Source organism: Pseudomonas sp. DR 5-09, assembly GCF_001655595.1.
Classification (GTDB): domain Bacteria; phylum Pseudomonadota; class Gammaproteobacteria; order Pseudomonadales; family Pseudomonadaceae; genus Aquipseudomonas; species Aquipseudomonas pharyngis.
On record NZ_CP011566.1, the window covers coordinates 1656697 to 1714367 of the forward strand.

The window sequence follows — 57671 nt, forward strand, 5'->3', positions numbered from 1 at the left end:
AGGTCCAGCTCGCATGGCAGCTCGAACTCTTCGTCCGACGCCAGTTGGCGGGCGATGTGGGCCTTGAGGCCGATCAGCGTGGCTTCGATCTCTTCACGCTGCGCTTCGCTGCTGTAATGCGGCTCTTCGGCGAACAGGGCGTCGATCCATTCACGCTCCGGCACCACGTCGGCGCAGATCGACAGCGCAGTCAGGTAACCGTGAGCGGCCACGTAGTCCAGCGCCTCTTCATGCAGCTCGTCGGCGTCAAGGAAGACTTGCAGGCGGGTTAGTTGCTCGGCGAAGGACATTAAAGGGCTACCTTGGGGGAATAAACAATGCGGGAATTCTAGGCCTTCTTGAGCCCTCAAGCCAGCCGCACGGCAGATTTGCCCGCACAAGCTTCTTATCGGCGGTGCCCTCTGCCGGGGAGGGCTCGGGTATACTGCCGCGCTTTGCGATCCCTGCCGGTGTCGCGGCTGATTGTGTACGGCGCGATGCAATGCGCGCTTACGTTTTGTTTAAAGCAGCCTCGGCTGTCTTGAACCAGCCTGTGCAGGGATGTTTCGGTGGATTTTTGGAGTTTTTATGCTCGAACAGGCTCAACGCGTCCTCAAGGACATCTTCGGCTACGACAGTTTCCGTGGCCGTCAGGGTGCAATCATTGAGCGCGTGGCCAGTGGCGGTGATGCCCTTGTCCTGATGCCGACCGGCGGCGGTAAATCCCTGTGCTTCCAGGTGCCGGCGCTGTTGCGCGACGGTCTGGCGGTGGTGGTCTCGCCGCTGATCGCGTTGATGGACGATCAGGTCGCCACCCTCGAAGAGCTGGGCGTGGCCGCCGCCGCGTTGAACTCCACGCTGAGCGCCGAGCAACAGCGCGACCTCGCCAACCGGATCAAGCGCGGCGAAGTGAAGATGCTCTATCTGGCGCCGGAGCGGCTGGTGCAGCCGCGCATGCTGTCGTTCCTGCAAGGCTTGAACATCGCCCTGTTCGCCATCGACGAAGCGCACTGCGTATCGCAATGGGGCCATGACTTCCGCCCGGAATACCTGCAACTGGGGCAGTTGGCGGAAATGTTCCCCGACGTGCCGCGCATTGCCCTGACCGCCACCGCCGACAAGCGTACCCGCGAAGAAATCGTCACCCGCCTGCACCTGCAGAATGCCGAGCGTTTCCTCTCGAGTTTCGACCGGCCGAACATCTTCTACCGCATCGTGCCCAAGGAGCAGCCGCGCAAGCAGTTGCTGGCGTTCCTTGCCGAGCGGCGCAGTGACGCCGGCATCGTCTACTGCCTGTCGCGCAAGAAAGTGGAGGAGGTGGCCGCGTTTCTCACCGAGCAGGGCTTCCCGGCACTGCCGTATCACGCCGGTCTGCCCAACGATCTGCGCGCCTATCACCAGAAGCGCTTTCTCAACGAGGAAGGCCTGATCATGGTCGCCACCGTGGCGTTCGGCATGGGTATCGATAAACCCAACGTGCGCTTCGTTGCTCACCTCGACCTGCCGAAATCCCTTGAAGCCTATTACCAGGAAACCGGACGTGGCGGCCGTGACGGTCTGCCGGCGGACGCGTGGATGGCCTACGGCCTGCAAGACGTGGTGATGCTCAAGCAGATGCTGCAGAACTCCGAGGGCGACGAGCGCCACAAGCGTCTGGAGCAGCACAAGCTCGACGCCATGCTCTCGCTCTGCGAAGAAACCCGCTGCCGCCGTCAGGCGCTGCTGGCGTATTTCGATGAAGACATGCCGGAGCCGTGCGGTCACTGCGACAACTGCACCGACGGCGTGCAGACCTGGGACGCCACCGAGCCTGCGCGTCAGGCGCTGTCGGCGATCTACCGCACCGGCCAGCGTTATGGCGTCGGCCATCTGGTGGACGTGCTGCTGGGCAAGGACAACGAAAAGGTCCGCAGCTTCGGCCATCAGCATCTGTCGGTGTACGGTGTCGGCAAGGCGCTGAGCGAGAGCGAATGGCGCTCGCTGTTCCGTCAACTGGTTGCTCGCGGCCTGGCGGATGTCGATCACGAAGGTTACGGCGGGCTGCGTCTGAGCGACACATGCCGGCCGCTGCTCAAGGGTGAAGTGAGCCTGGAGCTGCGCCGCGACCTCAAGCCGCAAGTCTCCGCCAAGAGCGGCAGCAAGAGCCCGGCCAGCCAACTGGTGCGCGGCGAAGAACGGGAACAGTGGGAAGCGTTGCGCGCCCTGCGGCGCAAGCTGGCGGAAGAACACGGCGTGCCGCCGTACGTCATCTTCCCCGACTCGACCCTGCTGGAAATGCTCCGCAGCCAGCCGACCTCGCTGGCCGACATGGCCCGGGTCAGCGGCGTCGGCGCGCGCAAGCTGGAGCGCTACGGCGAGGCCTTCCTCGAAGTGCTCGGCGGCGAGGCCGAGGCGCCGAAAGTCGTGGCCGACGTGCGCCACGAACTGATCACCCTGGCCCGCGCCGGCATGACGCCGTTGCAGATCTCCGGTCAATTGCAGTGCTCGGAAAAGAACGTTTACGCCATGCTCGCAGAAGCCATCGGCAAGCAGCAGCTGTCGCTGGAACAGGCGCTGGATTTGCCGGAAGACCTGATGGGCGAAGTCCAGGATGCGTTCCTTGACGGCGAAGGCGAGTTGCCGTCGGTCGCCGAAGTGGCCGAGCTGTTTGCCGGTCGCGTGCCTGAAGGTGTGCTGTATTGCGTACGGGCTGCGCTGCAATCCGAGTTTGAAATGTGAGAGGGCGTTTGTGCCAACCGCTATACCGATGTAACGATTCAGTACAGGACGCCTCTTGCCTATAGGCAAATGTCATGCTTAGCTGACTAATAATTAGTTTTTCTCTATTTCTTCAGTCTGATCATGAGTGTTTTATGCCGTTAACCGATCAACACCGATTTGGCATGCAATTGGCCCAGATGTCCCGTGGCTGGCGTGCCGAACTCGATCGCCGGCTGGCCGGCCTGGGCTTGTCCCAGGCGCGCTGGCTGGTGCTGCTGCATCTGGCGCGCTTCGAAGAGGCGCCGACCCAGCGGGAGCTGGCGCAAAGCGTCGGCGTCGAAGGGCCGACCCTGGCCCGTCTGCTCGACAGCCTGGAAAGCCAGGGCCTGGTGCAACGCCAGTCCGTGATGGAAGACCGCCGGGCGAAAAAAATCGTGCTGTGCTCACCGGCCTTGCCGCTGATCGAACAGATCGAAACCATCGCCACGCAACTGCGCAAGGAATTGTTCGAAGGCGTCGACGAAGCGGATTTGAAGGTGTGCATGCGGGTTCACGGGCACATTCTTGCCAATCTGGAAAAGTCTTGAGGCACAACCGCGTGCCGTTTTTTTGAGAGAACGCGCTGGGCAGACTATAAGAACTACTGGGCAATATCGTGTTCGTACCGGATGTGCGAACGCATAGAAGTCGGTTTTGCTTATTCAAGGGATGCTCATGCTCGGAAGTCGGCACGTGGTAAAGCGTTGCGCCAACTCGCTGCTGGTGGCCGGTGTTCTCACCTGGTCCACCGCCTCATTGGCGCTGGGGCTCGGTGACATCACCGTGCATTCAGCCCTCAATCAGCCGCTCAAGGCTGACATCGCGCTGGTGGATGTCGGGGCCGTCAGCGAAAGCGAACTGGCGGTCCGTCTGGCCTCGGCGGACGAGTTTGGCCGCGCCGGCATCGAGCGCGTGTTTTTTCTCAATGACCTCAAGTTCACCCCGATCCTGCGCGGCAATCGCAACATGATCCGGGTGACGTCCAGCAAACCGGTCAACGAACCCTTTCTGAATTTCCTCGTGCAGCTCGATCAGCCCAACGGCCACCTGCTGCGCGAATACACCGTGCTGATCGACCCGCCGGGCTCACCGGGAATTGTTCCGGCCACCGACGAGCCAACGGCGCGCGCGCAATCCTCGGAATTCCCGACCCCCGAGGCTCCCACCGCAACTACGCCGGCCAAACCTGCTGCGCCGGTGCAGCCACCGGCTCCGGTCGCCGCCGCGCAGGCCGAACAACTGGCGGCGAGTCTTGTGCAGAACCAGCAACTGCAAAAAACCATCGATGCATTGAACGTGAAGCTTCAGGCGCAGGAAGTGCTGATCGCTGACGGCAAGAAACAGCTCGGTGATTTGCAGGCCCGTCTGATTGAAGTGCAACAGGCACCCCCAGTGACCTCAGCGCCCGTGGCACCTGTGCCGGCGCCGGTCATTGCCCCGGTCGAGGCTCAAGAGGATTCACTAAACTGGCCGCTGCTCGGCGGATTGTTGCTGGTACTGGGGTTGCTGGTGGCGGGGTTGTATGTGCGCCGGCAACGCCAGCAGGCGCAAGGGACTGCTGCGCCGTTGCCGTTCCTGCCGGTACGAAACGAACCCCCGGTCGACGACGCCGAACCGATGCAGCCGAGTGCCATTCACAGTGCTGTCGAGCATCGCGAGGAACACGCCAACGGCGATGTGCTGGAAGCGGTCGGCATTTATCTGGCTTACGGACGCTTGGGCGAGGCCGCCGGCCTGTTGCGCGATGCGTTGCAGCGGGAGCCGGAGCGCATCGACCTTGGCGTGCAGTTGCTTGAAGTGCTGGGGCGGCAGGGCGACACGCCGATCTATGACGAGCAGGAAAACCGCCTGCGCCAGCTCGGGGTCGAGGATCAGCGCTTGCAGGAGATTCGCGCCCGCTACCCGAAACTGGCCAGCGCCGCACCTCTGGCGGCAGCGGCTCCGGTGATTGCTGCGCTGCCGACCGAACCCCCTGTGGAGCCGGAACCCGAAGACAATTTCGAACTGAACCTGGATCAGCTCTCGATGGCGTCGAGTTGGGATCTTGAGGAGACTCGCTCCACCACCGACGCACCTGAACAGGCGCCATCAACGCTCGGCTCCGATCTGCAGGTACTGCCACAGGATTTCGAATTGCCGGAAACCCTGCCCGACGATACCGAAACCGCCGAACTGGAATGGATCGTCGAACCGGAAACGCAGCCGCTGGATGAGGACTTTCTCAACGAGTTTGGCGATCCCGGTTCGTCGCTCTCGTTGGAACCACTGGAGCTACATGCTCCTGAACTGGAGCCCGAACCCTCAGACGCTGCCAACGCCGGCAAACTCGAACAGGCCCAGACCTGCATCGACGACGGCGATATCGATAGCGCCATTGCCTTGCTCAACGAACTGCTCAAAGAGGCTGACGAACCCCTCAAGCAAACGGCGCGCACGCTGTTGGCGGGGATTCGCTGACCGCTGTCAGAAGGTCTGCCCGAGGTTCAGGTACACCGCCTGCTCATCCGCATCGTTCAGTCCATAGCTGAAGTTCAGCGGCCCCAGCGGCGTATCGAAGCCGATGAACACGCTGGCGGCGTTGATGTAGCCGCTGTCGAACTCGTTGTCGTTGTTCCACGCCCGGCCGCGTTCCAGCGAGGCGCCGGCGTACAGCGGGAAGTCCAGCGGCAGGTACGAGCGGGGGGTGAGGCGGCGGTAATACACCGCACGCATCAGACTGACGTTCTGCCCGGAGATGGCGTCCTCGCGGAAACCGGACAGTTGCCGGGCACCGCCGAGCAGGAAACTGGAGGTCACCACATTGGCATCGTCCAGCGTACGGCCGTAACGACCGCCCAGGATCAGCGTGTCCGGGCCGCTGCTCATGGCCTTGTCCAGTTTGAATTCCCACTGCCGGTAGCGCGTGTCGGAACCCAGGCTCGGCTCGAACTGCACCAGCGTCAGGCCGATGTCCTCGCCTTCGTGGGGGTAGTAGACGTTGTCCAGCGAGTCGAAGGAGTACTTCAACGCATAGAACCCTTCGTTGAAGTTCTCGCTCGGCAGATCCTGATCGCCGATCCGCACATCCGCCTTGCCCCAGGCCTCGCCAACCCCGAAGCGCACTTCGCCGCTGTTGCCGATCTGCCGGCCGACATTCAGGCCGAAGCCGTAGCGCTCGACGCGATACTGGGCGATCGGATCGTTGTCCAGCACCGAGTCGACGTTTTGTGCGGCGAACGACGCATAAGGCGCCACGAAGTAGCGAGAGCCCACGTCCAGCGGCTGGTAGAACTCGCTGTACAACTCTTGTTTATCGCCGATCTGCGCCCGCGTCAGCCATTCCGCGCCGAGTCGGTTGATGCCGTTCATGCGGTAACTGGCGCCGAGGTTGAAGGCGCTGTCGCCGCGCATGTCGTCCGACAGGCTGAGGCCGACCCGCAGGTAATCGGTGCCGGTGCGTTTGCCGCGCGCGCTGATCACCAGCGTGTGATCCGTGCCCTTGTGCACCACGCGGTATTGCACCTGCTCGAAATAATCGAGGCCGTACAGAGTGCCCATGTCGGTTTGCAGGCGGCCCAGGTCCAGCGGTTCGCCGATGTGCTGGCGGATGTAATAGCGGATCACGTCATCGCCGACTTTCGAGTCGTTCTCGACCTTGATCGCAGTGATGATCGGCGTGCGCTGGCCCGGCGCGCGGGCGGCGTTGAGTTCGGCGTCCTGCGACTGCACGGGTTTGAGGCGGGCGAGGCGCACGTTCAGGGCCTGGGTCGCTCGGTAGCCGGCGTCGATCATCTCCTGGCCTCGGCCGAAATCGGTGGAACCGAAACTCGCCAGCGGCGGCTGGATCAGCACGTCGTCGGGATGCAGGGTCGCCAGTTGCTCTTCGGAGTTGCGTCGGGTCATCAGGGTGATCGACTGGTTCAGCACATCGACCACGGTCACCAGTTGCTTGCGGTTGCGCAGTGGGGTGCCGATGTCGACCACGATGGCCACGTCGACGCCCATTTCCCGCGCCACATCGAGGGGAATGTTGTCGGTCATGCCACCATCCACCAGCAATCTGCCGTCGAGTTCGACCGGGGCGAACACTGCCGGGATCGACATGCTGGCGCGGATCACCTGGGGCAGATGGCCCTTGCGGAACACCACTTTTTCGCCGTTGGCGATGTCGGTGGTCACGGCGCGGAACGGTATTGGCAGCTTGTCGAAATCCCGGGTGTCGCTGGTATGGGCCAACAGGCTTTCGAGCAGCAGCGCGAGGTTCTGGCCTTGAATCACGCCCAAGGGCAGGCCGAGGCTGCCGTCGTCGCGAAAGCTCAGCTTCTGTTTCACCAGAAAATCGCGGTCGTCCTGCTTGCGCCGGAACGGTATGTCTTTGCGGGGCGGGGCGTCGGACAATGCCTGCTGCCAGTCGATGGTCAGGGCGAGTTGTTCCAGCTCGTCAATCTTGTAACCCGAGGCGTACAGCCCGCCGACCACCGCGCCCATGCTGGTGCCGGCAATCGCATCGATCTTGATACCTTGCTCTTCCAGCGCCTTGAGCACACCGATGTGCGCCAGGCCACGGGCCGCGCCGCCGGACAGCACCAGTCCGACTTTCGGGCGTGTGGTCTCACTGGCATGGACGCTGACACCAGCGAACAGGGGGAGGAAACCAAGCAGCAGGCAGATCAGAAGACGACGCATCGTGATTCTCGGGGCGAGCGATAAAGCCGGCTATTATAGCGGCGCCCTCTGGCTCAGGAGTTTCAGCAATCATGACCGTCACAAAACCGGAAATCGTCATCACCTATTGCACGCAATGCCAGTGGCTGTTGCGTGCCGCGTGGCTGGCACAAGAGCTGCTCAGCACCTTCGGCGATGACCTCGGCAAAGTGTCACTGGTGCCGGGCACCGGCGGGATATTTCACATTACCTGCAACGACGTACAGATCTGGGAACGCAAGGCCGACGGCGGCTTCCCCGAGGCCAAGGTGCTCAAGCAGCGGGTGCGCGACCGGATCGACCCTGACCGCGACCTCGGCCACAACGACCGTACTCAGTGAGAGGCGGCTTCGGCCGCGACGGTTTTCTTGTCGCTGCTGCCTGACATCCGGCTCGACACCACGATGGCAACGATGATCAGCGCGCCGCCGATCAGCATGCGCAGGGTCGGATCTTCATCGAACAGCAGCCAGGCCACGGTAATTCCGTACACCGGCTCCATGGCGAACACCACTGCTGCGGTGCGTGCCTTGATCACCGCCAGACTGGCAACGAACAAACTGTGGGCGACGCCAGTGCAGAACACCCCGAGCAAACCGATCCACAACCAGTCGATGGCCCGTACTTCGCTCAGTTGCGGCGCCGCCACCGGCAGCAGACACAACGCCACCACCACGTTCTGACACAACGCTGCCTGCACCGCCGGGATGCGCCCGGAGCTGGCGCGGTTGGTCAGGGACAGCAGGGAAAACAGCAGGCCGGACAGGATCGCCCAGAGCAGGCCCGTGGTCGCGCCGCTGGCCAGATCGAACGCCGGGGTCACCAGCACCAGCCCGACACTCACCAGCACCACCAGCACGATTTCATTGATGCGGATGCGTTCGCGGAAAATCAGCCCTTCGAGGATCACCGTGAAGGCCGGGAAACTGGCGAAACCCAGGGTCGCAATGGCGACGCCCGCGACCTTGACCGCAATGAAGAAACTCACCCAATGCCCGGCCAGCAGCACACCGCTCAGGGCCAGTCGTCGCCAGTCGACGGCCTGCAGTTTCTGCCAGCCGCCCTGCTGGGCAAAACGGGCGAAGAACGCCAGGGCCAGTACGGCAAACGCGGCGCGCCCGAACACGATGACGGCGGGCGTTGCGGCGGCGAGTTTGCCGAAGACGCCGGTCAGGCCGAACATCAGTGCGCCGATATGCAGGGCGCCGAGGGCGGTACGGGGAGTCATTGCAGTCCTTTTTCCAAACACCATTACAGGCACACATTGAAGCGTGTAACGGCCGAAAAGTCTGTCGGCAGGCTATCGACTTTTGTCGTCAGCCTCGCGTCGCAATTGTGTAGGAGACGTACCGAATTCACGCAGGACGGCGGCCGAGAACGCACTCTGCGAGCTGTAGCCGACGCGGCTGGCCACTTCACCGACGGGCAGTGTGGTGTTGCGCAGCAGCGCCACGGCTTTGTGCAGCCGGCGACTGCGAATGTAGTCCATCGGTGTCTGCCCGCATTCGGCGACGAACCGCGCATGCAGCCGGGCGCTGGACAATCCGGCGATGCGCGCCAGATCCGCCACTTGCAGCGGATAGGCCGCGTACTGCTCGATGTGCGCATCGAGTGCCGCGTAGGGCAGGCGGCGCGCGACGATCTCGGCGGGTGGCACGTGGTTCAGGCTCGCCAGCAGCAACACCGCGCCTTGTTGCGCAATCAGCGGATCGTTCACCGGACTGTTCGCCAGCCAGTTGACCAATTGACCTTGCCCGGCATCCAGCGACAACCGCGCGGCGTTGTCCAGCAGGCGACGGCTGGCATCGGCGTGATCGCCCAGCGAGCGCGCCAGCCATTGTTCGTCCGGCACATCCAGCACCAGACAACGGCTGCCCTTGGGACTGCCGCACGCGTGATGCGCGCCGGCGGGGATCACCACGAAGCTCTGCTGCAATACCTGGCTGCCACGCCCTTCGACTTCGAAATCCAGCGCGCCTGACAGGCCGAACACCAGTTGCGCGTGGTCGTGGCTGTGGGCGATCAGGTCGTGGCTGTAATGGCGCAGGGTCAGGATCGGTTGCATGGCGGTCTCCGGGCGAGCCGCCAGTCTACACCGGCACAGGGGCGACGCGTTTGTCACACGACTGACGCACACCTGTCATGGTCGATTAACCGGGCGCGCGCAGAGTGGCGAAAACATCGCAGAGGGTTGCCCATGACCAGCGCCGAGCTCGCCAGACCCAGCCGTAAACAACGGGTTCGCACCCTGTGGATCTCCGACGTGCACCTGGGCACGCGGGATTGCCAGGCCGAGCATCTGTCGCAATTTCTCAAGGGCTATCACGCCGACAAGATCTACCTGGTCGGTGACATCATCGACGGCTGGAAACTGCGCGGCGGCATGTATTGGCCCCAGGCGCACACCAACGTGATTCGCCGCTTGCTGACCATGAGCAAGCGTGGCACCGAGGTGATCTACGTCACCGGCAACCACGACGAATTCCTGCGCCGCTATTCGAAACTGATTCTGGGCAACATCCAGTTGGTCGACGAAGCGGTGCACGTCACCGCCGATGGCCGGCATCTGCTGGTGATTCACGGTGACCAGTTCGACGTGATCACCCGTTACCACCGCTGGCTCGCGTTCCTCGGCGATTCGGCCTACGAGTTCACCCTGACCCTCAACCGCTGGCTCAATCACTGGCGGGCGAAATACGGTTACGGCTACTGGTCGCTGTCGGCCTATCTCAAGCACAAGGTGAAGACCGCGGTCAGCTTCATCAGCGACTTCGAAGAAGCCATCGCCCACGAATGCGTGAAACGCGAGCTGCACGGGGTGGTTTGCGGGCACATCCACCACGCCGAGATCCGCAAGGTCGGCGAGGTGGATTACCTCAATTGTGGCGATTGGGTGGAGTCGTGTACGGCGCTGATCGAGCATTGGGACGGCACGATCGAGCTGTATCGCCTGGCCGATGCGCAGGCGCGAGAGGCCGAGTTGAAAGCGGCGAAGGTTGCCGAGCTGGCTTAGAAAAGATGTGTGTCGGTTTTGCTGGCCTCATCGTCGGATCGCCGCCCGGAGCAAGTCCGCTCCCACAGTGGTCGAAGGTGTACGTAGCCTTTGTGTACACCCCAAAAACCTGTGGGAGCTGGCTTGCCAGCGATGAGGCCGGTGCAGACAACATCAGGCCTAGGCGTGCTCTTCCATCGCCGCTTTGTAGATCGAGTTTTTCGGCTGGGCGAACAGCCTTTCCATCATCGGCTCGAAGAAGCTCAGCGGCAGGGTGTCGTATTCGGGGTCGAACGCCGCTGCGTCGTATTTGGCGCAGAACTCTGCGGTCGCCAGAAACTGCGGGTGGTCGCTGAACTGCTCGCGCAGGTGCCGATCCATGCCCAGGTGATGGAAGAAGTAGTAGCCCTGGAAGATCCCGTGCTTTTCCACCATCCACAGGTTTTCGGCACTGACGAACGGCTTGAGAATGGCCGCGGCAATGTCCGGGTGATTGTAGGAACCGAGGGTGTCGCCGATGTCGTGGAGCAGGGCGCAGACCACGTATTCCTCGTCGCGCCCGTCGCGAAAGGCGCGGGTCGCGGTTTGCAGCGAGTGGGTCAGGCGATCCACCGGGAAACCGCCGAAATCGCCTTCGAGCAGTTTCAGGTGCGCCATGATCCGGCCCGGCAACTGACGGGCATAGGCGCTGAAATCCGCCGCAATGATCGCCCAGTCGTCCGGTGTGCCGTCCTTCATGTGGGTGAAACGGGCATTGGCATTCATCGGCAATCCTCTTGGTCGGAATTTCTAGAACGGCACGCGGCCCAGGATCATGTCGCGGTACATGACAAAGTCGCCGAGCAGGCTGTAGAACGGGTGCTGGAAGGTGGCCGGGCGGTTTTTCTCGAAAAAGAAATGGCCGACCCAGGCAAAGCTGTAGCCCGCCAGCGGCAACGCAAGTAAAAGCAGCCAGGCGCCCTTGGCGATGGTCAGGGCGAGAATGAAGATCACCAGCGTCGTGCCGATGAAATGCAGGCGACGGCAGGTGCTGTTGCTGTGCTCGCTGAGGTAATACGGATAGAACTCGGCGAAGCTGTTGAAAGGCTTGAGGGTTTCCACGACTGCGATCTCTGTGGCTATTGTTCTGATTGCAAGTTGTTCGGCGGGTAGCTTATTTGAGTCTAGAGTGATCATTGGCGTCGGCCAGTGACAATCGGCGCCACTTTACTATCCTTGGGAAATCGGCCGTAGTATGCGGCTTACCATGTCATCCAAGAAAAAACGCCATGAGCGAAAGAACGACTTCTGCAAGCTGGGCGATGGGGATTGTCAAAGCACTGGAAATGGACGGCCTGGATTGTCGGGTTCTGTTCAGACAGCTGGGGCTCGACTACGCGGCGCTGGAGGATCCGGACGCACGCTTCCCACAGGATTCCATGACCCGACTCTGGCAACGGGCGGTCGAGCTGTCCGGGAATCCGGCGATCGGCCTGAACATGGGCAAGGTGGTGCGGCCGGCTTCGTTCCATGTCGCGGGCTATGCACTGATGTCCAGTAATACGCTGGCGGAAGGTTTTCAGCGTCTGGTGCGTTATCAGCGGATCATCGCCGAAAGTGCCGACCTGAGTTTTCGCCTGCTCGACGAGGGTTATGCGCTGATCCTGACGGTGCACGGCGATCATCTGCCACCGACCCGCCAGAGTGCCGAAGCCTCGCTGGCCTGCGCGCTGGCACTGTGCGGCTGGCTGACCGGACGCACGCTGCACCCGCGCAAAGTGCTGGTGCAGGGCGACGAACCGGATGATCTTGAACCCTACAAACAAGCCTTCCATGCACCGCTGGTGTTCAACGCGCCGTATGACGCGCTGATCTTCGAACGGGCCGACATGGAAGCGCCGCTGCCCACGGCCAACGAGGCGATGGCGCTGCTGCACGACCGGTTCGCCGGGGAGTATCTGGCGCGTTTTTCCGAAAGCCGCGTGACCCACAAGGCGCGTCAGGTGTTGTGCCGCCTGCTGCCGCAGGGCGAACCCAAGCGCGATACGGTGGCGCAGACCCTGCATCTGTCGCAGCGAACCTTGCAACGGCGTTTGCAGGAGGAGGGCACCAGTTTTCAGCAGTTGCTCGATGACACCCGCCGCGAACTCGCCGAGCAATACCTGGCGCAACCGAGCATGACCTTGCTGGAGATTGCCTATCTGTTGGGGTTTGCCGATCCGAGCAATTTCTTCCGCGCCTTCCGTCGCTGGTTCGACACCACGCCCGGCGATTACCGGGCGCGGTTGCTGGAGGCGCCGAAGGCGATCAGTGACGCCAGAACGCCGGAATACACAGTACAAACACCGTAATGATCTCCAGTCGGCCGAGCAGCATGCCGAACGACAGAATCCACTTGGCCGCATCCGGCAGGCTGGCGAAGTTGCCGGCCGGGCCGATGGTCTCGCCCAGGCCCGGGCCGACGCCGGACACGGTGCTGGCGGCGCCGGTCAACGCGGTCATCCAGTCCACGCCCAACAGCGACAGCAGCAGGGCGATCACGCAGATGGTGATCGCGAAGAAGAACGAGAACGTCAGGATCGAACGAACGATTTCCTCGTCGAGGCGGTGACCGTTGTACTTCTGCTTGATCACCGCCCGTGGGTGAATCAGCTGGTTAAGGTTGGCCTTGAGCAGGATGTAGGCGACCTGGAAACGGAAGATTTTGATCCCGCCCGCCGTCGAACCGGAACAGCCACCGACGAAGCCCAGATAGAAGAACAGCATCAGCGAGAAATTGCCCCACAGGCTGTAGTCCCCCAGCGCAAACCCCGTGGTAGTGACCACCGACGTCACGTTCAGCGCCACGTGGCGCAGCGCGTCCAGCCAGTGCAGGTTGGTGGTCCACCAGTACCAGGTGCCGAGCACCAGCCAGGTCGCCAGCAACATGCCGAGCAAACCCTGCACCTGTTGATCCTTGATCAGCGCCCGGCGGTTGCCGCGCAGTGTCGCTACGTACAGGGTGAACGGCAGGCTGCCGAGAATCATCACCACCACGGCCACCCAGTGCACCGCCGGTTGCGTCCACTTGGCCAGGGACTGGTCGGAGGTCGAGAACCCGCCGGTGGAAATCGCTGACATCGCGTGGTTGATCGCATCGAACGGGCTCATCCCGGCCCACCAGAACGCCAGGCTGCCGAGAATCGTGATGCCGACGTAGGCTGCCACGATCAGCCGCGCCACCATGTGCGAGCGGGGCATGACCTTTTCCGAGCGGTCCGAGGATTCGGTCTGGAACAGCCGCATGCCACCGATGCGCAGCAGCGGCAGGATCGCCACCGCCATGCCGATGAAGCCGATACCGCCGATCCAGTGCAGCAGCGAGCGCCACATCAGGATGCCGGGGGACATGTCGTCCAGATGGTTGAGCACGGTCGACCCGGTGGCCGTGATGCCGGACATGCTTTCGAAGAACGAGTCGGTGTAGCTGATGTGCTGGGTCAGCAAAAACGGCAGCGCGGCGAAAATGCACACCACCAGCCAGCTGCTGACGGTCAGCAGGTACATGTCCCGGGGGCGCAGGTGAATGTGTTCCGGGCGGCCGGGAATGACCAGCGCGAGGCCGGCGACGAAGGTGATCATGCTCGCCCAGAGGAACGACGGCAGATCGCCGGTGCGCTCGAAAATCACCAGGGTGGCCATGGGCACGACCATGGCGACGGCCAGGGTGATCAGGAAGATGCCGATGATGAAACCAATGATCCGTAAGGTCGGCAACGCCATGAAGTCCGCTCGGGCTGATGTGGGAAGGGCGCCATTCTACCTGCGGTGCAAGGCATGTAAACCGACGCGTCTGGATCACTTGCAGCTAGAATAGCCGGACATTTTTTTCAGGAGGTGGCCGATGCAGGCTCTCGACGCTTTGCTCAACCGTGTTTCCGTTCCACGACTGATCGATCCGGCCCCCACTGCCGAACAGCGCGAAGTGCTGTTTGCCGCCGCGACCCGCGCACCGGATCACGGCCATTTGCAGCCGTATCGCTTCCTGACCGTCGAAGGCGCGGCGCGTGAGCAGATGGGCGAGTTGCTGGCCGAAGCTGCACAGATGCAGGAAGGCGAAGTCACCGAAGCGATGATCGACAAGGCACGCAACGGCCCGCTGCGGGCGCCGCTGGTGGTCGTGGTCATCGCCAAGTTGCAGGATCACGTCAAATACCCGAAGGCCGAGCAATTGCTGGCAGCGGGCTGTGCGGCGCACGGGATTCTGCTGGCGGCTTACGCGCAGGGGATTGGCGCGGTGTGGCGCACCGGTGATCTGGCTTATTCGAAACATGTCGCCAAGGGACTGGGCCTGACGGATGACGAAGAGGTGATTGCGTTCCTGTACCTAGGCACGCCGCAGAAAGAACCGCGGGTGGCCGAGAAGGTTGATTTGGCGGAGTTTGTTAGCGCTTGGTCGGGTAAGGCTTAAAGGGCGTTAAAAGCTTTAAAAGCGCCCTCACTGTAGAGACCGGTACATCCTTTACACATTAGACCGGGGACATCGTTTACACCTTTTACAGGCTTGATACGCGGTTGGCACCGCGCTCAAGCCTGCCTAAACAGAAGTTGCAAAGGTACAGCTCCCACACGTCATCAGCCACTTCCTTCAGCGCGATGTCCTCGCCGATCAGCGCCTCGCCCAAAAACATTCGTTGCCCCTTCCACTTGAACTCGCCGTTCGAGCGAACCTTGCGTACCTCAACCTCAGGGCCATATTCGACCGCGGGCAAGTAGCCCGGATACGGGCGCAACGAAGGTCTGTAGACGGAAGCCGGCGGTTTCATGCCCAGTGCGGTGTGTGGTCGATCATGGTTGAAGTCCTGAACGAACTCTTCAAAGGCCAGCTGTTGGCGTACGAGATTTTCCGCCGGTGTTCGCAGTACCGCTGCTTTGAGGGGGCGGTGCATCCGTTCGTGTCGACCGTTCTGGTCAGGACGCCCTGGTGTGATTGTCTCGATATGGATGCCATGCCTGATGAACCAGACGGACAGCTTCGACAGCCGCGACAAACCGGTCGATGCGAAAGGCGCCCCGTTATCTGTGCGGATTACGTCCGGCAATCCAAACTCCCGGAAAGCCCATTCGAATCCCTGTCGCGTCGGCTCGCTGTGCGTGCCGGGCAGCGCCCGGCAGAGCAGCAGATAGCGACTCATCTGATCGGTAATGGTCAGCGGATAGCACCAATTGCCGTCCTGCATCCTGAACTGCCCTTTGAAGTCGGCACACCAGGTCTGGTTGGGTTCATCGGCCGGGCGTAAATGCGTCGGAGCACGCGGGCGCAAAGGATAAGGGCGCCGCGCAATGACCAAGCCAGCCTTCTTCAACCACTCACCAGCAGTGCTCGCGGCCGGCCATGGGATCTGTGGATCGGACTTTCGCAGGCGATCAATGATCTGTTTGGGGCCTCGATCGGGATGCTCGTTTTTCCTGGCCAGCAATGTGGCGATGATTTCATCCGGGGTTTGATGAGGGCAGTTCAAAGGCTTGCGGGATTGCTCTTTCAAGCCATCCACACCGAGCGCTGCATACCGATCCAGCCATTTATCGACGGTTGGCCGGCTGACCCCATAACGCCGGCTCAATTGGCTCTTGGTGTAGCTGCCACTGAGCCAGTCACTGACTAATTTCACTCGTTGATCCATCGGGGACTCTTGATTCCAGGGCATGGTCAGCACCTCCTGACCATGATTGATACCTGTAAACCATGTCCCCGGTCTCAAACGTAAAGGATGTACCCGGTCTTTACCCACCCTAACCCTCTCCCGGAGGGAGAGGGGACTGATTGGGGGATGCTTCAGAGGTTCACCGACCTGAAAGAACTTGGCCGAATCCGGAATTGACGCGGTTCAGGGGCTTTGGCAGATCCATAATCGACTCGATTTTTCAGGTTGATGTATGACGCAAGACACCTCGGTCGGCGCCCTCTCCCTCCGCGAGAGGGCTGGGCGGGCGGCGTTCCGATGAGGGGGGCTTTTCAGGGTTGCACCACAATCCCAGGCTCCAGCGGTAACTCAAGACTGGCCACAAATCCGCCCTGCGGGTGATTGGCGAGCACCAGCGTCCCGCCATGCCGCTCCGCCGCCCGCCGGGCAATCGCCAGTCCCAGGCCATGGCCCGCAGCGGTCTGCCCCGGCGCCCGATAAAACGGTTCGCCCAACTGGCTCAGGTGCTCGGCCTGCACCCCCGGCCCGTGGTCACGCACGCTGACCACGATCCGCTCGCCCTGACGTGACGCCTGCATTTCAATCGACTGCCCGACCGGGTTGAAGCGTTGGGCATTGCGCAGCAGGTTGTCCACGGCGCGTTCGATCATGGTCGGCCAGCCTGTCAGATTGAGCGCCGGCTCGGCCTCCAGACGCACGGTCTGCTCTGGCGAACCCAATTGAGCGTCTTTTTGCAGGGTGGCGAGCAGGGCATTCAAATCCACCTCTTCGGCGCTGGCGTTGTCGGCATCGACTCGCGCCAGCACCAGAATTTCACTGATCAGCGCTTCCAGCCGGTCACACTCGCGGGTCAGGCGCGGCCAGAGTTTTTCCCGTTCTTCGGGGCTTGCACGTTCGGCCAAAGCCAGGGCGATGCGCAGTCGGGCCAGCGGTGAGCGCAACTCGTGGGACACGTCGCGCAACAGTTGGCGCTGGCTGCCGATCAGGCTTTGCAGGCGTGCGCCCATGCGGTTGAAGTCGTTGGCCAGCACGCCGAATTCATCGCGACGGTTGGCCAGTTGCGCCAGGCTGTTCTGCTGATAGGTGGTCTGGCCGAGGTCGTGCACCGCACCGCGCAGACGACTGAGCGGGCGAGTGATGGAAAAGGTCACCAACAGGCTGAACAGGGTCAGCACCACCAGCGCGATGCCCAGCGCGCTCAACGGCCAGAGCAGGCTTTCGCGGTGCCAGGCGTCGAGTTCCGGGTGCGGGATGCGGTAGATGAAGAGGTAGGTGTCGCCGCTTTTTTCGCTGGTGAATTCGTCGGTCAGACGGCGCCAGGGCAGGCGTCGGTCATCGTTGTTCTGCCGCGCCTCGAAGGCCGCCGCGCGCCGGGGGAAGGTGCCGCGCACCACCGGGTCGCCGCTTTCGTTCAGCACTTGCACGTCGATGTGGTACTGGCGCTTGCGCTGTTCGAGGATGTCCTGGGCGGCGTTTTCGCCCTGGGCTTCGTAAGTCTGCGTCCATTCGGCAGCCAGGGTGTTGAGGCCCGGATGGCGGCTGAGGATCCACGCATCCTGATTGAGCATGTGCCCCAGCAGAATGGAAAGCCCTGCAACCAGAGCGATGGCCAGCCAGAAGCTGGCGAGGATACGCCAGAACAATGAACGCACAGAAAATCCTCAAACAAAGAAAACCCAACGGCGGTGAGCCGTTGGGTCAGGGCGTGACGCTAGAACATTATTGCGCCTTTTGCGGCTGTTGCGCTTTCCAGGCTTTGAACTCGGCCCATTCGGCGCGACGTTCGGCCTGTTTCTTCTGGATCTCATCGAATTTCTTCTGTTGATCCGGTTTCAACACGGCGCGAACATCAGACTCGGCTTTCTTGTGGTTCGCCGCCATCTCGTCCTTCATGGCTTTCTGGTCGGCTGGCGAGAGTTTCTCCAGGTATTTTTCGACCGTCTGCTTACGCTCGTGCATCTGCTCGCCCATGATCTTGCGAATTTGCTCGCGCTGTTCGCGGGACAAGTCCAGTTGGCTGTACGGACCTTTGCCGTGCATGCCGTGCATCTGACCGCCATGGCGCGGGCCGTCCAGCGGGCCACCCATCGGGCCGCCTTCCTGTGGCATGGCCATGGCGACGGTCGGCAGGGCAGCGGCGAACATCAGAGCGATAAGAGTCTTGCGCATGGTGAATCTCCTTTGTCTCGTTCCCGGTACGTTCCGGATGAGTACAGATTACGGAGATCAAGGTCAGCGGCGGTCAGCGCTGTGTAAAGCTTGGGTAAACACGCTTTCGCGCCGACCTGACAAAACTGACAGACGATCAGAGGCTGTAGTAGTAGCCACGGCTGCGCAGGGCGACGATGCGCGGGCGGCCGTCGGGGTGCGGGCCGATCTTTTTGCGCAGGTTGCTGACGTGCATGTCCAGGCTGCGGTCGTACAGGGTCAGCTTGCGGCCGAGGGCGATCTGCGCCAGTTCCTGTTTGTCCAGCGGCTCGCCCGGTTGCTTGAGCAGGGCTTCAAGCAGGCGGCTTTCGGAGACGGTGAGGGTGAATTCCTTTTCGTCGATGCTGACCACGCCGCGCACCGGGCTGAAGCTCAGGTCGCCCAGTTCGAGCTGGGTCGACACGGCGGCCGGGTGGCTGCGGCGCAGCACGGCGCGCAGGCGGGCGGTCAGTTCGCGTGGATCGCAAGGTTTGGCCAGGTAATCGTCGGCGCCCAGTTCCAGGCCGAGAATCCGGTCCAGCGGCTCGCCCCGGGCCGAAAGCATCAGCACCGGCAGGTCGGCATGATCGCTGCGCAGTTGCTTGAGCAGTTCCAGACCGCTGCCGTCGGGCAGCATCACGTCCAGCACCACGGCCGCCGGCGCGGTTTCGGCCAGCGCCTTGCGGGCACTCTGGCCATCGTGGCAGGCCCGGACCTGAAAGCCTTCCTGGCTCAGCCAGCTACTCAGGAGTTCACACAACTCCTGGTCATCATCAATCAGTAACAGCTCGCTCATGACTCACTCAATTTAGCCATTGCCGACGTTTTCGGCTTGCTCCACTGGCAAAGATACCGCAGAGCAGCGCCAATAGCGCTACCCCGGCTCCGGTGACGAACCATTGCTGCTGTTCGGTCAACAGGCGCGGCAGCGGGCTGGCCTGGGCTTCCTTGAGTTGCAGCTTCAGACGCTGGTTCTCCTGGCGCAACCGGGCGAGCTGGGCGCTTTCGCGGGTGTTGTCGGCATTTTGCAGTTGTTTGCTCAGTTCTTCCCGTTGCTGCTCGCTGGCCTTCAGGCGCTGCTGCAACTCGGTGATCTGGCTGCCGGCGCTCAATGAAAGCGGCGTGGAGCTGTTGCCTTCGGTGCTTTCTTCACCATGGGCGGGCGCCATGATCGACAACGTGACCAACATCAGACACAACGGACCCTTGCGCATCGCGACTCCTGTTTCCAAATGGATATTGGGCAGGTTGTCGGCCGGCAAACGAGAATAATGAGCGATTGAGAACGCGATGAACCGACAAGGTTCATCGCGCTGAGGGCTTTTGCGGGGGAGGTTACGGCAGGACTTGCTTGAACGGCTTGACGATCACATTGGCGTAGACGCCGGCGGCGACGTACGGGTCGGCATCGGCCCAGGCTTGCGCCGCGCTCAGGGAGTCGAATTCGGCGACGATCAGGCTGCCGCTGAAACCTGCTGCGCCCGGATCATTGCTGTCGACCGCCGGGTGCGGGCCGGCCAGCACGATGCGGCCTTCGCCCTTGAGCACTTGCAGGCGTTCAAGGTGTGCCGGGCGCGCAGCGAGGCGGGCGTCCAGGGAATTGGCGACGTCGGTGGCAATGATGGCGTAGAGCATGTCAGTCCTCGGTTTTTGGCGTTGTGGTATCGGCGTCGTGCAGGTGACGGGACAGGTAGATGCCCTGACCGACCAGGAACAGCACGGTCATGCCCAGGCTGCCGAACACCTTGAAGTCCACCCAGATGCTCTGGAAGGTGAAGGCGACGAACAGGTTGGCGGCCCCGCAGAACAGGAAAAAGGCGATCCAGGCGATGTTAAGGCGGGTCCAGACCGGATCCGGCAGGGTCAGCGCGTGGCCCATGATGCGCTTGATCAGCAGGCGGTCACCGATGAAGTGGCTGCCGATGAAGGCCAGGGCGAACAGCCAGTTGACCACCGGGGCCTTCCATTTCAGGAAGGTTTCGCTGTGAAAGGCCAGGGTCAGGCTGCCGAACACCAGGCAGGCGATCAGGGTCAGCCACTGGCTCTTCTCCAGCTTGCGCTGCTTGATGAAAAGCGCGCCGTACACCACCAGGGAGCTGATGATCAGCATGGCGGTGGCACTGTAAATGCCGCCTACCGTCAGTTCATGGCCGGCAACGTCGACGGTGCGTGGATCGAGTTTGTAGACGATGAAGAACAGCAGAAGCGGGATGAAATCGATGAATTGTTTCACAGTGAGAGCCAGAAGCTGGATGTGGCGGCATAATAACAAACATATGGGCGCGCGATAGCGCCAGCTGATTTGAGGTAACACATCCCCGTGAATGTTGATTTGCACTGCCACAGCACGGCCTCCGATGGCGCCCTGGCGCCTGCGGCACTGGTTGCGCGTGCGTTCGAGAACGGCGTGCGAGTCCTGGCCCTGACCGATCACGACACCCTCGAAGGCCTCGCCGAAGCGCGCACGGCCGCCGAGGGGCTGGGCATGCAACTGGTCAACGGCGTCGAATTGTCCTGCACCTGGGGCGGGGCGACCATTCACGTGCTCGGCTATGGTTTTGACGTCAATGCCGCGCCGTTGGTCGAGGCGATTGCGAAGTTGCACGACGGCCGCTGGCTGCGGTCTGAAGAAATAAGCCGCAAGCTCGCCCTCAAGGGCATGCCGAATGCGCTCGACGGCGCGCGGCAGATCCAGCAGGAATTGGGCGACAGCGGCAACGCGCCGGCCCGCCCGCATTTCGCCGACTGGATGGTGCGTGAAGGTTTTGTAAAGGATCGCGCCGAGGCGTTTCGTAAATGGCTCGGCGCCGGCAAGCTGGGGGACGTCAAGCAGCATTGGCCGACCCTGGAAGACACCGTCGGCACGTTGCGCGCCGCCGGCGCTTGGGTCAGCCTGGCGCATCCGTGGCACTACGATTTCACCCGCAGCAAGCGCCGAAAGCTGATTGCCGACTATATTCAAGCGGGCGGGCATGCGATCGAAGTGGTCAACGGTCATCAGCCTGCGGAACAGGTGGGCAGCCTTGCCATCCTTGCCCGTGAGTTCGGTCTGCTGGTCAGCGCCGGCAGTGATTTCCATGGCCCTGGTGGCTGGTCCGAGATCGGCCAGTACCGGCCGGTGCCGGAGGACCTTCCACCCCTGTGGGGTCGGTTCAAACATGACCCAGTTATTGCCGCCGTCTGAACAGGTAGAGAATGTGAGTCAATTTTTCCAGATTCATCCGGAAAACCCGCAAGCGCGCCTGATCAAACAGGCGGTCGAGATCATCCGCAAGGGCGGAGTGGTGGTCTATCCCACGGACTCTTCCTACGCAATCGGCTGCCAGATCGGCGACAAGAACGCCATCGAGCGCGTTCGACGCCTGCGTCAGCTCGACGAGAAACACAACTTCGCACTGATCTGCAGCGACCTGTCGCAACTGGGCAATTACGCCAAGATCGACACCGGGACGTTTCGAATCCTCAAAGCCCACCTGCCTGGGCCGTACACCTTCATTCTCAACGCCACCCGCGAAGTGCCGCGCCTGTTGCTGCATCCGAAGAAGCGCACCATCGGTCTGCGGGTGCCGAGCCATCCGATCGCGCTGGCGCTGCTGGCCGAACTGGGCGAGCCGTTGATGAGCGTGACCCTGATCATGCCGGGCGATGAAGACCCGTTGAGCGACCCGTACGAAATGCGCCAGTTGCTCGAGCATCAGGTCGACCTGATCATCGACGGCGGTTCCGGCGGTATCAAGGCCTCCACCGTGATCGACCTCACGGGCGACGATCCGGAAGTGATCCGCGTCGGTTGCGGCGATCCCGCTCCATTCATGGTCGAGGCCTGAATGTCCGCAGTGGAAACCGTTGATCCCCAGGCCGGTGCCCAGCAGGAACTGCCGTTTGCCATGGTCTATGGCCAGGCCGTTACGGAAATGCCGCTGGACCTGTACATCCCGCCCGACGCGCTGGAAGTCTTCCTCGAAGCCTTCGAAGGCCCGCTCGACCTGCTGCTGTACCTGATCCGCAAACAGAACATCAACATCCTCGACATCCCCGTGGCGGAAATTACCCGCCAGTACATGGGCTATGTCGAGCTGATGCAGTCGGTGCGCCTGGAACTGGCCGCCGAGTACCTGGTGATGGCCGCGATGCTGGCCGAGATCAAGTCGCGGATGCTGCTGCCCCGGGCCGAAACCGTCGAGGACGAAGAGGACGACCCGCGCGCCGAACTGATCCGTCGCCTGCAGGAGTACGAACGGTTCAAGGCTGCCGCCGAAGGCATCGATGGCCTGAGCCGGGTCGGTCGCGACGTGATCGTGCCCAAGCTCGACGCCCCGGAAGCCCGCGCGCGCAAGCTGTTGCCGGACGTGGCGCTGGAAGAAATCCTGATGTCCATGGCCGAAGTGCTGCGCCGCGGCGACATGTTCGAAAGCCATCAGGTCAGCCGCGAGGCGCTGTCCACCCGCGAGCGCATGAGCGACGTGCTGGAGCGGCTCAAGGGCGGCGGGTTTGTGCCGTTCATCGAGCTGTTCACCGCCGAAGAGGGCAAGCTCGGGGTGGTGGTGACCTTCATGGCCATCCTTGAACTGGTCAAGGAATCCCTGATCGAGCTGGTGCAGAATGAGCCGTTCGCCGCGATCCACGTGCGAGCCCGAGCCGAATAACGAGTCCCGATATGAACCTGACTGAACCTCGCGAGCTGGCGTCCCTGCTTGAAGCCTTTCTGTTGGCCTCGGGAAAGCCGCAATCCCTCGAGCGCCTGTATGAACTGTTCGAAGAGGGCGAGCGCCCGGAACCGCCGGTCTTCAAGAAAGCCCTGACCCTGCTCGGCAAATCCTGCGAGGGCCGGGCGTTCGAGCTCAAGGAAGTCGCCTCCGGTTATCGCCTGCAAATCCGTGAGAAGTTCGCGCCGTGGGTCGGTCGACTGTGGGAAGAGCGTCCGCAGCGCTATTCCCGAGCGCTGCTGGAAACCATGGCGCTGATCGCCTATCGCCAGCCGATCACCCGGGGCGAAATCGAGGACGTGCGGGGCGTGGCGGTCAACACCAACATCGTCAAGACGCTGATCGAGCGCGAGTGGATTCGCATCGTCGGTTACCGCGACGTGCCGGGCAAACCGGCGATGTTCGCCACCACTAAGGCGTTTCTCGATCACTTCAACCTGAAGAACCTTGACGATCTTCCGCCGCTGGCCGAATTGCGTGAGATCGAGGCGGATCCGGTGCTCGATTTCGACGATGCTCCCGTGCCACCGGGCTTGCAGGAACTGGCCGACGCCAGCGCCGAGCCGGAAGAGCCGAAGGAGGAAACCAGTTTCCATACCTTGCTGCTGGAACTGGACAGCATGGAGGAGGGGATCAAGACCGACTTCGACGACTTGCTGCGTGACGGGTTGGACGGCGAATCGATGCCGACCGGGGTTGAGTCCGATCCGCTCGAGCCGCCGCACGAGGGTGAGCCAGAACCTGAATTCGAGCCTGAATTTGAGCATGAACCTGAATTCGAGCACGAACCTGAGCAGGAAGACGATGTGCTCGGCGTGGCCGAAGCCCGGGAAAAACTGCTGGCCGCCGTCGCCCGGCTTGAACAGCCAGCACCGGAACCCGCCGAGAAAGAGCTGAGCGAAGAAGAAGCCGAAGCCCGCGCCCTGGCCGAAGCCATCGAAGCCGAACGCCGCGAATTCGAGGATTGAGCATGAGCTCGACCAAAGACCCGTGCATCAGCGTCTGCAAGTTCAGCGATGACATCTGCCTCGGTTGCGGCCGCAGCAAGCGCGAGATCCGGGCCTGGAAGAAACTCGACAAGGACGACAAGCGCACCGTACTGGCCGAAGCCGCGCTGCGTCTGATCAAGCTCGGGGCCACCGGTCGGCGGAAAAAGAAATAACCTTGGCCTGATCGACTAGTCTCTGATGCGCGCGCGGCCACATCCGCGTATGATTCGCGACCCTTCGGCGATCCCTTCGCCCGAAAACCCAGATTTCAACGTTTAAGCGGCTCAATTCAGCGCCGCTGAACAGACCACACCGGGAGGTGCCCAGATGAGTGACATCAATCAGAAAGACGACCAGGAAATCGGCCCAGCAGGCGAAAAGCTGCAGAAAGTCCTCGCCCGTATCGGCGTCGGCTCGCGCCGCGACGTCGAATCCTGGATCGCTGCCGGCCGCATCAAGGTCAATGGCAAAGACGCCACCTTGGGCCTGCGTGTCGACATGCACGACGCCATCACCATTGATGGCAAGGTCATCAAGCGCGAAGAAGCCGCCGAGTCGGTGCGCCGCGTGATCATGTACAACAAGCCCGATGGCGAGATCTGCACCCGTGACGACCCGGAAGGCCGTCCGACCGTGTTCGACAAGCTGCCGCGTCCGAAAGAAGGCCGCTGGATCAATATCGGTCGCCTCGACATCAACACCACCGGTCTGCTGATGTTCACCACCGACGGTGAACTGGCCAACCGCCTGATGCACCCGTCCTACGAGATGGACCGTGAGTACGCGGTACGTGTACGTGGTGAAGTCGATGACGAGATGATCGAGCGCCTGAAGGCCGGCGTCGTGCTGGAAGACGGCCCTGCGCGTTTCACCGACATTCAACAGGCACCGGGCGGCGAAGGCTTCAACCACTGGTATCACTGCGTGGTGATGGAAGGCCGTAACCGTGAAGTACGTCGCCTGTGGGAATCCCAGGGGCTGGTGGTCAGCCGTCTGAAGCGCGTGCGTTTCGGTCCGGTGTTCCTCAACTCCGACCTGCCGATGGGCCGCTGGCGCGAAATGAGCCAGTACGAAGTCGACGTGCTGAGCGCCGAAGTCGGCCTGACCCCGGTGGCCATGCCGCAACTGAACGCCAAGAGCAAAGACAAGCTTGACCGCATGCAGCGAAAATCGTCGCGTCCGATGGCCCGTACCGAGCGCGTGCGCACCCTGCGTCCGGCCAACGGTGCGCCGATTGGCGCCGGTCCGCGTCCGGTTCGGGAGCCTCAGATCGAAGGCGAGCGTCCAGGTCGCAAACCGGCAGCGCGTCCGGATGGCGAGCGCGGTCCACGCACTCCGCGTCCGGCCAATGGCCGTACCGAGCGTGGTGAAGGTCGCGGTACGCCGGTGGCGGATCGTCCAGTCGACACCAAGCGTCCGTCCAAGCCATCGCCGAAACGTCCAGGCATCAAGCTGGCTGATGATGACAAGCCGTCGGGCAAGCGCCGTGGCGCACCGGCCGGTTCGGGCCAGCGTCCGGGTTTCGGTCGCAAGAAGCCGGAATAACGCGGTTGTAAGCTTCGAGCGGCAGGCTTCAAGCTGAAAACAGAAACGCCAACCTCAGGGTTGGCGTTTTTTTTGGACTTTTTATTTCTTTTTTTCGGGCGTGTTTTTCTTGTTTTTAAACAAAAAACTTAACGCCTTTCAAATAGTTAGCCAGCTAACGTCAAACACCGGGCGCCGCTTCGATGGTTCTGGAGTGGAAACTTTACGTTACGCGCTGTCAGTGAATATTTACGAAAAAGCCCTCGCCTTCCCATGAATCGGGTGGCTTTGCCTGGCTGTAAGGAAAATCTGCCACAGCCACGCCCGCCGGGCCTCGCGCAGCGCTCTGGCGCGCTTGTTTCAGCGTCGTTTGGAGGGTGAGATGCGCTGCATGCCTGTCGTGCAGGTGCATAACAAGAAGGAGGCGCAATGAACGCCGTAATCCATTTTCACTTCTCCACGTGGGGCGGATTGTCCATCGTCCACGCCGATGGCCTGCAATGGCCTGACTCAATTTTTGCAGCCGCCCGGGCTTCCCGGGGTGGACACATGCAATCCCGGCAACCGACACGCTGATCCAGCGAGGTCTGGCAGCAGGGGGTTAGCGGTGTACAATGCGCCGCGTTTTAACTGTGACCCTCTGCGTAATCGCGCAAACCTCAAGGTTTATCCGCCTTGTTCACTCCGCCGCGTCACAAGCGTGTCGGGTTCGATTTCGTCACAGATAAAAACAAACAGGTGACGCATGACCGTTGTAAAAAAGCTGAATTCCTGGTGCCTGCGCTGGGGTTTGATCAAGGTTGGCTGAAATCGCAACCTTGCAGCAACGTCTACTGAACATCATCAAACCTTGCGTGAGACCTTTTTCATGAGTGGACAAAACTCGCAATCAGGCGAGCTGAAACGCGGCCTGAAAAATCGCCATATTCAACTGATCGCCCTCGGTGGTGCGATCGGTACCGGACTGTTCCTCGGCTCGGCCGGGGTGCTGAAATCCGCCGGCCCGTCGATGATCCTCGGCTATGCCATCTGCGGCTTCATCGCCTTCATGATCATGCGCCAGCTCGGCGAAATGATCGTCGAAGAGCCGGTGGCCGGCTCCTTCAGCCACTTTGCGCACAAATACTGGGGCGGTTTCGCCGGCTTCCTGTCGGGCTGGAACTGCTGGATCCTGTACATCCTGGTGGGCATGTCGGAGCTGACCGCGGTCGGCAAATACATCCACTACTGGGCGCCGGAGATCCCGAGCTGGGTCACTGCCGCGGCGTTCTTCGTGCTGATCAATGCGATCAACCTGGCCAACGTCAAAGTCTTCGGTGAAGCCGAATTCTGGTTCGCGATCATCAAGGTCGTGGCGATCGTCGGCATGATCGCCCTGGGCAGTTACCTGCTGGTCAGCGGCCATGGCGGCCCGCAAGCCTCGGTCAGCAACCTGTGGTCCCATGGTGGCTTCTTCCCGAACGGCGTCAGCGGTCTGGTGATGGCCATGGCGATCATCATGTTTTCCTTCGGCGGTCTGGAAATGCTCGGTTTCACCGCAGCCGAAGCCGACAAGCCGAAAACCGTGATCCCGAAAGCGATCAACCAGGTGATCTACCGGATCCTGATTTTCTACATCGGTGCACTGGTGATCCTGCTGTCGCTGACCCCATGGGACAGCCTGCTGGAAACCCTCAACGCTTCGGGCGATTCCTACAGCGGCAGCCCGTTCGTGCAGGTGTTCTCGATGCTTGGCAGCAACACCGCCGCGCACATCCTCAACTTCGTGGTTCTGACCGCGGCATTGTCGGTGTACAACAGCGGCACCTATTGCAACAGCCGCATGCTCCTGGGCATGGCCGAGCAGGGCGACGCGCCGAAAGCGCTGGCGAAGATCGACAAGCGCGGCGTACCGGTGCGTTCGATCCTGGCGTCGGCGGCGGTGACTCTGGTGGCCGTGCTGCTCAACTACCTGATCCCGCAACACGCGCTGGAACTGCTGATGTCGCTGGTGGTTGCAACGCTGGTGATCAACTGGGCGATGATCAGCTTCTCGCACTTCAAGTTCCGCCAGCACATGAACAAGACCCACCAGAAGCCGCTGTTCAAGGCGCTGTGGTACCCGTACGGCAACTACATGTGCCTGGCGTTCGTCCTGTTCATTCTCGGCGTGATGCTGCTGATCCCGGGCATCCAGATCTCGGTGTACGCGATTCCGGTGTGGGTGGTGTTCATGTGGGTCTGCTACGTGATCAAGAACAAGCGTGGTGCGCAACAGGCACTGCACGCAGCGAGCGCAGCCAAGTAAGCGTCGTTGCAAAAACACCAAACCCGGCCAAGTGCCGGGTTTTTTGTACTTTCGCGGTATCCTGCGGGTTCTGATCAGGGACGCTTTTCCATGCTGGTGATTTCCAACAACGTGCATCTGCCGGATGCCGAGATCGAACTGACGTACATCCGCGCCCAGGGCGCCGGTGGGCAGAACGTCAACAAGGTCTCCAGCGCCGTGCACCTGCGCTTCGACATTCCGGCCTCGTCCTTGCCCGAGTTCTACAAGGAGCGGCTGCTGGCGCTGCGCGACAGTCGCATCACCGGCGACGGCGTGCTGATCATCAAGGCCCAGCAGTACCGCACGCAGGAACAGAACCGCGCCGATGCGCTGGAGCGTCTGACCGAGTTGATCCTCAGTGCCACCAAGGTTGAGAAGAAGCGGCGGCCGACCAAACCGACGCTGGGTTCAAAGAAGCGTCGGCTCGAGTCGAAGACCAAGCGCGGCAGCATCAAGGCCGGGCGCGGCAAGGTGGATTTCTAGTCTTCGCGGTACTTCGCCGTGTGGCGGTAGAGATAGACGCTCAGTGCCAGGCCGCTCAGCGCGGCGAGGGCGGCGAACAGGAAGATCGAGGCAAATCCGAAGCCCGCTGCAATCGCCCCTGCCAGCGGCCCGGTGATGCCCAGCGACAAGTCAATGAACAACGAATAAGCCCCGACCGCCGCGCCACGGCTGGAGGCCGGCACCAGGTTCACGGCTTCCACGCCCAGCGCCGGGAACACCAGCGAGAAACCGAAACCGCTCAATGCCGCGCCGGCCAGTGCCCAGTGCGCGTCCGGCGCCAGCCACAGCAACAGCAGGCCCAAGGTTTCCACCGACAGGCAGGCAATCGCCACGCGAAAGCCGCCGAGACGGTTGATCAGGTTGCCGAACAGCAGGCGTGCGCCGATGAAGCTGGCGCCGAACAGGCTGAGGCACAGCACCGCGTTATCCCAATGCTGCGTGGCGTAATACAGGGTGATGAAGGTGGCGATGGTGCCGAAACCGATCGAGCCCAAGGCCAGTCCACAGCCGTGCGGGAAGACGCGACCGAGAACGTGCATGAACGGCAGGCGCTCGCCGGCCACGATCGGCGCGGCGGTTTTCGGCCAGGCCAGCAGCAGCCCCAGCGTGGCGAGCAACAGAATGCTCACACCCATGCTCCACAGACCGAAACGGCTGACCAGCCACACCCCCAGCGGCGCACCGACCGCCAGCGCGCCGTAACTGGCGATGCCGTTCCACGAGATGACCTTGGCGGTGTTGGCGGCACCGACGCGGCCGATGCCCCAGCCGATCGATCCCGAGCCGACAAGACTTTCCGCGCTGCCCAGCACCAGGCGGCCGACGAACAGGCTGATCAGGCTCAGCAGCGGCAGGTTGGGCGTCCACGCCGAAATCAGCATGAACACACCGCTCAAACCACAACCGGCCAGACCGATCATCACCGCACGTTTGCTGCCCTGGTTGTCGATGATCTTGCCAGCATACGGGCGGCTGAGCAGGGTGGCGAGGTATTGCACGCTGATCACCAGCCCGGCGATGACCGCGCCGAAGCCCAGGTCGCTGTGCACATAGCCGGGCAGCACCGCCAATGGAATGCCGATGTTCAGGTAGCCGATGAAGGTGAACAGGACGATGGAAACGACTTGCAGCGTGACCGCCAGGGGGCGCTGGGGTTCTGGCATAGAGGACGACATGAATTACGATCCACGGGAAGAGCAGAATAGATAGGCTGCTCATGATACCGATGCGGGCGCGTCCGGGGCGGGGAAAAGTAAAACTATTTGGCCGGGGCGACCAATTGCGTGGTGACCAGGGCGGCCAGCGCGTTTTCTTCGCTGCCGAAACGGGCGAGCAGGGCGGCCTGTTTCTCGGGCGAGAGACGGCTCCAGATCTCGATCATCTTTTCGGTGGCACCGATCAGGGTCTCGGCCTGTTGTTCATCGAATTCTTTGGACATGGCAACTCAGGTTTCAGGCAGTGTGGAAAGCGCATGTTAGCGCTTTCCACACGGTCTGTACGGCGGGTGTTGCTTACTCTTCGCTGTCGGCCGGACGGCTCTCGGCGGCTTCTTTCGGCTCGGGCTGTTGGGCACCGGCTTGTTGCGTGGTCGTCTGCTCAGTTTCGTGCAGGCTTGGGAAGGGGAGATTCGGAATCTCGTGCATGGTTGCGCTCCTCGCTAAGTCTGTTGATAGATCTGGTAGATCCGCGCTTTCAGAAAGCTTGCGCAGGATACAGCAAGAAAAATGACAATCAGACTTTTAAATCCATTTGGTTCGACGGGCGGGATTGTCTAGACAAGTGCGACAGGGTGACGCAGGGCAGATGTGGGAGCGAGCCTGCTCGCTCCCACAGTTGGGACTATTTGCAGACGTTGGCGATCGCTTCGGCCAGCAGGTCGAGACGCGTCGCATCAATCCCGGCAACGTTGGCCCGGCCCGAGCTGACCATGTACACGCTGTGATGCTCACGCAGGTTCTTCACCTGTTCCGGCGACAGGCCGGTGTAGGAGAACATCCCGCGTTGCACGCCGATGTGCGCAAAACGCTCGCGCAGGCCGTGCGGTTCCAGCGCTTCCACCAGACCGCTGCGCAACTGGGCGATGCGCAGACGCATGGCTTCCACTTCGTCGGCCCAGCGGCGTTTCAGCTCCGGGTCGGCGAGGATCGTGGCGACCACAGCCGCGCCGTGATCCGGCGGCGTCGACCACAGGTTGCGAGCGATGTGCGCCAACTGGCTGCGGATGTCGATGAGTTTGTCAGCGGTTTTCGCGCTGACGATCAACGCACCGGTGCGGTCGCGATATAAACCGAAGTTCTTCGAGCAGGAGCTTGTGATCAGCAGCTCGGGCAACTCGGCGGCGAACAGCCGGGTCGACCATGCATCCTGCTCCAGACCGTCGCCAAAGCCCTGGTAGGCAAAGTCGATCAGCGGCAGCAGGTCACGGCGGCGTACTACCTCCAGCACTCGCTGCCAGTCGTCGTGGCTCAGGTCGAAACCGGTCGGGTTGTGGCAGCACGCGTGCAGCAGCACCACATCACCTTTCGGCACTTCGTTGAGCACGGCGAGCATCGCATCGACGTCGAGGCGGTTGTCGCTGCCGACGTACGGGTAATGGCTGATCTTGACCCCGGCGGCCGCGAAAATCGTTTCGTGGATCGGCCAGGTCGGGTTGCTCAGCCATACACCCTTGCCCGGCAGGCATTGGGCGATGAAGTCCGCCGCCAGACGCAGGGCGCCAGTACCGCCCGGCGTTTGAGTGGCGCCGGCGCGTTGCTCGGCGATCAGCTTCGAATCGACGCCAAGCACCAGCTCATTGATCACCTTGCCGAACAGCGGATTGCCGTGGCCACCGATGTAGGTCTTGGTGTCCTGGCTCTCGACCAGACGCGCCTCGGCGATTTTCACCGCCTCGGGGATCGACGTCAGGCCCTGGGCATCCTTGTAGACGCCCACGCCAAGGTCGAACTTGCGCGGGTTGGAATCCTGCGCGTAGGCCTCCATCAGACCGAGGATCGGGTCGCCGGGCACTCGGCCGATGGCGTCGAAGTGCATTACTTGCGTCCTTCTGCGGTCTTGGCCACTTCGTCAGTGCGCGCGGCCATGATGAAGTCGTTGCGATGCAGGCCTTTGATGGAGTGGCTCCACCAGGTCACGGTGACTTTGCCCCACTCGGTCAGCAGGCCCGGGTGGTGACCTTCGGCCTCGGAGATCTCGCCGACGGCGTTGGTGAACGCCAGCGCGTGTTTGAAATTCTTGAACAGGAAGACTTTTTCCAGCTGCATGATGCTGTCGCGTACTTCGATGTTCCAGTCAGGAATCTGCTTGATCAGGATCGGCAGTTCTTCATCGCTGACTTGTGGGGCATCGGCACGGCAGGCTTCGCAATGGGCTTGGTTCAAAGTGGACATGGTTTGATTCCTGAGATCGGATGTCTTTTTTATAAGAGCTGTTACGGTCGTCAATGTCGCCACGCTAAACCAAAGTGGCGACGACGGACAGACTCACTTGTAAGCAAAAGTCGCGGGTCACGCGGCTTTCGGTTTTGGCGGAAACTTCGGTGCGTGCAGACCCAGCTGCATGCCTTGCTTGACCATGGCCATGATGTCTTCGTGGGCCAGGTCGAACAGGCGCTTGAGGTTCGGCAGGACAAAGTACAGCGGTTGCAGGATGTCGATGCGATACGGCGTGCGCATGGCTTCCAGCGGATCGAAGGCCTGATGCTCGGGCTCGTCCGACAGCGAGTAAACAGTTTCTTTTGGCGAGGACAGGATGCCGCCGCCGTAGATGCGTTTGCCTTGCGGGGTGTCGACCAGGCCGAACTCGATGGTCATCCAGTACAGGCGCGCCAGGTAAACGCGTTCTTCCTTGGTCGCCTGCAGGCCGAGCTTGCCGTAGGTGTGGGTGAATTCGGCGAACCACGGGTTGGTCAGCAGCGGGCAGTGGCCAAAGATCTCGTGGAAAATGTCCGGCTCCTGCAGGTAGTCCAGTTCTTCACGGGTGCGGATGAACGTGGCCACCGGAAACTGCTTGCTGGCGAGCAATTCGAAAAAGGTCTGGAAAGGGATCAGCGCCGGGACGCGGGCAACCTGCCAACCGGTGGTCTCGCCGAGCACCTTGTTGATCTCGCCCAGTTGCGGAATGCGGTCGTGGGGCAGACCGAGTTTTTCGATACCGTCCAGGTATTCCTGGCACGCACGACCCTCGATCACTTTCATCTGGCGGGTGATCAGCGTGTTCCACACCGCGTGTTCTTCGGCGGGGTAGTCGATAAAACCTTGCGCATCGGGCTCGCGGGCCACGTATTGCGTCTGCTTCATACTGCTCTCCTGCGAGGGGAATTTCGTTCTTGTTATGTCCTGCGATGGACTGAGAAATACCCCGGAACGTTTGTTGTTGCAGCAGGTTGAAGACTGGTTGAGTAGGAAAAGTCTCTTTAATTCGTAAAATTTTCGTTACGCTTCGCGCGATAAGTCGTGTTTACGGTGACCGTCGGGTTTGAAAAGGCCGATGGCTGTCACATAATCTTGACGACTATCTTGCGCGCTGCGCAGAAAATTCCGGCGTCAGACCGCCTCTTCACCTGTTTCGGGCCTTTATATGCGTATCAAAGTCCATTGCCAGAACCGCATCGGCATCCTGCGCGACATTCTCAATCTGCTGGTGGAGTACGGGATCAACGTCGCCCGTGGCGAGGTGGGCGGTGAGCATGGCAACGCGATCTACCTGCATTGCCCGAACCTGATCAACATTCAGTTCCAGGCGCTGCGACCCAAGTTCGAGGCGATTGCCGGGGTGTTCGGCGTCAAGCGGGTAGGGTTGATGCCCAGCGAGCGGCGGCACATGGAGTTGAATGCGCTGCTCGGCGCGCTGGAGTTTCCGGTGCTGTCGATCGACATGGGCGGCTCCATCGTTGCCGCCAACCGTGCGGCAGCGCAGTTGCTCGGGGTGCGGGTGGACGAGGTGCCGGGCATTCCGTTGTCGCGTTACGCCGAGGATTTCGACCTGCCGGAACTGGTTCGCGCCAACAAATCGCGAATCAACGGCATGCGGGTCAAGGTCAAGGGCGACATCTTTCTGGCCGACATCGCGCCGCTGCAATCGGAACACGACGACAGCGAGGCCATGGCTGGTGCTGTGCTGACGCTGCACCGCGCGGACCGGGTCGGCGAGCGCATCTATAACGTGCGCAAACAAGAGTTGCGTGGCTTCGACAGCATCTTCCAGAGCTCGAAAGTGATGGCGGCGGTGGTGCGCGAAGCGCGACGCATGGCACCGCTGGATGCGCCGTTGTTGATTGAGGGCGAAACCGGCACCGGCAAGGAATTGCTGGCGCGGGCCTGCCACCTGGCGAGCCCGCGTGGTCAGTCGCCGCTGATGGCGCTCAACTGCGCCGGGCTGCCGGAGTCGATGGCCGAGACCGAACTGTTCGGCTACGGCCCCGGTGCCTTTGAGGGCGCGCGGGCCGAAGGCAAGCTCGGGCTGCTGGAGCTGACGGCGGGCGGCACGCTGTTCCTCGATGGTGTCGGCGAAATGAGCCCGCGCTTGCAGGTGAAACTGCTGCGATTCCTGCAGGACGGCTGCTTCCGCCGTGTGGGCAGTGATGAAGAGGTTTACCTGGATGTGCGGGTGATCTGCGCAACCCAGGTCGACTTGTCGGAGCTGTGCGCACGCGGCGAATTTCGCCAGGATCTGTATCACCGCTTGAACGTGCTGTCGCTGCACATCCCGCCACTGCGCGAATGCCTCGACGGTTTGACGCCGCTGGTGGAGCACTTTCTCGATCAGGCCAGTCGACAGATCGGCTGCCCGCTGCCGAAACTGGCGCCGGCGGCGATGGATCGGCTCAGTCACTACCACTGGCCGGGCAACGTGCGGCAACTGGAGAACGTGCTGTTCCAGGCGGTTTCGCTGTGCGACGGTGGCACGGTCAAGGCCGAGCACATTCGCCTGCCGGATTACGGTGTGCGTCAGCCGCTTGGCGATTTCTCCCTCGAAGGCGGGCTGGACGAGATTGTTGGGCGCTTCGAGAAGGCGGTGCTGGAGCGCTTGTATTCCGAGCATCCGAGCAGCCGGCAACTGGGCAAGCGGCTCGGGGTTTCCCATACGACCATCGCCAACAAGTTGCGTGAGTACGAAGTCGGCAAGGACGCGTCGGAGTGATCACGGCCGGATCGGGTGTTTGCCGCCAAGCGGCATGACACCGCCGGTTTTTCGTCTTCGATACATTTCCCTTCTCCCCGCAAAATCCCTCAAGTCCTTTGTTTACCGGGTCGTGGGCCGCCAGAAAAAAGTTGGTCTGCAAATTGCTTATGGCTCAGCAGTACAGCGGTGGGCGGCAAACGTCCGGCATGCAGAGGAAAGAGTGTGGACAAGTACCTTTATGTGGCAATGACCGGCGCCAGCCAGAACGCACTGGCGCAAAAGGCTCATGCCAACAACCTGGCGAACATATCCACCAACGGTTTTCAGCGCGACCTGGAGCAGGCGCGTTCGATGCCGGTGTTCGGTGACAGCTTTCCGGCGCGTGCGTTTGCCATGAGCGAACGGCCCGCCACCGACTTCACGCCGGGCTCGCTGGTGCAGACCGGTCGTGACCTCGACGTGGCTGTGTCGGGCAACGGCTGGATCGCCGTGCAGAACCCTAACGGCGGCGAAAGCTACGTGCGCACCGGCAGCCTCAATATCGACGCCCTCGGCGTATTGCGTGCCGGCAATGGCATGCCGGTCATGGGCAATGGCGGGCCGATCGCCGTGCCGCCGGAGCAGCAGGTGGAAGTCGGTGAAGACGGCACCATCAGTATTCGAGCGATGGGCGAGGGCCCGCGCGTCATGGCCGAAGTCGACCGGATCAAGCTGGTCAACCCGGACATCAAGAACATGAACAAGGGCCTGGACGGTTCGATCTACACCAAGGACGGCCAGCCTGCGCCGGCCGATGCCAACGTCAAGCTGGTGTCGGGTTTCCTGGAGTCGAGCAACGTCAATGCCGTGGAAGAGATGACGTCGGTGCTGGCCCTGGCCAAGCAATTCGAATTGCACGTCAAGATGATGAACACCGCCAAAGACGACGACCAGGCCATGGCTCGGGTCTTGCAGATCAGCTAATTATCAGAACGTCGCGCCGTAAAACAGGCGCACGAGGAGAATCGAATGCTTCCGGCTCTATGGGTTGCCAAAACCGGTCTGTCCGCCCAGGACACCAACCTGACCACCATTTCCAACAACCTGGCGAACGTGTCGACCACGGGTTTCAAACGTGACCGCGCCGAGTTCCAGGACCTGCTGTACCAGATCAAGCGTCAGCCAGGCGCCCAGTCGACCCAGGACAGCGAACTGCCGTCGGGTCTGCAAGTGGGTACCGGTGTGCGCATCGTCGGCACCCAGAAAAACTTCACCGCCGGCAGCCTGCAAACCACCGAGCAGCCGCTGGACATGGCCATCGACGGTCGCGGTTTCTTCCAGATCCTGCAACCGGACGGCACCACGTCCTACACCCGTGACGGTACTTTCCACCTCGACTCCAACGGCCAGATCGTCAACGCCAGCGGTTTCGCCCTGGAACCGGCCATCGTCATCCCGAACAACGCCCAGACCTTCACTGTGGGTCGTGACGGCACCGTGTCGATCACCACCGCCGGCAACGCCGCATCGCAAGTGATCGGCAACCTGCAAACCGCCGACTTCATCAACCCGGCCGGTCTGCAAGCGGTGGGCAACAACCTGTTCCTGGAAACCGCCGCTTCCGGTGCACCGCAAGTCGGTACGCCGGGCCTGAACGGTTTCGGTACCACCCTGCAGAACACCCTGGAAACCTCCAACGTCAGCACCGTGGAAGAGATGGTCAACATGATCACCACCCAGCGCGCGTACGAGATGAACTCCAAGGTGATCTCCACCGCCGACCAGATGCTCTCGTTCGTAACGCAGAATCTGTAATCAAGTCTATGAGGCGGCCATGAGGCTGCCTGCAACACCGTGAGGTAAGGGTCATGAAGCGCTTTGTATCTGTTGTGGCATTGAGCGGGGTCGTCTCGCTCGCGGGCTGCGTCGCTCCGACGCCCAAGCCCAATGATCCTTACTACGCCCCGGTGTTGCCGCGCACACCGTTGCCGTCGGCCGCCAACAACGGCTCGATCTATCAGGCCGGTTTCGAGCAGAACCTGTACAGCGACCGCAAGGCGTTCCGGGTCGGTGACATCATCACCATCACCCTGAACGAGAGAACCCAGGCCAGCAAGAACGCCAACTCTCAGGTGGCCAAGAACAGCAAGACCGGCATCGGCCTGACGTCGCTGTTCGGCAGCAGTGCAACCACCAACAACCCGATCGGCGGCAATGACCTGAGCCTGAGCGCCAGCTATGAAGGCGACCGCGCGACCAAGGGTGACAGCAAGGCCGCCCAGGGCAACACCCTGACCGGCTCGATCACCGTGACCGTCGCCGACGTGTTGCCCAACGGCATCATCGCCGTGCGTGGCGAGAAGTGGATGACCCTCAACACCGGCGACGAGCTGGTGCGGATCGCCGGTCTCGTGCGTGCCGACGACATCGCCACCGACAACACCGTGTCCTCGACCCGGGTTGCTGATGCGCGCATCACCTACTCGGGCACCGGTTCGTTCGCCGATGCGAGTCAGCCAGGCTGGTTCGACCGTTTCTTCCTCAGCCCGCTGTTCCCTTTCTAGGTGGCTACGTTGAATTTCAAGAGCCTCATGCTCGCTGCGGCGTTGATGTCCGCAGCCTTTGGTGCCCACGCAGAGCGGCTGAAAGATATCGCCAGCATTTCCGGCGTGCGTTCCAACCAGTTGATCGGTTACGGCCTGGTGGTCGGTCTTAACGGCACCGGCGACCAGACCACGCAGACCCCGTTTACCCTGCAGACCTTCAACAACATGCTCTCGCAGTTCGGCATCAAGGTGCCGCCGGGATCGGGCAACGTGCAGCTGAAAAACGTTGCGGCAGTGTCGGTGAGTGCCGATCTGCCGGCGTTCGCCAAACCGGGTCAGCAGGTCGATATCACCGTGTCGTCCATCGGTAACTCCAAGAGCCTGCGCGGCGGCACGCTGTTGCTGACCCCGCTCAAAGGTATCGACGGCAACGTCTACGCCATCGCCCAGGGCAACCTGGTGGTCGGCGGTTTCGATGCTGAAGGTCGTGACGGTTCGAAGATCACCGTCAACGTTCCGTCGGCCGGTCGCATCCCGGGCGGTGCGTCGGTCGAGCGTTCGGTGCCGAGCGGTTTCAACCAGGGCAACAGCCTGACGCTTAACCTCAACCGTTCCGACTTCACCACCGCCAAGCGCATCGTCGACAAGATCAACGACATGCTCGGCCCAGGCGTGGCCCAGGCCATCGACGGCGGTTCGATCCGTGTGACCGCGCCGCTCGATCCGAGCCAGCGCGTCGACTATCTGTCGATCCTGGAAAACCTCGAAGTCGATCCCGGTCAGGCGGTGGCGAAAGTCATCATCAACTCGCGTACCGGCACCATCGTCATCGGCCAGAACGTGAAGGTATCGCCGGCCGCCGTGACCCACGGCAGCCTGACCGTGACCATCACCGAAGACCCGATCGTCAGCCAGCCGGGCCCGCTGTCCAACGGCCAGACCGCCGTAGTGCCGCGCTCGCGGGTGAATGCCGAACAGGAAGCCAAGCCGATGTTCAAGTTCGGCCCGGGTACCACCCTCGACGAGATCGTCCGTGCGGTGAACCAGGTCGGCGCCGCGCCTGGTGACCTGATGGCCATCCTTGAAGCACTGAAGCAGGCCGGCGCGTTGCAAGCCGACCTGATCGTGATCTGAGGACGCCGACCATGGATATGCGCAAAAGCGGTCTGGTCAGCAGCAGCGATTCGGGTTCGTACTCCGACCTCAATCGTCTGAACCAGCTCAAGGTCGGCGACAAGAACAGCGACGCGAACATGCGCAAGGTCGCGCAGGAATTCGAATCGCTGTTCCTCGGTGAAATGCTCAAGTCGATGCGCTCGGCCACTGAAGCGCTGGGCCAGGACAACCCGCTCAATACGCCGGCGGCCAAGCAATATCAGGAAATGTACGACCAGCAACTGGCGGTCTCCATGTCCCGCGAGGGCGGGGGTATCGGCCTCGCCGACGTGCTGATGCGCCAGATGTCGAAGAACAAACCAATGGCGCCGGGCGAGGCTGCGGCCGCGTCCGCCGCCAAGCAGGAAGAAGCCAAAGCCAAGGCCGCTGCCGTGGCCACGCCGATTGCCGCCGGCACCGTGGCTACGAATGGTCCGTTGTCGCGACTCAATGGCGAGCGTCCGTTGTGGGCGTCGCGTTCGGTGCATGCGCCGAGCACCGAACTGACCCATCGCAATGACATGGAAATGATCAACCAGCGTCGTCTGGCGCTGCCGCCGAAACTGGCGGATCGCTTGCTCGCAGGTCTGGTGCCGTCAGCCACGCCGGCGGCGACCGCTCAACTGCCGCAACGCGCCACGGCCGCCGCTGCCACCGGTTCCGGCCCGCTGTACAACGGCGACTGGCTGGACCGCGCCGAGGCAGATAAAGCCTCGGGCGGGCAGATGCAGATTTACGGCCGCGCCATGGCGCAGATCCCGCTGGCACCGGCAAAGAAAGCGTTCGGCAACGCCGACGAATTCGTCAACACCATGCTGCCGATGGCGCAGGAAGCCGCCGCGCGAATTGGCGTCGATCCGCGTTATCTGGTGGCTCAGGCTGCGCTGGAAACCGGCTGGGGCAAATCGGTCATGCGCGCCCAGGACGGCAGCAGCAGTCACAACCTGTTCGGCATCAAGGCGAGCAGCAACTGGAAGGGCGATTCGGCCCGGGCGATCACCAGCGAATTCCGCAACGGGCAGATGGTCAAGGAGACGGCCGAGTTCCGTTCCTATGCCTCGTACAAGGACAGCTTCCACGATCTGGTGACGTTGCTGCAGAGCAATAATCGCTATCAAGATGTGCTGAAGTCGGCCGATAACCCAGAACAGTTTGTACGCGAATTGCAGAAGGCCGGTTACGCGACCGACCCGAACTACGCGACGAAGATTTCGCAGATTGCCAGGCAGATGACGGTCAATCAGAACTACGCTGCGGCCGGCGTTTCAACAACGCCCTTATAAACACAAGGTAAGGTTTGAATCATGAGTTTGCTCAATATCGGGATGTCGGGGTTGGCCGCGAGTTCATCCTCTCTGGCTGTGACGGGTAACAACATTGCCAACGTCGACACCGCCGGTTATTCGCGCCAGCAAACCGTGCAGGGCACCAAGTCCTCGATTCAGTACGGTAACGTGTTCATCGGTACCGGTACGACCCTCGCCGACGTGCGTCGGGTGTACAACTCCTACCTTGAATCTCAACTGCGTACCGCCACGTCGCTCAATAGCGAAGCCGCCGCTTTCGGGGCGCAGGCGACCGCACTGGACGGCTCGCTGTCCGACACCAACACCGGCCTGACCGGCGTGCTGCAGAAATTCTTCACCTCGATGCAAGGCGTATCGACCTCGGCCACCGACGACACTTCCCGTCAGTCGGTACTGACCGGCGCGCAGGCCCTGACCAGTCGCTTCAACGCGCTGGCCAAGCAGATGAACGATCAGAACGCTACGCTCAATGGCAACCTGTCCGACATGGCGTCCCAGGTGAACAAGCTGGCAACCTCGATTGCCACGCTGAACCAGAAGATCGGCGAGATCTCCACCAGCGGCGGCCAGCCGAACGATCTGCTCGACAGCCGTAACGAAGCCGTGCGTCAGCTCTCCGAGCTGACCGGCGCGCAAGTCGTTGAGCGTGGCACCAGCTTCGACGTCTACATCGGCAGCGGCCAGCCGTTGGTCATCGGCAATACCACCAATACCCTGAGCACCGTGCCGCTCAAGGGTGACCCATCGCGCATGGGCATCCAGATGGATCGTGGTTCGAGCACCATCGACATCACCTCGGCGATGACCGGTGGTGAAATCGGCGGTCTGCTGACTTATCGCAAGGAAGTGCTCGATCCTGCACTCAACGAGTTGGGCCGTGTGGCACTGGTCGTTGCCGACCAGATCAACCGCCAGCAAGCCCAGGGCATCGACAAGAACGGTGACTTTGGCGCGGCGATTTTCAACGACATCAACAGTGCCGCCCTGATCAGCCAGCGCAGTATTGCCCAGTCCGGCAACAGCGCAGGTTCGGGCAACCTTGATGTCACCATCAAGGACACCGGCAAGCTGACCACTAGCGACTACCAGGTCACCTTCACCAGCGCGACCAATTACACGGTCAAGCGCTCCGACGGCACCGACATGGGTTCGTTCAGCACCACGACCACGCCGCCTCCGGTAATCGACGGCTTTACCCTGGCCCTGAACGGTGGTGCCCTGAGTGCCGGCGACACGTTCAAGGTCACCCCGACCCGCAACGCGGCGGCCAGCATCCAGACCGTGCTCACCGACCCGAAGAAAATCGCGGCAGCCTCACCGTTGACCGGCGTGGCCAGTGCCAACAACTCAGGCACCTACACTCAGCCGACGCTGACTGACGTCGTCGATATCTACAACCCGGCGTCCCAGGCGGAGCTGCAGAACGCGCTCAAGTATTCGACCCCGGTCAAACTGGTATTCGGTGCCACCACCAGCGGCAGCCAGACTTACAACATGGTTGATGCCAAGGGTGCCACGATCGGTTCCGGCGTCATCGTTCCCGGTCAGGCGAACACCCTGAACCTGAAGATCGGCATGGTCGACTCCACCGGTGCCCCGGTGATGGACACCACCGTCATCCCGAACGTGCAAAAGACCTTCACCGTGCAGACCACCGTGGGCGCGACGCCGAAGTCCGGCGAAACCTTCACCATCAACCTGACCGGCGCAGCTTCTTCGGACAACCGCAACGCCCAGGCACTGGTCGGTTTGCAGACCAAACAGACCGTCGACACCGGCACGGCGAGCAAGGGCATCAGCCTGACCGACGCCTACAACAAACTGGTGACCAACGTCGGTACCCAGGCGGCCCAGAGCAAGTCCGACGGTGCGGCCACCACGGTGATCCTGGATCAGGCCCAGGGTGCGCGGGACTCGCTGTCCCAGGTCAACCTGGATGAAGAGACCGGCAACCTGGTCAAGTATCAGCAGTACTACACAGCGTCTTCGCAGATCATCAAAGCTGCGCAGGAAACCTTCGCCACGCTGATCAACAGTCTTTAAGGAGCCGTAATTCATGCGCATTTCCACCGCCCAGTATTACGCGACACAAGCTGCCCAATATCAGCGCAACTACAGCAAGACGGTCGCGACCGCCAACGAAGCCAGCAGCCTGCAGCGCATCAACACCGCCGCCGACGATCCGATCGGGGCTGGTCGTTTGCTGAAGCTGGGCCAGCAGGCCGCGATGCTCGAGCAGTACAAAGGCAACATTGACACCACCAAGAGCTCGTTGACCGTTCAGGAGTCCACCCTGAGCGCCATCACCACCGCTCTGGCACGTGCCAAGGAAATCGGTCTGGCGGCCAACAACGGCATCGCCACCGACAAGGACCGCCAGGCTTACGCCGCGGAACTTGGCCAGATCCAGCAGCAGGTGCTGGGCCTGATGAACTCCAAGGATGCCAACGGCAACTACCTGTTCTCCGGCTCGAAGACCGATACTGCGCCGTATTCGCAGAACGCCGACGGCACCTACACCTACAACGGCGACCAGACCCAGATCAACCTGGGCATTGGCGACGGCCTGTCGGTGGCCACCAACACCACCGGTTGGGATGCCTTCCAGCAGACCATCAATACCGCCCGGACCCAAACCAGCATGACGGCTCCGGCGGTCGATGACGGTCGTGTGGTGCTGACCAACGGTATCGTGGGTACCGCTGCGACTTACAACGCCAAATTCACGGCCGGCCAGCCGTACACCGTGGATTTCATCAGCAGCACTCAGATCAAGATCACCGATGCCTTGGGCAATGACGTAACCACCGAAGCCAGTCAGAACGGTGCGATCACCAACAGCAACGGTGCCAACCAGACGGTCAGTTTCCGTGGTGTCGATCTGAAACTGAACATCAACCTCAAGCCAGGTGATACCAACCCGGACGCGGTCATTGCCGGTCACAGCTTCCAGCTGTCGGCCACACCGGACTCTTTCACCTCCGTGCGCAGCCCGGGCAACCCGTCGACCGCGGTCATCACCGGTTCGAACGTGACCAACCAGGCGGCCTACAACGGCGCTTTCCCGTCGGGCGGCGGCGCCGTTCTGAAGTTCACGAGTGCCACGGCATTCGACCTGTACGCGGCGCCTGTCACTGCCGACAGCAAACCGGTGTCTTCGGGCACCGTGGTCGGTGGCAACGCTACGGCTGCGGGCGTGACTTTCGCCATCGGCGGCACGCCAGCCGCCGGTGACCAGTTCTCGATCCAGTCCAACAACCACCAGACCCAGAACGTGCTCGACACCCTGGGCCAGATGGTCACTGCATTGAACACACCGATCGATGGTGATCCGGTCGCCAAGCAGAAATTCCAGGGGGCGATGGAGTCGGCGCTGGGCAACATCGACAGCGCCAGCAACCAGATCGGTTCCGCCGTCACGTCGATCGGTGCCCGTGGCCAGTCGCTGGATGACCAGACCACCACCAACGAGTCCCTGATCCAGGCGAACACCACCACTCAGGGCTCGATCCGCGATTCCGATCCGGCCGAGGTGATGACCCGCCTGACCCTGCAGCAGACCATGCTGCAGGCCTCGCAACTGGCGTTCAGCAAAATCAGCCAGCTGGGTCTGTTCAACAAGATCTGACGGCAGGCGGGCGCGCAAGCGCCCGCGTTGCCCTGTTCCTTCAATAGTTAATGTCTTAGCGGTTTCAAGAGCTCGCTTTTCTGGGCGGGTTCGCACCGCCTGTGAGCCCGCCGTGAATTCACTTCCCCTCGTCAGCCTCGTCATTCCAGCCTTCAATCCGCGTTTTTTCGAACGGGCATTGCAAAGTGCCGTGAGTCAGGGCTATGGCAATCTCGAAATCATTGTCTGCGATGACAGTCGTGGTCACGAGATCAAAACCATCGTCGACTCGGTGAGCGAAAGCAGCGGCGTGGCGGTGCGTTATGTACGCAATTCCCGGACGCTGGGGCTGGTGGGCAACCTGCACGTCTGTCTCGAACAGGCTCAGGGCGAGTTCATAAAATTCCTGTGCGATGACGACCAGTTGTTCAGCATCTGTGTCGAGCGTCAGGCGCAGGTACTCATCGATCAGCAGGATGTCAATCTGGTCCTGGCTCAGCGCCTGTTCTGGGACGCAGACGATCGGCCGCTGCCGTCACGCCTGCAAAACACGCCGCTGTCTCCGACCTGCGGGCTGTTCAAGGGTGAAGACCTGCTGGCGATCTTCGAGAACTTTCCGGTCAACATTCTGGGCGGTTTCAGCAATGCCCTGTTTCGCCGCGCCGATGTAGTGGAGTTGCTGCCGGCGTTGACCCAGCCGGGGCACTGCTTTGTCGCCAGTCTGGACTTCGCCCTGTATGTCTGTCTGCTGCGCCGGGGCAACATGGTGGTCTCGAACCATGTATTGAGTGTCGAGCGACTGTACCCTGAACGATTGAGCGGTCAGCAGGCCATGCGCGATGCGATCGAGGCCGAGCGTCAATGGCTGACGCAGATGCTCAAGGCGCGCAGCGGCGAGTCGGCGCCTGCACCGGGCTGGGTGCGCTACGTGCCGATGACCAAGGCAGACGAGTCGCCGCGTGTCTGGGAAGAGCTGCCGCTGAGCCGGACACTGGGTACCAAGCAGACGACCCAGGATTGGCACGTGGGCATCTCCAGCGTCAGTTTCGCCGAGCTGTACGCGCAGTGGCTCGAATGCCGCCGCCTGACCGAAGGCCAGCGTGAATTGCTGCCGGATACACTGGCCGCGTGGCCGCGTATACCGAAAATCGTTGCACTGATCATTGACGAGCAGGGCAGTCGCTCGGCGCTGGATCTTACGTTGCAATCGCTGGCCGCCCAGGAGTATTTGTCCGAGCTGACCATCGTATTGTCTGCGGCCTGTACCGAGGTGCAGTTGGACGAGCGCGTGGTGCGCATGCCGCTGCAGGATGACTGGCAGCAACAAATCAATGATCTGCTGCCGCAACTCGATGGCGCCGACTGGTTCTACCTGCTGCGTGCCGGCGATCGGTTGGTGGTGCCGGCGCTGCTGGTGATGGCCGAGCGCATTGCGTTGTCGCGTACCTTGACGTGTCTGTACAGCGATGAGGGTGGTCTGTCCCAGGGTGAATCGACCGAGCCGGTATTCAAGCCGGACTTCAACCTCGATCTGATGCGCAGCTACCCCTACGTCGGCAGGGCGCTGGCGTTCGAGCGTGAACGTTTCCTGGCCCTGGGTGGTTTCGATTCGTCGTTTGGCGAACTGGCACCCCACGATGTGCTTTGGCGCATGGTCGAGGATGGCGGCACACCAGTGGTCGGTCATATCGCCGAGGTGTTGCTGGAGTCGGCATTTGACCTGGCCAAGTGGCTGTCGGGACCGGAAATGGCAGACAGCAATGCGCAACTGGTCGGCGCACACCTGGATCGGCTGGGCATCGCTCATGACATCCGTCGAGGTGCGTCGAACCTGTTGAACCGGGTCGACTATCACCACGCCCGCCGGCCGCTGGTGTCGATCATCATCGTCAGCAAGGATCAGACGGCGGCGGTGCAGCGCTGCGTCGAGAGCCTGCTGGAGAAAACCGCATATGCCGAGTACGAACTGCTGCTGGTGGACAACGGCAGCGAGAGCGCCGAAGCCCGGGCCTGGTTCGATGGCATGGCGCAATTGGGCAGCGAGCGGATTCGCGTGCTGGACTGCCCGCAGCAGGACAACCTGGCGTCAGTGCGCAATCTCTCCGTGAGTGAGGCCCGTGGCGATTACGTCCTGCTGCTCAACCCGTACGCGGTGATCACCAACGGCGAATGGCTGGCGGAAATGCTCAATCATGCGCAAAGGCCGGAAGTCGGTGTAGTGGGCGCGAAACTATTCAACCCGGATGGCCGGATCGTGCATTCCGGGCTGATTCTGGGTCTGCAAGGGCCGGCCGGCGTACCGTTTTTCGGTGAATCGCTGCAGGCGACGGGTTACATGTATCGTCTGCTGGCGGCGCATGACCTGAGCGCCGTCGGCAGCGATTGCCTGCTGGTGCGCAAGTCGGTTTTCGAGGCCGTCGGTGGCCTCGACGAACAGGATCTGGCGCAGTCGCTGAACGAAGTGGACTTGTGCCTGCGTGTCGGTCAGCAGGGTTATCTGGTGGTCTGGACGCCTTATGCGCAGCTGGCATTGGGTGCGCAGCCGGCCGTTACGCCAAAAGAGGGTGAAGAGGCGCAGCTCGGCAAGGAGCAGGAAACGTTCTACAAGCGCTGGTTGCCCATCGTTGCGCGGGACCCGGCCTACAACAAGAATCTGTCGCTGAACGGCCTTGGCGGGTCGAGCTTCAGTCTCGATCCAGGCTTGCGTACTGGCTGGACTCCGTTCTCCCAGCCACAACTGCCGAAGATCCTTGCGCTGCCGGTCAACGCCTCCGCCATCGGCCACTACCGCGTGACGCAGCCTTTGATCGAGCTGGAAGCAGCAGGTCGCGCGCTGGGGCGCATTCACTACAACCTGCCGACCATCATTGAAGTCGAGCGTCAGTCGCCGGACGTGATCATTTTGCAGGGGCGCTATGCCGAAGCGCCGATCAACGAAATCCCGAGTCTGCAAAAGTACTCCAGTGCGCGGCGGATCTATGAGCTCGATGACTACGTCATCGATGTGCCGCACCGCAATGCGCACATCCGCAACATGCCGAACAAGGACGAAATGGAAAAACTCGTCCGCCGGGCAATTGCCATGTGTGACCGGGTCGTGGTGTCCACGGCGCCGCTGGGCAATGCGCTGTCGAGCATGCATAACGACATCCGGGTCGTTCCGAACATGCTGTCCCGACACATGTGGTGCGACTTGCGCAGCCAGCGCCGCACCTCGAAAAAACCACGGGTCGGCTGGGGTGGCGGCACCAGCCACCACGGCGACCTGGCCGTGATTGCCGACGTTGTTCGTGAACTGGCCAATGAAGTCGACTGGGTGTTCTTCGGCATGTGTCCGGATGATCTGCGTCCGTACATGCATGAATTCCACGGCGTGATCGGCCTGGACGTGTACCCGGCGAAACTGGCGAGCCTCAACCTCGACCTGGCCCTGGCACCGCTGGAGTTCCACATTTTCAACGACTGCAAGAGCAACCTGCGTCTGCTGGAGTACGGTGCCTGCGGATACCCGGTGATCTGCACCGACACCGAGGCCTATCGCGGTTACCTGCCATGCACCCGGATCAAGACCAACACCACGGATGAGTGGCTGCAAGCGATCCGCATGCACCTGGCCGATCCGGATGCGAGCTATCGCATGGGTGACGAATTGCGTGAAGTCGTGCTGCGCGATTACGTGCTGCGTGGGGATAACCTACGGTACTGGGAAAACGGCTGGCTGGCGGACTGATCGGTTCGTACAGGCTTTTTCTCAAAACAGGCGACTTTTACAGTCGCCTGTTTTGTTTTTTTCAGGCTGGTTCCTATCGTTCGGCGTCGTTTGAGATGACCGAAGTCATGGGTCCGAAGTTTATTTTCAGCAAGCTGGCGCTCAGCGCTCTTTGACGGTATCCGGTTCAACAACAACGCAAGGAAGAAGCAATGTCAGTAGTGAATGGAACGAGTGATGTGGATTACCTGGTGGGCACCGATGGCAATGACGAACTCTATGGAATGGGGTCGGATGATCAGCTGATCGGCAGCGCCGGATCGGACGTGCTGGACGGGGGTGAGGGTTTTGACACGGCGGACTATCGCGTGCTGTCTTCGGCCGTCAGTGTCGAAATCGACCAGGACTCACTGACTGTCACGGTGGCCGACGGCAAGCGCGATACCTTGCTCAATGTCGAGAAAGTCATCGGTACCTCTTTGAACGACACCTTCACCAGCAACAACTCCGGTGTGACGCTGGAGGGCAGCTGGGGGGACGATGTGTACATCGTCGGCAGTGAAGGCGTGACCATCATCGAAGAGAATTACGGCGGTTACGACGAGCTGCGCACCAGTCTCAACACCATCAAGATGGACTCCTTCATCGAGAAGCTGACCTTCACCGGTACGGGTGATTTCAAGGCCTACGGCAGTGACACTGACAACGAGATCATTGGCGGTGCCGGCAACGACTGGCTGTGGGGCGGCGACGGGGCGGATCACTTCGTCGGTGGTGATGGCTTCGATACCGTCAGCTACAGCGACAGTTCCGAAGGGGTGAGAATCGCGGACTGGAGCAACTATGACGGGTTGACCATTGCCTACGGAGACACCTTCACCGGTATCGAAGCCATTGAAGGTTCGAAGTTCGATGATCTGATCTATCGCTTCGAAGGGTCGATGATCATTGACGGTTCCGATGGCTACGACACGGTGAGCTATCACCATAACGCAGGGCCGGTCAGCATCGAGATCGGCAGTGGAATCAATGCAGTTGGCGACACCTTTCGCAATGTCGAAAAAATCATTGGCACCAGCAATGCTGATCAGTTCACCGCCAACATCGGTGGCGTGACCCTGGCCGGTGGCGACTGGAACGATGTGTACATCATCAACAGCACCGGTGTGACCATCGAAGAAGTCGAGGGCTTCATGGGCGGCACCGATCAGGTTTACACCACGCTGTCTGTGATGCACCTGGATCCGTTCGTTGAAAACCTGACGTATACCGGGACCGGCGACTTCACCGGCTACGGCAACGACACCTGGAACACGATCGTCGGCGGCAGTGGCAACGACGTGTTGTTCGGCGGTGACAAGGGCGATTCCTTTGACGGTGGCGACGGTATCGATGTGCTCAGTTACGGCGACAGCACGGTCGCCATGACGCTGAACTGGGCGACCCGGGAGTTTTCAGGGATCGCTGACGGCGATACGTACCAGAACATCGAGATCATCCGTGGCAGTGACTTCAACGACACCTTTTACGCCAGCGGCATGTCCTGGTTTTTCGGCCTCGATGGCGGGCAGGGGCAGGATCTGCTGAGTTTCAAATACGCCTTCATGCCGATGACGATCGACCTGAGCGGGGCCGCGTACAAACCCTGGAATCCGGTGCCTGAATACACCGGGATCGAACTGATCGAGGGCAGTCAGTATTCTGATAACTTCATGGGTTCGGCTGGCAATGACACCTTCATCGGTGGTGGTGGCGCAGATGCGGTCGATGGGCGCGATGGCATCGATAGCGTCTGGTACCTCACCAGTGCCTCGGCAGTAGAAATCAATCTGCAGACCGGTATCAACCTGGGTGGCGATGCCCTGGGCGACATGCTGACCAATATCGAAGGCGTGATGGGCAGTCATTTCGACGACACCTTGACCGGCAACGATGCGGACAACACGCTGGAAGGCGGGCGCGGCAGCGATCTGATCAATGGTGGTGACGGTAACGACGTCATCTATGGCGGCCTGGTATCCGATATCGGGCCGTTCAGCCTCGAAGGTGTGGCCGATAATGCGCAGGCCGATCAGTTATATGGCGGGTCGGGTGACGACGTGATTGTCAGTGCTGAAAACGATCTGGGTACCAACGCGTTCGGTGAGGACGGCAATGACGCCGTGACGGTAGTCAACGGCAGCGCCATCGGCGGTATCGGCAACGACGTATTGACCGGCAAGGGCAGCACCTACTCGTTGTTCGGTGGCGAGGGTGACGACCGGTTGATTCTCAATCTGGCCGGCCAGCAGGCATCCGGTGGTTTCGCCAATGGCGGTGAGGGTGATGATACCTACGTGGTGAACACCTCCGGTCTGGTGGTGATTCAGGACGGCGGCACCAGCCTGAACGACACCCTGATCCTGAACGCCATTGCCAACGCCAGCCAGTTGGGCGTTACCCGTATCGGTGACGACGCCTATCTGCACAGCGCCAATGACGGCAGCACCGGGGCACCGACCAATGGCGTGAAACTGGCGGGCTGGTATGCGGGCTTCAATAGCATCGAGCACATCCAGACCGCTGATGGTCAGGTTTACAATTTGCCGGCCGCTGTTGACGGGTTTGCCATGTTCGGTTGATCCGGTCGACGCACGGGAGTTGTTTGAAGGGAGGGATGAAGCCGGCAACGGCTTCATCCCTTTTTTCATGGGCAAATGTCCTGCCGACGCGCAGCCAGCGGAGCTGGCGCGTTTCCTGCAAGTCCCCCTCAAATCGCCATAAAACGAGCGCTCGCGGTCATTGCCCCTGCGCCCGTACCGGCAGAAAGGTTTAGCCAGAAGGCCGCAATGCGCAAAAAGCAGCGCGCAGCCCTGTGACGAACGAGAGGGGAGACCATGAAGGCAGTTATTTTGGCGGGTGGCCTGGGCACGCGCATCAGTGAAGAGTCGCACCTCAAGCCGAAACCGATGATCGAGATCGGTGGCAAGCCAATTCTCTGGCACATCATGAAACAGTATTCCGCCCACGGGATTCATGACTTCGTGATTTGCCTTGGCTACAAGGGCTACGCGATCAAAGACTTCTTCGCCAACTACTTCCTGCACACCTCCGACGTGACGTTCGACATGCGTGAAAATCGCATGGACGTTCACCAGAACTACAGCGAACCGTGGCGCGTGACGCTGATTGACACTGGCGAGGAAACCATGACCGGTGGCCGTCTGCGTCGCGCCGCACGCTATCTGGAAAACGAACAAGCCTTCTGCTTCACCTATGGCGACGGCGTCTCCGACCTGAATATCAGCTCGCTGGTGGATTTCCACCTGACTCACGGCAAGATGGCGACAGTCACCGCCGTACAACCGCCGGGTCGCTATGGCGCGCTGGATCGTGACGGCGACCGGGTTCTCGGTTTCACGGAAAAACCGCGCGGTGACGGTGGCTGGATCAACGGTGGTTTCTTTGTGCTCTCGCCCAAGGTTTTGCCGCTGATCGAAGGCGACGAAACCTCGTGGGAGTCCGGCCCGCTCGACGGTCTGGCCGAGCGCGGCGAGTTGATGGCGTACCAGCACGAAGGCTTCTGGCAGCCAATGGACACCCTGCGTGACAAAAACCACCTCGAAGCGTTGTGGCAGAGCGGGGAGGCCCCATGGAAGCAATGGGACTGAGTCCGGAATTCTGGCGCGGCAAGCGGGTTCTGGTCACCGGTCACACCGGTTTCAAGGGCAGCTGGCTGACCCTGTGGCTGCAAAGCCTCGGTGCGCAAGTCAGCGGTTTTTCCCTCGACCCGTCGACCGAGCCGAGCCTGTTCGAACTGGCGCGTGTGAGCGAAGGCATCAACGACCAGCGCGGCGACCTGCGTGACCTCGGCGCCTTGCTCGAGATCATCGCCGACACCGAGCCGGAAATCGTCCTGCACCTGGCGGCCCAGCCGCTGGTGCGCGAAGGTTATCGCGATCCGCTCGGCACTTATTCCAGCAACGTCATGGGCACCCTCAACCTGCTCGAAGCGATTCGTCAGGTTGGTTGCGTGCGGGCCTGCGTGCTGGTGACCACCGACAAGGTCTACGCCAACAAGGAATGGCTGTGGCCCTACCGCGAAGACGAAGCACTCGGTGGCCACGATCCTTACAGCAGCAGCAAGGCCTGCTGCGAGTTGCTGGCGCAGTCTTACGCGGCGTCGTTTTTCCCGGCCGACAAGTACGCCGAGCACGGTCTGGCCCTGGCCACCGCGCGCGCCGGCAATGTGTTGGGCGGCGGCGATTTCGCCCCTGAACGGCTGATTCCCGACGTGCTCAAGGCCTGGACGGCAGACGAGCCGGTGACCCTGCGTTACCCGCAAGCCGTGCGCCCGTGGCAGCACGCGCTGGAGCCGCTGGCCGGCTACCTGCAATTGGCCGCCGGGCTCTACGAACAAGGCCCGGAATACGCCGGAGCGTGGAACTTCGGCCCGGGTGAGGCGGACATGTGCAGCGTCGGCGAAGTGGTCGAACTGCTCTCCAACCGCTGGCCTCAGGCCCGTGGCCTGCGCCTCGAAAAGAGTGACCTGCACGAAGCCGGTCTGCTGCGCCTGGACAGCAGCCGCGCACGTCAGGTGCTGGGCTGGCAACCGCGCTGGTCGTTGCAGCAGTGCCTGACCCAGACGCTCGACTGGCACCTGGCGTGGCAGAACGGTGATGACATGCGCACCGTGACCCTCGGCCAACTGAACCTGTACCGGGGCGCGCTGTGAGCGAGTTTTCCTTGAAACCGTTGCCGCTGGCCGGTTTATTCAGCGTTCAGCACAAACGCTTCCAAGACCAGCGCGGGCACTTCGCCCGGCTGTTCTGCGAGGGCAGTCTGGAAGCGTTTGGTGCCGAGTTTCACATCCGCCAGATCAACCATTCCTGCACCCGCGAGAAGGGCAGCGTGCGCGGTCTGCATTACCAGAACGCCAATGCGCCGGAAGCCAAACTGATCACCTGCCTGCGCGGTGAAGTGTGGGACGTGGCGGTGGACCTGCGCCCGGATTCCGAAACCTTCCTGCACTGGCACGCCGAGCACCTGAAGGCCGGCGACGGTCGCAGCCTGCTGATTCCGGCCGGCTTCGCCCACGGTTTCCAGACCCTCACCGAAGACGCCGAACTGCTTTATCTGCACAGCGCCGATTACGCGCCGGAGCACGAGGGCGGCCTGTCGGTGAACGATCCACGGCTGGCGATTGCCTGGCCGTTGCCTGTCAATAATTTGTCAGCGCGTGATTCCAGCCATCCCGCGCTCGATCAACACTTTGCTGGAGTGCGTCTATGAACTGCCGTGGGTGCGCCGCACCGCTGAGCTTGCCGCTGATCGACCTCGGCACCTCGCCACCGTCCAACGCCTACGTGCATGCCGATCGGCTGGAGCAGGCCGAACAATGGGTGCCGCTGAAGGTCGCCGTGTGCGAGCAATGCTGGCTGGTCCAGACCGAGGATTACACCTCGGCCGACAGCCTGTTCGACGCCGAGTACGCCTACTTCAGTTCGTTCTCCAGTACCTGGCTGGCCCACGCCGAGCGCTATGTGGCCGAGATGGTCGAGCGCTTCGGCCTGACCGCCGACAGCCGCGTGGTGGAGGTCGCCGCCAACGACGGCTACCTGCTGCAATACGTGGCCGGTCGCGGCATCCAGTGCCTGGGCGTCGAGCCGACCCGCAGCACCGCGCAGGCAGCACGGGAAAAAGGCCTGGAGATTCGTGAACTGTTCTTCGGTCGCGACACCGCCGCACAGCTGAAAAGCGAAAGCTGGGCCGCTGACCTGATGGCCGCCAACAACGTGCTGGCCCATGTGCCGGACATCAATGACTTCCTCGGTGGTTTCGCTGCGCTGCTCAAACCGACCGGCGTCGCTACCTTCGAATTCCCGCAACTGCTGACGCTGATGGCCGGCGCGCAGTTCGACACGCTGTATCACGAACACTATTCCTACCTGTCGTTGACCGCCGTGCAGACCCTGTGCGAGCGCAACGGCCTGGAAGTGTTCGACGTCAGCCAGCTGACCACCCATGGCGGATCGCTGCGGGTGTTCGTCCAGCGCAAGGACGGCGAACGCCGCGCCGTGCAGCCAGCGGTGCAACAGCAGTTGCAGGCCGAGCTCGACGCCGGGGTGAAAACCACCGGGTACTACGCGACGCTGGCGCCGGCCGCCGAAAACATCAAGCACCAGTTGCTGCGTTTTCTGTTGCAGGCCAAGGCCGAGGGCAAGCGCGTGGTCGGCTATGGCGCGGCAGCCAAAGGAAATACCTTGCTCAACTTCGCCGGCGTGAGGACGGATCTGCTGGCCTGGGTCGCCGATGCCAACCCGCACAAACAGGGCAAGTTCCTGCCGGGCAGCCGCATTCCGATTGTCGCGCCCGAACGCATCGAGCTGGAAAAGCCCGACTACATCCTGGTGCTGCCGTGGAACCTGTTGAGTGAAGTCACGCAGCAACTGGCCTCGGCCAAAACGTGGGGCGCACGCTTTGTCGTCGCCGTTCCGGAGTTGAGCATTCGATGAGCAGAATTCATTACACCAAACCCAGCGTCGGCGAACTCGAAGCCCGCTACACCCTTGACGCCGTGCAGAACGGCTGGGGCGCACGTTGCTACGAATACCTGACCCGCTTCGAGCACGGTTTTGCCGAGCACTTGGGCGCGACCTACGCCATCGCCACCTCCAGTTGCACCGGAGCCCTACACATGGGCATGGCGGCGCTGGGCATCGGCGAAGGCGATGAAGTGATCCTTGGCAACACCAACTGGATCGCCTCGGCGGCGCCCATCACTTATCTGGGCGCCACGCCGGTGTTCGTCGATGTGCTGGCCGACAGCTGGTGCCTCGACCCGCAGCAGGTCAGAAACGCGATCGGCCCGCGCACCAAAGCCATCCTGGCGGTGCATCTGTACGGCAATCTGTGCGACATGGATGCCTTGCTGGCCATCGGCAAGGAATTCGGCATTCCCGTGATCGAGGATGCAGCCGAAGCCATCGGTTCGCAGTGGCGCGGCAGGGCGGCGGGCTCGCTCGGTGCTTTCGGGGCTTTTTCGTTCCATGGCACCAAGACCATGACGACTGGCGAGGGCGGGATGTTCGTCACCTCGGACAAGGCCTTGTACGAGCGCGTGCTGACCCTGTCCAACCACGGTCGGGTGGCCGGCTGCACCAAGCAGTTCTGGCCCGAGTTCGTCGGTTTCAAATACAAGATGAGCAACCTGCAGGCGGCCGTCGGTTGCGCACAGGTCGAGCGGATCGAAGAGTTGATCGCGCGCAAGCGGGCGATCTTTGCCAACTATGCGCAGGCGCTGGAAGGCGTGCCGGGTGTGTCGCTCAATCCCGAGCCGGCTCACGGGCGCAACGGTTACTGGATGCCGACCGTGGTGTTCGATGCCGACACCGGTATCCATCGCGACCAGTTGATCGCAGCGTTCCAGGCCGCCGACATCGATGCCCGGGTGTTCTTCTGGCCGCTGTCGACGCTGCCGATGTTCAGCGGGCACAACGTTGACACGCCGGTGTCATTCGCCCTGCCGGAGCGCGCCTTCAACCTGCCGAGCTATCACGACATGACCGACGCCGATCAGCAGCGCGTCGTGCAAGTGGTGCTGGACTTGCTGGCAAGCAGGCCCGCGCCGTGAAGATGTATCTGCTGGGGGCCGCCAACCCGGAAGCGGTACGCATGCTGCACGCGGTCAAACGCAGTACGCCGAATGTCGAATTCGCGTTTCTGGACAACGATCCGCGCAAGCACCACACGATGTTTTACGGGGTGCCGGTGGTGGGTGGTTCGGAGCGGGTCGCCGAGCTCAATGGGCCGGACGTGCGCTTCGTCAATCTGATCACCGGCAGTACCCGGTTACGCTACGAAACCACGTGTCAGTTGGTAGATGCAGGGGCGAAGCTTGGTCAGTTCATTCATCCCGGCATCGATCTGAGCATGATCCGCATGGGGCAGGGCAGTTATCTGCAGGAAGGCGTGTTGATGCAGGCCGAGGTCGAACTCGGCGACAACACCAGCATCAGCGCCGGCAGCGTCGTGGGACATGAGGGGCGAATCGGTCACTCGGTGTTCATGGCGCCGGGCGTGTGCATCGCCGGCTGTGTGGAAATCGGCGACGGCACGTTTATCGGTACCAACGCCACGATCCTGCCGCGCCTGCGCATCGGTCGCTGGGTGACCATCGGCGCCGGTGCCGTGGTGACAAAAGACGTTCCGGATTTTTCGGTCGTGGTGGGCAATCCCGCCAGGATCATCAAGACCAACACCGTGCCATACCCTGACGCCAGGGTGTTCAGGTAAGCCGTTTTCCCGAATTTTTGGAGAGTCGCAATGAATCCACATGAGCAGTTTCGCGAAGAAGTAAAAGCCAACATCGAAGGCCTGCAACAGGACAAGGCACTGCAAACCGAATCGCTGGGCTGGGTCGGCACCACCGCAAAACACAAGTACACCTACAACTTCAGCTGGATGGGCCGGCCGATCATTCAGTTCCCGCAGGACATGGTCGCCATGCAGGAAATCATCTGGAACCTGCGTCCGGACGTGATCGTTGAAACCGGGATCGCCCACGGCGGTTCGCTGGTGTTCTACGCCTCGATCCTCGAACTGATCGGTCACGGCGAAGTGCTGGGCGTCGACATCGACATCCGCCAGCACAACCGCGAAGCCATTGAAGCGCACCCGATGTTCAAGCGGATCAGCATGATCCAGGGTTCGAGCATCGATACCGCCATCGTCGACCAGGTACGTGATCGCGTGCAGGGCAAGAAAGTGCTGGTGGTGCTGGACTCCAACCATACCCACGAACACGTCCTCGAAGAGCTGCGCCTGTACGCACCACTGGTGTCGGTGGGCAGCTATTGCGTGGTGATGGACACCGTGGTCGAAGACATGCCCGAAGACGCCTTCCCGGATCGTCCGTGGGGCAAGGGTGACAATCCGAAAACCGCTGTGTGGGCCTACCTGGAAGAGAACAGCGATTTCGAAATCGATCAGGCCATTCACAGCAAGTTGCTGATCACTGTCGCGCCGGATGGCTATCTGCGTCGCGTTCGTTAATCGACAAAAACAACGTTGAGTTTTCGGCGACTCGCCGCTTGTGGGGAATTTATGCAAGGCAAGAACAGTTCTGGACACGATTTGGCACTCAACGAACAGTTGACCGTTGTGCTGATATCTCACGAACGCCCGGCGTTTCTGCGCAGGGCCGTGCGTTTCTACAGCGCCCTGCCGTGCAGGATCCTGGTGCTGGACTCGTCCGCCGAGGCATTGCCGGGCGTGGCCGGGCAATTTGCCAACGTGGAATATCAGCATCTGCCGCAGTTCGGCTATTGGGGCATCCGCGCCAAGCTGGCCTACGGCGTGCAGCAGTTGCAGACCCCCTACATGGTGTTCGCCGCCGACGATGACTTCCTGGTGCACGATGCCTTGCACCAGGCCGTTGACTTCATGGATGCCAACCCCGACTACAGCTTGTGCCACGGCTACAGCATGATGTACCTGACGCTGGCCAATGGCGTCAGCTACTACCGTCGTGACAAGAAAGTCTGCGAGGACTACTCGGCCGATCGTGCCCAGGATCGCCTGCTGGAATACATGTCCCAGTACCTGCCGCCGTTTTATGCGGTGCAGCGCACCGAGATTCTGCGCGACTGGTATGACGCGATGCCGCAAGACACGATCTTCCAGTGGCAGGAAGTCGGTCACACGTACTACATGCTGGCACGCGGCAAGGCACGTATCCTGCCGATCCCCTATGTTGTGCGTGAAATCAACTATCAGCATTCCGATCACAACACCGAGATCTTTCACTCACTGGCTTACACCGACGCCAAATCGGTGTCCGAGCGAGAGGTGTTTGCCACGTTCCTGGCCGGGTTGCCGACCCAGGTCGAGCATCAGGATCCGCAACAGGGAAAACAGTTTGTCCTGCAAAGTTTCGAAGCCCTGGCCGACAGCCTGCGCACCGGTCGGGCATTGACCGCCGAATTGATTCTGGAGTCGACCTGGACCGACATCGAAGCCGGCCCGCAGCGCCGCTTCGGGCCGAAACAGTACGTCGAAATGCCGTTCTACAATCAGGCGTTCTTCGATCAGTTGACCCAGTTCGAGTTTCTGCTGCACGCCATGCCGGCCGGCCGCATCCAGTTGCAAGGCCTGGAAGGCATCTGGGCCCGCCAGGAAAACCTGATGCAGGCCCGCAACAACGACACACCGGAAAGCGTGGTGGACCGCTTGTGGCAAGCCCACGACGCCAACGTATTCAACCGCACGGTGATCAACCGTCTGGTGGCGCAACTGCAATTGCTGGGCGAGGACGAAGACGCCGAAAAACTGCGTGCGTGGGTCGCTCGACTCGAAGCGGTGTCGCTCGAAGGCAATCAGGCGGTATTCGGCAAAATGCTGACCGGGCGTTTGCTCAAGTGGCTCGATGAGCGTCAGCCGGATGCCGGGCAGGCCCAGGCCATTGCCCGTCAACTGGCGGCCAATGGCGGCAGTCCGCAGTTCGGCATCTTCCTGCTGGATCTGGACAACGACATCGACAAGCTGCAGGTCACCCTGGACAGTCTGCTGGAAGGACACAGCAAGGCATTCAAGGTTGTGGTGTTCACCACCGGTGAACCACCGGCCGCGACCACGGCGCAGAATACCTTGCACTTTGTACGGGTGACCCAGGGCAACTTTGTCGACAAGCTGAACCTGAGCGTCAATCAATCGCCGTGCGACTGGCTGCTGCTGGCCGAAGCGGGCGACGAGTTCACCGCCAGCGGTCTGCTGCGTGCCGGTCTGGAACTGCAGTCGGCCGACGGTTGCCGTGCGGTGGCCACCGATGAAATCCAGCGCAGCGCCGACGGTGCCCTGGTGGACGTGTTCCGTCCGGGCTTCAACCTCGATCTGCTGCAAAGTCTGCCAGCCCTCATGGCGCGGCACTGGCTGATCCGCCGTGAAGTGCTGATCGAGGCGGGTGGTTATCAGGCCGACTTCAGCAAGGCGCTG

At 61.6% G+C, this 57671-nt stretch carries 53 protein-coding genes (2 of these 53 only partly in view); 33 read left to right on the forward strand and 20 right to left on the reverse strand.

Going from position 1 to position 57671, the window contains the following annotated elements; translation table 11 throughout:
• On the reverse strand, positions 1–290 hold the 5' portion of the coding sequence (locus PDR5_RS07460; RefSeq protein ID WP_064594261.1) for a UPF0149 family protein. It extends 298 nt beyond the left edge of the window; the window shows 290 of its 588 coding nt (coding positions 1–290); the start codon lies at positions 288–290; its stop codon lies beyond the left edge, outside the window.
• Between the two features lie 277 nt (positions 291–567).
• Between PDR5_RS07460 and recQ the strand changes: the two genes are divergently transcribed.
• From recQ to PDR5_RS07475, 3 genes are all read left to right on the forward strand, one after another.
• On the forward strand, positions 568–2697 hold the full coding sequence (gene recQ, locus PDR5_RS07465; RefSeq protein ID WP_064594263.1) for a DNA helicase RecQ: 2130 nt from the start codon (positions 568–570) through the stop codon (positions 2695–2697).
• Positions 2698–2831: 134 nt separating this feature from the next.
• Positions 2832–3266 (forward strand): MarR family transcriptional regulator, encoded by a 435-nt coding sequence (locus PDR5_RS07470; protein WP_007958397.1) that lies wholly within the window; start codon positions 2832–2834, stop codon positions 3264–3266.
• 127 nt (positions 3267–3393) lie between these two features.
• On the forward strand, positions 3394–5175 hold the full coding sequence (locus tag PDR5_RS07475; RefSeq protein WP_064594265.1) for a FimV/HubP family polar landmark protein: 1782 nt from the start codon (positions 3394–3396) through the stop codon (positions 5173–5175).
• A 6-nt stretch (positions 5176–5181) separates the two neighbouring features.
• Here PDR5_RS07475 and PDR5_RS07480 read toward each other — a convergent pair whose 3' ends face one another.
• On the reverse strand, positions 5182–7383 hold the full coding sequence (locus PDR5_RS07480; RefSeq protein WP_064594267.1) for a patatin-like phospholipase family protein: 2202 nt from the start codon (positions 7381–7383) through the stop codon (positions 5182–5184).
• A gap of 71 nt (positions 7384–7454) precedes the next feature.
• On the opposite strand from PDR5_RS07480, the gene PDR5_RS07485 reads away from it, so the two are divergent.
• On the forward strand, positions 7455–7742 hold the full coding sequence (locus PDR5_RS07485) for a SelT/SelW/SelH family protein (protein WP_039765482.1): 288 nt from the start codon (positions 7455–7457) through the stop codon (positions 7740–7742).
• Here PDR5_RS07485 and PDR5_RS07490 read toward each other — a convergent pair.
• Positions 7736–8629, reverse strand: a complete 894-nt coding sequence (locus PDR5_RS07490) for a DMT family transporter (RefSeq protein ID WP_007958389.1) — start codon at positions 8627–8629, stop codon at positions 7736–7738. The two genes, PDR5_RS07485 and PDR5_RS07490, sit on opposite strands and share 7 nt — an antisense overlap.
• 72 nt (positions 8630–8701) lie before the next feature.
• Entirely contained in the window at positions 8702–9466 is a 765-nt protein-coding gene (locus PDR5_RS07495) for an AraC family transcriptional regulator (RefSeq protein WP_064594269.1), read from the reverse strand.
• A gap of 132 nt (positions 9467–9598) precedes the next feature.
• Between PDR5_RS07495 and PDR5_RS07500 the strand changes: the two genes are divergently transcribed.
• Positions 9599–10414 carry a UDP-2,3-diacylglucosamine diphosphatase gene (locus PDR5_RS07500; protein WP_007958385.1) on the forward strand — a complete coding sequence of 272 codons (816 nt, stop codon included), beginning with the start codon at positions 9599–9601 and terminating at the stop codon, positions 10412–10414.
• A 159-nt stretch (positions 10415–10573) separates the two neighbouring features.
• On the opposite strand, the gene PDR5_RS07505 is transcribed toward PDR5_RS07500, so the two are convergent.
• Together PDR5_RS07505 and PDR5_RS07510 are read right to left on the reverse strand one after the other, a co-directional pair.
• Complete coding sequence (locus PDR5_RS07505) at positions 10574–11158, reverse strand: HD domain-containing protein (RefSeq protein ID WP_064594270.1); 585 nt, start codon at positions 11156–11158, stop codon at positions 10574–10576.
• 24 nt (positions 11159–11182) lie between these two features.
• Positions 11183–11494 (reverse strand): DUF962 domain-containing protein, encoded by a 312-nt coding sequence (locus PDR5_RS07510; protein WP_041475173.1) that lies wholly within the window; start codon positions 11492–11494, stop codon positions 11183–11185.
• Between the two features lie 167 nt (positions 11495–11661).
• Between PDR5_RS07510 and PDR5_RS07515 the strand changes: the two genes are divergently transcribed.
• Entirely contained in the window at positions 11662–12723 is a 1062-nt protein-coding gene (locus tag PDR5_RS07515; protein ID WP_011332998.1) for an AraC family transcriptional regulator, read from the forward strand.
• Here PDR5_RS07515 and PDR5_RS07520 read toward each other — a convergent pair.
• Positions 12680–14134 carry a TrkH family potassium uptake protein gene (locus PDR5_RS07520; protein WP_039765494.1) on the reverse strand — a complete coding sequence of 485 codons (1455 nt, stop codon included), beginning with the start codon at positions 14132–14134 and terminating at the stop codon, positions 12680–12682. The two genes, PDR5_RS07515 and PDR5_RS07520, sit on opposite strands and share 44 nt — an antisense overlap.
• Before the next feature lie 121 nt (positions 14135–14255).
• Here PDR5_RS07520 and PDR5_RS07525 point away from each other — a divergent pair, with 121 nt between their 5' ends.
• Positions 14256–14822 carry a nitroreductase family protein gene (locus PDR5_RS07525; RefSeq protein WP_064594272.1) on the forward strand — a complete coding sequence of 189 codons (567 nt, stop codon included), beginning with the start codon at positions 14256–14258 and terminating at the stop codon, positions 14820–14822.
• Positions 14823–14907: 85 nt separating this feature from the next.
• Here the strand turns inward: PDR5_RS07525 and PDR5_RS07530 are convergent, their stop codons facing one another.
• From PDR5_RS07530 to PDR5_RS07560, 7 genes are all read right to left on the reverse strand, one after another.
• Complete coding sequence (locus tag PDR5_RS07530) at positions 14908–16059, reverse strand: integrase core domain-containing protein (RefSeq protein WP_064594274.1); 1152 nt, start codon at positions 16057–16059, stop codon at positions 14908–14910.
• 308 nt (positions 16060–16367) lie between these two features.
• Positions 16368–17708, reverse strand: coding sequence for a sensor histidine kinase (locus tag PDR5_RS07535; protein ID WP_064594276.1), 1341 nt, complete (start codon positions 17706–17708; stop codon positions 16368–16370).
• Between the two features lie 67 nt (positions 17709–17775).
• Positions 17776–18225, reverse strand: coding sequence for a Spy/CpxP family protein refolding chaperone (locus PDR5_RS07540; protein WP_064594277.1), 450 nt, complete (start codon positions 18223–18225; stop codon positions 17776–17778).
• 136 nt (positions 18226–18361) lie between these two features.
• Positions 18362–19039, reverse strand: a complete 678-nt coding sequence (locus tag PDR5_RS07545) for a response regulator transcription factor (RefSeq protein ID WP_007958370.1) — start codon at positions 19037–19039, stop codon at positions 18362–18364.
• A 7-nt stretch (positions 19040–19046) separates the two neighbouring features.
• Positions 19047–19457: a translation initiation factor 2 gene (locus tag PDR5_RS07550; RefSeq protein WP_039765500.1), complete on the reverse strand. Its 411-nt coding sequence runs from the start codon at positions 19455–19457 to the stop codon at positions 19047–19049.
• A 121-nt stretch (positions 19458–19578) separates the two neighbouring features.
• Positions 19579–19878: a YciI family protein gene (locus PDR5_RS07555; protein WP_064594279.1), complete on the reverse strand. Its 300-nt coding sequence runs from the start codon at positions 19876–19878 to the stop codon at positions 19579–19581.
• A 1-nt stretch (position 19879) separates the two neighbouring features.
• Positions 19880–20476, reverse strand: a complete 597-nt coding sequence (locus PDR5_RS07560) for a septation protein A (protein WP_011333003.1) — start codon at positions 20474–20476, stop codon at positions 19880–19882.
• An 87-nt stretch (positions 20477–20563) separates the two neighbouring features.
• On the opposite strand from PDR5_RS07560, the gene PDR5_RS07565 reads away from it, so the two are divergent.
• From PDR5_RS07565 to arfB, 8 genes are all read left to right on the forward strand, one after another.
• A complete protein-coding gene (locus tag PDR5_RS07565; protein WP_064594281.1) occupies positions 20564–21427 on the forward strand; it encodes a PHP domain-containing protein in 864 nt (287 codons plus the stop codon).
• 13 nt (positions 21428–21440) lie between these two features.
• A complete protein-coding gene (locus PDR5_RS07570) occupies positions 21441–22070 on the forward strand; it encodes an L-threonylcarbamoyladenylate synthase (RefSeq protein WP_108563655.1) in 630 nt (209 codons plus the stop codon).
• 120 nt (positions 22071–22190) lie between these two features.
• Positions 22191–22889, forward strand: a complete 699-nt coding sequence (locus PDR5_RS07575; RefSeq protein ID WP_170928268.1) for a segregation and condensation protein A — start codon at positions 22191–22193, stop codon at positions 22887–22889.
• Between the two features lie 11 nt (positions 22890–22900).
• Complete coding sequence (gene scpB, locus PDR5_RS07580; RefSeq protein ID WP_064594284.1) at positions 22901–23917, forward strand: SMC-Scp complex subunit ScpB; 1017 nt, start codon at positions 22901–22903, stop codon at positions 23915–23917.
• 2 nt (positions 23918–23919) lie between these two features.
• Positions 23920–24111, forward strand: coding sequence for a DUF1289 domain-containing protein (locus tag PDR5_RS07585; RefSeq protein ID WP_007958358.1), 192 nt, complete (start codon positions 23920–23922; stop codon positions 24109–24111).
• A 154-nt stretch (positions 24112–24265) separates the two neighbouring features.
• Positions 24266–25483: a 23S rRNA pseudouridine(2605) synthase RluB gene (gene rluB, locus PDR5_RS07590; RefSeq protein ID WP_007958356.1), complete on the forward strand. Its 1218-nt coding sequence runs from the start codon at positions 24266–24268 to the stop codon at positions 25481–25483.
• Positions 25484–26330: 847 nt separating this feature from the next.
• A complete protein-coding gene (locus PDR5_RS07595) occupies positions 26331–27749 on the forward strand; it encodes an amino acid permease (protein ID WP_064594286.1) in 1419 nt (472 codons plus the stop codon).
• Positions 27750–27839: 90 nt separating this feature from the next.
• On the forward strand, positions 27840–28253 hold the full coding sequence (gene arfB, locus PDR5_RS07600) for an alternative ribosome rescue aminoacyl-tRNA hydrolase ArfB (RefSeq protein WP_011333010.1): 414 nt from the start codon (positions 27840–27842) through the stop codon (positions 28251–28253).
• Here arfB and PDR5_RS07605 read toward each other — a convergent pair.
• The 6 genes from PDR5_RS07605 to phhA form a co-directional block, all read right to left on the reverse strand.
• The gene (locus PDR5_RS07605; protein ID WP_172829517.1) at positions 28250–29437 is read right to left on the reverse strand and encodes an MFS transporter; all 1188 of its coding nucleotides are present in this window, start codon (positions 29435–29437) and stop codon (positions 28250–28252) included. The genes arfB and PDR5_RS07605 overlap by 4 nt on opposite strands.
• 95 nt (positions 29438–29532) lie before the next feature.
• Positions 29533–29712, reverse strand: a complete 180-nt coding sequence (locus PDR5_RS07610; protein ID WP_011333012.1) for a hypothetical protein — start codon at positions 29710–29712, stop codon at positions 29533–29535.
• Between the two features lie 73 nt (positions 29713–29785).
• Positions 29786–29917, reverse strand: a complete 132-nt coding sequence (locus tag PDR5_RS30290; RefSeq protein ID WP_007958347.1) for a hypothetical protein — start codon at positions 29915–29917, stop codon at positions 29786–29788.
• Positions 29918–30113: 196 nt separating this feature from the next.
• The gene (locus PDR5_RS07615; RefSeq protein WP_064594288.1) at positions 30114–31307 is read right to left on the reverse strand and encodes an amino acid aminotransferase; all 1194 of its coding nucleotides are present in this window, start codon (positions 31305–31307) and stop codon (positions 30114–30116) included.
• Positions 31307–31663 (reverse strand): 4a-hydroxytetrahydrobiopterin dehydratase, encoded by a 357-nt coding sequence (locus PDR5_RS07620; RefSeq protein ID WP_003222798.1) that lies wholly within the window; start codon positions 31661–31663, stop codon positions 31307–31309. Before PDR5_RS07620 ends, PDR5_RS07615 begins: the two co-directional genes overlap by 1 nt.
• Before the next feature lie 117 nt (positions 31664–31780).
• Positions 31781–32572 (reverse strand): phenylalanine 4-monooxygenase, encoded by a 792-nt coding sequence (gene phhA / locus PDR5_RS07625; protein WP_039765515.1) that lies wholly within the window; start codon positions 32570–32572, stop codon positions 31781–31783.
• A gap of 280 nt (positions 32573–32852) precedes the next feature.
• Between phhA and PDR5_RS07630 the strand changes: the two genes are divergently transcribed.
• The 18 genes from PDR5_RS07630 to PDR5_RS07715 all read left to right on the forward strand — a co-directional run.
• Entirely contained in the window at positions 32853–34415 is a 1563-nt protein-coding gene (locus tag PDR5_RS07630) for a sigma-54-dependent phenylalanine hydroxylase transcriptional regulator PhhR (protein ID WP_011333015.1), read from the forward strand.
• A gap of 204 nt (positions 34416–34619) precedes the next feature.
• Positions 34620–35360, forward strand: a complete 741-nt coding sequence (locus PDR5_RS07635; RefSeq protein ID WP_007958343.1) for a flagellar basal body rod protein FlgF — start codon at positions 34620–34622, stop codon at positions 35358–35360.
• A 45-nt stretch (positions 35361–35405) separates the two neighbouring features.
• Positions 35406–36191, forward strand: coding sequence for a flagellar basal-body rod protein FlgG (gene flgG / locus PDR5_RS07640; protein ID WP_039765524.1), 786 nt, complete (start codon positions 35406–35408; stop codon positions 36189–36191).
• A gap of 53 nt (positions 36192–36244) precedes the next feature.
• Positions 36245–36940 carry a flagellar basal body L-ring protein FlgH gene (gene flgH / locus PDR5_RS07645; RefSeq protein WP_039765527.1) on the forward strand — a complete coding sequence of 232 codons (696 nt, stop codon included), beginning with the start codon at positions 36245–36247 and terminating at the stop codon, positions 36938–36940.
• Between the two features lie 27 nt (positions 36941–36967).
• Positions 36968–38056, forward strand: a complete 1089-nt coding sequence (locus PDR5_RS07650; protein ID WP_011333019.1) for a flagellar basal body P-ring protein FlgI — start codon at positions 36968–36970, stop codon at positions 38054–38056.
• A gap of 11 nt (positions 38057–38067) precedes the next feature.
• The gene (gene flgJ / locus PDR5_RS07655) at positions 38068–39360 is read left to right on the forward strand and encodes a flagellar assembly peptidoglycan hydrolase FlgJ (protein WP_064594290.1); all 1293 of its coding nucleotides are present in this window, start codon (positions 38068–38070) and stop codon (positions 39358–39360) included.
• 21 nt (positions 39361–39381) lie between these two features.
• On the forward strand, positions 39382–41427 hold the full coding sequence (gene flgK / locus PDR5_RS07660) for a flagellar hook-associated protein FlgK (RefSeq protein ID WP_064594292.1): 2046 nt from the start codon (positions 39382–39384) through the stop codon (positions 41425–41427).
• A gap of 13 nt (positions 41428–41440) precedes the next feature.
• The gene (locus PDR5_RS07665; protein WP_064594294.1) at positions 41441–43012 is read left to right on the forward strand and encodes a flagellar hook-associated protein 3; all 1572 of its coding nucleotides are present in this window, start codon (positions 41441–41443) and stop codon (positions 43010–43012) included.
• A 112-nt stretch (positions 43013–43124) separates the two neighbouring features.
• Positions 43125–46721, forward strand: a complete 3597-nt coding sequence (locus PDR5_RS07670; RefSeq protein WP_064594296.1) for a glycosyltransferase — start codon at positions 43125–43127, stop codon at positions 46719–46721.
• Positions 46722–46912: 191 nt separating this feature from the next.
• A complete protein-coding gene (locus PDR5_RS29815; protein WP_064594301.1) occupies positions 46913–49321 on the forward strand; it encodes a hypothetical protein in 2409 nt (802 codons plus the stop codon).
• A gap of 255 nt (positions 49322–49576) precedes the next feature.
• Positions 49577–50350, forward strand: coding sequence for a glucose-1-phosphate cytidylyltransferase (rfbF, locus tag PDR5_RS07680; RefSeq protein WP_064594303.1), 774 nt, complete (start codon positions 49577–49579; stop codon positions 50348–50350).
• Complete coding sequence (gene rfbG / locus PDR5_RS07685) at positions 50332–51414, forward strand: CDP-glucose 4,6-dehydratase (protein ID WP_064594305.1); 1083 nt, start codon at positions 50332–50334, stop codon at positions 51412–51414. Before rfbF ends, rfbG begins: the two co-directional genes overlap by 19 nt.
• Positions 51411–51971 (forward strand): dTDP-4-dehydrorhamnose 3,5-epimerase, encoded by a 561-nt coding sequence (gene rfbC / locus PDR5_RS07690; protein WP_064594307.1) that lies wholly within the window; start codon positions 51411–51413, stop codon positions 51969–51971. Before rfbG ends, rfbC begins: the two co-directional genes overlap by 4 nt.
• Positions 51968–53194 (forward strand): class I SAM-dependent methyltransferase, encoded by a 1227-nt coding sequence (locus PDR5_RS07695; protein WP_064594309.1) that lies wholly within the window; start codon positions 51968–51970, stop codon positions 53192–53194. The genes rfbC and PDR5_RS07695 overlap by 4 nt, the downstream gene beginning before the upstream one ends.
• Complete coding sequence (locus PDR5_RS07700; protein ID WP_064594311.1) at positions 53191–54312, forward strand: DegT/DnrJ/EryC1/StrS family aminotransferase; 1122 nt, start codon at positions 53191–53193, stop codon at positions 54310–54312. The genes PDR5_RS07695 and PDR5_RS07700 overlap by 4 nt, the downstream gene beginning before the upstream one ends.
• The gene (locus PDR5_RS07705) at positions 54309–54974 is read left to right on the forward strand and encodes an acetyltransferase (protein ID WP_064594314.1); all 666 of its coding nucleotides are present in this window, start codon (positions 54309–54311) and stop codon (positions 54972–54974) included. The genes PDR5_RS07700 and PDR5_RS07705 overlap by 4 nt, the downstream gene beginning before the upstream one ends.
• A gap of 30 nt (positions 54975–55004) precedes the next feature.
• Entirely contained in the window at positions 55005–55733 is a 729-nt protein-coding gene (locus PDR5_RS07710; protein ID WP_064594315.1) for a cephalosporin hydroxylase family protein, read from the forward strand.
• A gap of 51 nt (positions 55734–55784) precedes the next feature.
• Positions 55785–57671: the 5' portion of a glycosyltransferase family 2 protein gene (locus PDR5_RS07715; protein WP_064594322.1), read on the forward strand. 1038 nt of this gene lie beyond the right edge of the window; 1887 of the gene's 2925 nt are visible here — the first part of the coding sequence; the start codon lies at positions 55785–55787; the stop codon falls past the right edge of the window.

Excerpts from the sequence above, each read along its gene's own strand:
- recQ (WP_064594263.1), top strand. The coding sequence starts at position 568 with ATGCTCGAACAGGCTCAACGCGTCCTCAAGGACATCTTCGGCTACGAC.
- PDR5_RS07470 (WP_007958397.1), top strand. The coding sequence starts at position 2,832 with ATGCCGTTAACCGATCAACACCGATTTGGCATGCAATTGGCCCAGATG.
- PDR5_RS07475 (WP_064594265.1), top strand. The coding sequence starts at position 3,394 with ATGCTCGGAAGTCGGCACGTGGTAAAGCGTTGCGCCAACTCGCTGCTG.
- PDR5_RS07480 (WP_064594267.1), bottom strand. The coding sequence starts at position 7,383 with ATGCGTCGTCTTCTGATCTGCCTGCTGCTTGGTTTCCTCCCCCTGTTC.
- PDR5_RS07485 (WP_039765482.1), top strand. The coding sequence starts at position 7,455 with ATGACCGTCACAAAACCGGAAATCGTCATCACCTATTGCACGCAATGC.
- PDR5_RS07490 (WP_007958389.1), bottom strand. The coding sequence starts at position 8,629 with ATGACTCCCCGTACCGCCCTCGGCGCCCTGCATATCGGCGCACTGATG.
- PDR5_RS07495 (WP_064594269.1), bottom strand. The coding sequence starts at position 9,466 with ATGCAACCGATCCTGACCCTGCGCCATTACAGCCACGACCTGATCGCC.
- PDR5_RS07500 (WP_007958385.1), top strand. The coding sequence starts at position 9,599 with ATGACCAGCGCCGAGCTCGCCAGACCCAGCCGTAAACAACGGGTTCGC.
- PDR5_RS07505 (WP_064594270.1), bottom strand. The coding sequence starts at position 11,158 with ATGAATGCCAATGCCCGTTTCACCCACATGAAGGACGGCACACCGGAC.
- PDR5_RS07515 (WP_011332998.1), top strand. The coding sequence starts at position 11,662 with ATGAGCGAAAGAACGACTTCTGCAAGCTGGGCGATGGGGATTGTCAAA.
- PDR5_RS07520 (WP_039765494.1), bottom strand. The coding sequence starts at position 14,134 with ATGGCGTTGCCGACCTTACGGATCATTGGTTTCATCATCGGCATCTTC.
- PDR5_RS07525 (WP_064594272.1), top strand. The coding sequence starts at position 14,256 with ATGCAGGCTCTCGACGCTTTGCTCAACCGTGTTTCCGTTCCACGACTG.
- PDR5_RS07530 (WP_064594274.1), bottom strand. The coding sequence starts at position 16,059 with ATGCCCTGGAATCAAGAGTCCCCGATGGATCAACGAGTGAAATTAGTC.
- PDR5_RS07540 (WP_064594277.1), bottom strand. The coding sequence starts at position 18,225 with ATGCGCAAGACTCTTATCGCTCTGATGTTCGCCGCTGCCCTGCCGACC.
- PDR5_RS07545 (WP_007958370.1), bottom strand. The coding sequence starts at position 19,039 with ATGAGCGAGCTGTTACTGATTGATGATGACCAGGAGTTGTGTGAACTC.
- PDR5_RS07550 (WP_039765500.1), bottom strand. The coding sequence starts at position 19,457 with ATGCGCAAGGGTCCGTTGTGTCTGATGTTGGTCACGTTGTCGATCATG.
- PDR5_RS07555 (WP_064594279.1), bottom strand. The coding sequence starts at position 19,878 with ATGCTCTACGCCATCATTGCCACCGACGTCGCCAATTCCCTGGACGCC.
- scpB (WP_064594284.1), top strand. The coding sequence starts at position 22,901 with ATGAACCTGACTGAACCTCGCGAGCTGGCGTCCCTGCTTGAAGCCTTT.
- PDR5_RS07585 (WP_007958358.1), top strand. The coding sequence starts at position 23,920 with ATGAGCTCGACCAAAGACCCGTGCATCAGCGTCTGCAAGTTCAGCGAT.
- rluB (WP_007958356.1), top strand. The coding sequence starts at position 24,266 with ATGAGTGACATCAATCAGAAAGACGACCAGGAAATCGGCCCAGCAGGC.
- PDR5_RS07595 (WP_064594286.1), top strand. The coding sequence starts at position 26,331 with ATGAGTGGACAAAACTCGCAATCAGGCGAGCTGAAACGCGGCCTGAAA.
- arfB (WP_011333010.1), top strand. The coding sequence starts at position 27,840 with ATGCTGGTGATTTCCAACAACGTGCATCTGCCGGATGCCGAGATCGAA.
- PDR5_RS07605 (WP_172829517.1), bottom strand. The coding sequence starts at position 29,437 with ATGCCAGAACCCCAGCGCCCCCTGGCGGTCACGCTGCAAGTCGTTTCC.
- PDR5_RS07610 (WP_011333012.1), bottom strand. The coding sequence starts at position 29,712 with ATGTCCAAAGAATTCGATGAACAACAGGCCGAGACCCTGATCGGTGCC.
- PDR5_RS30290 (WP_007958347.1), bottom strand. The coding sequence starts at position 29,917 with ATGCACGAGATTCCGAATCTCCCCTTCCCAAGCCTGCACGAAACTGAG.
- PDR5_RS07615 (WP_064594288.1), bottom strand. The coding sequence starts at position 31,307 with ATGCACTTCGACGCCATCGGCCGAGTGCCCGGCGACCCGATCCTCGGT.
- PDR5_RS07620 (WP_003222798.1), bottom strand. The coding sequence starts at position 31,663 with ATGTCCACTTTGAACCAAGCCCATTGCGAAGCCTGCCGTGCCGATGCC.
- phhA (WP_039765515.1), bottom strand. The coding sequence starts at position 32,572 with ATGAAGCAGACGCAATACGTGGCCCGCGAGCCCGATGCGCAAGGTTTT.
- PDR5_RS07630 (WP_011333015.1), top strand. The coding sequence starts at position 32,853 with ATGCGTATCAAAGTCCATTGCCAGAACCGCATCGGCATCCTGCGCGAC.
- flgG (WP_039765524.1), top strand. The coding sequence starts at position 35,406 with ATGCTTCCGGCTCTATGGGTTGCCAAAACCGGTCTGTCCGCCCAGGAC.
- flgH (WP_039765527.1), top strand. The coding sequence starts at position 36,245 with ATGAAGCGCTTTGTATCTGTTGTGGCATTGAGCGGGGTCGTCTCGCTC.
- PDR5_RS07650 (WP_011333019.1), top strand. The coding sequence starts at position 36,968 with ATGCTCGCTGCGGCGTTGATGTCCGCAGCCTTTGGTGCCCACGCAGAG.
- flgJ (WP_064594290.1), top strand. The coding sequence starts at position 38,068 with ATGGATATGCGCAAAAGCGGTCTGGTCAGCAGCAGCGATTCGGGTTCG.
- flgK (WP_064594292.1), top strand. The coding sequence starts at position 39,382 with ATGAGTTTGCTCAATATCGGGATGTCGGGGTTGGCCGCGAGTTCATCC.
- PDR5_RS07665 (WP_064594294.1), top strand. The coding sequence starts at position 41,441 with ATGCGCATTTCCACCGCCCAGTATTACGCGACACAAGCTGCCCAATAT.
- PDR5_RS29815 (WP_064594301.1), top strand. The coding sequence starts at position 46,913 with ATGTCAGTAGTGAATGGAACGAGTGATGTGGATTACCTGGTGGGCACC.
- rfbF (WP_064594303.1), top strand. The coding sequence starts at position 49,577 with ATGAAGGCAGTTATTTTGGCGGGTGGCCTGGGCACGCGCATCAGTGAA.
- rfbG (WP_064594305.1), top strand. The coding sequence starts at position 50,332 with ATGGAAGCAATGGGACTGAGTCCGGAATTCTGGCGCGGCAAGCGGGTT.
- PDR5_RS07695 (WP_064594309.1), top strand. The coding sequence starts at position 51,968 with ATGAACTGCCGTGGGTGCGCCGCACCGCTGAGCTTGCCGCTGATCGAC.
- PDR5_RS07700 (WP_064594311.1), top strand. The coding sequence starts at position 53,191 with ATGAGCAGAATTCATTACACCAAACCCAGCGTCGGCGAACTCGAAGCC.
- PDR5_RS07710 (WP_064594315.1), top strand. The coding sequence starts at position 55,005 with ATGAATCCACATGAGCAGTTTCGCGAAGAAGTAAAAGCCAACATCGAA.